Here is a 57,671-nt window from a genome sequence, read left to right as displayed (position 1 = left end):
AGGCCTGGTGTCAGGACTGGCAAAAGGCCGACGTACCGCAAGGTGAGTCATTTACAGATTTCACTCAGCGTATCCGGCAGGCGTTGCAGCAGTTGCATTTGCGTCCGCAGGAAAGCAGGCTGGCAATAGTCGCGCATCAGGGTTCACTCAGCCTGCTGCTGGCGATGATGCTGAAACTGGCACCGGCTGACATGTGGCGTTTTCCATTTAAGCAAGGCTGCCTGTGTGAAATTGATCTCAGCCCCGGCGCTTGTGTCATTCAGCGTTTTAATGACAGCGGTATTTAACTTTTAAACTGGTAAGGACAACCCGATGGCTTCTCTGGCCAATATTATCCGTCAGATTGCTGAACCCGATGCACAGGCCGCACAAACGGCTGCTGCGCGGCTCGACAGTCTGGTAAAACCTTTAGGCAGTCTTGGCCGCCTGGAACAACTGGCGATTCAGCTGTCATCCATCCGGGGTGATCAGCCTTTGCATTTTCCGAGCAAAGAAGTGCTGGTGATCGCGGCCGATCATGGCGTGTGGCAGGAAGGCGTCACACCCTCCCCGCAGGAGGTAACGGCGATTCAGGCGGTGAACATCGTGCAGGGCAAAGCCGGGGTTTCTGTGCTGGCTCGGGTAGCCGGGGCGCAGGTGACGCTGATTGACTGCGGAATCATTGGGCCGGATATTCCCGGTACGCTGAATCACAAAGTTGCGCAGGGAACCGGCAATATTGCCACCGGCCCGGCGATGACGCGCGAACAGGCGGAATCTTTACTGATCTGGTGTGCGGAACGGGTGATCGCGAAAGCTGAAAACGGTTTATCCCTGCTGGCTGTCGGTGAGCTCGGGATGGCAAACACCACGCCAGCGGCGGCGATGGTGGCGGTGCTGACCGGCGCTGCGCCAGCGCAAACCGTCGGGCTGGGTGCGAATCTTCCGCCGGACAGACTGGCGCATAAAATCAGCGTGGTCGAAAAAGCCATTGCGGTAAATCAGCCGGATCCGTCAGATGCACTGGATGTGATGGCAAAAGTCGGGGGATTCGAACTGGTAGCCATGGCGGGTGCGATGATTGGCGCGGCGGCGGCGGGTATTCCGCTGGTGCTGGATGGCTTCCTTTCTTACGCGTCGGCGCTGGCAGCGTGTCAGTTAGCACCTGCGCTGAAACCCTATCTTATCCCTTCGCATATTTCAGCAGAGCAGGGCGCAACGCTGGCGCTTGAAGCGCTGGGCCTGCAACCGTATTTCGATCTGAATTTACGACTGGGCGAGGGCAGCGGCGCGGCGCTGGCGTTACCGCTGATTGATGCTGCCTGTGCTGTCCATAACGAAATGGCGACGCTGGCGGAGTGTCAGATAGCGCTTTAAAAGTAAAAGCAGGGCGTTACCAGTCAATGCCCTGCTGCGCCATAATTCCGGCGTCAAACGCATGTTTCACCGGACGGAGTTCGCTGACGGTATCGGCCATTTCCAGCAGATCACGATGGCAGCCGCGCCCGGTGATAATCACGGTCTGGTGCGCGGGACGGGCTTTCAGCGCATCCACCACGTCCTGCAAATCCAGATAGCCAAAACTGACCATATACGTCAGTTCATCAAGCACCACGAGATCTAATGATGCATCAGCCAGCATCCGTTTACCGTGCTGCCAGACAGCCTGGCAGGCTTCGGTATCCGTTTCTTTATTCTGCGTTTCCCAGGTAAAACCGGTCGCCATCACCTGAAATTCCACGCCATGAGGCTCGAGCAGATTTTTCTCGCCGTTAGGCCATTCACCTTTAATAAACTGGATCACTGCCGCGCGCATGCCATGGCCGACAGCGCGGGTCACCGTGCCAAATGCCGCCGTGGTTTTGCCCTTACCGTTACCGGTAAATACAATCAGTATTCCGCGCTGTTCTTTGGCGGCGTCAATGCGCGCATCAACCTGTTCTTTCAGCTTTTGCTGGCGCTGTTTATGGCGATCTTCAGTCATCAGAGACTCCGTGATTATTTATTCTGCCGGACCGGCTTTGCGCCCTGGCTGGGCATCAAAACTGATACCTGTTTTACGGCGGCTGTCATCGCCCATCAGATACAGATACAGCGGCATAATATCAGCCGGTGTCTTGAGTTTATCTTTGTTTTCATCGGGGAACGCGGAGGCGCGCATGCTGGTGCGTGTGCCGCCAGGATTGATGCAGTTGACGCGCAGGCCGGTATGCTTATGTTCTTCGGCCAGCACCTGCATCATACCTTCGGTGGCGAATTTTGACACGGCGTAAGCACCCCAGCCGCTGCGGCCTTCGCGTCCGACGCTGGACGTGGTGAACACCAGCGAAGAACTGGCAGATTTCAGCATCAGCGGCAGTAACGACTGGGTCAGCATAAACGTGGCGTTCACATTGACCTGCATGACGTTCATCCAGTCCTGCAACTTAATCTCAGCCATTGGCGTGATGTCAGTCAGCAATCCGGCGTTGTGCAAAACGCCGTCCAGATGCGGCACCCATGCAGCGATTTGATCTGCGACGCGCTGGCAGTCCTGCTGACTGGCGGTCTGTAAATCCAGTGCATAAATGAAAGCCGGTCGCAGATTACGTGCGGCAATTTCCTGCTGCACACTGGCCAGTTTACTCTCAGTACGGCCCAGTAAAATCACCTGCGCGCCGAAACGGGCATACGTCAGTGCGGCTTCACGGCCGATGCCGTCGCCGGCGCCAGTGACCAGAATGATACGGTTATTGAGCAAATCGGATTTAGGATGATAATGCACGGTCAGTCCTCTTAAGGGGGGCGGCGATGTGGCGGTAAATGACGTCATCACATCAGGCGCTCTTCATATCAAAAATGGCGGAAACGGGAGATATTGCGCTCAACCAGAGTCCGGCATTTTGGTGAAAATTTTAGCTTTTTCGGGTGCAATCACCGCTTATATGCCTCAAATGGGCATGAGTTTCAATGATTAACCGAAAAGCGGGCAGCTCTTTTGTAACAAAATTGGAACACAGACGCACTCTGTTTTACGTCTGAGTCATGATGTCATCTTCGAACAAGACGTCAGTGCGGCGATTGTTTAGAATGTTTAACATCTTTCTTACCACGGTTTTATTACCACGTTGAAAAGGCGGTATGTGTGGATTTACTTTCTCTTTATGGGCTATTTTTGGCCAAAGTTGTGACCGTTGTGATCGCCATCGGCGCGCTGGTCGTGTTGTTTGTCGGCCTCCGTCAGCGTAAATCTCACGGCAAAGGTGAGTTACACCTGGTCGATTTAGGTGAACAGTATCGCGAAATGCAACGTGAAATGCGCAGTGCGCGCATGAACCCTGCCGAACTTAAAATTCGCAGCAAGGAACTGAAGAAAAAGGATAAAGCGGAAGCAAAACAGAAAAAACTGCAAGCCAAAACCGGCAGTTCGAAAAGCAAACCTTGCCTGTATGTACTCGATTTCAAAGGCAGTATGGATGCCCACGAAGTCACCTCACTGCGGGAAGAAATCTCGGCGGTGCTGGCCGTTGCAACCCCGGAAGACGAAGTGTTGTTGCGCCTCGAAAGCCCGGGCGGTGTGGTGCACGGTTACGGCCTGGCGGCATCACAACTTGTGCGTCTGCGTCAGAGTGGTATTCGTCTGACGGTTGCGGTAGATAAAGTCGCAGCCAGTGGCGGTTACATGATGGCCTGTGTGGCGGACAGGATTGTCGCCGCGCCGTTTGCCATCATCGGTTCGATCGGCGTGGTGGCGCAGATCCCAAACTTTAACCGTTTGCTCAAACGAAATGACATTGATATTGAGTTGCACACGGCGGGCGAGTTTAAACGTACCCTGACGTTGCTGGGTGAAAATACCGAAGAAGGTCGTGAAAAGTTCCGTGAAGATCTGAATGAAACGCATGTGCTGTTTAAAGAGTTTGTTCATCAGAACCGGCCGTCGCTGGACATTGATGCGGTAGCCACCGGTGAGCACTGGTTTGGTACCCAGGCGCGTGAAAATGGCCTGATTGATGCTATTGGTACCAGTGATGATTTACTGATTGCAGAAATGAAAAATCATGAAGTGATTGCGGTGCGTTACAGCCGTCGTAAACGCATGATGGACCGTTTCACCGGCAGCGCGGCAGAGAGTGCTGATCGCCTGTTCCTGCGCTGGTTACAACGCAGTCAGAAACCGCTGCTGTAATCTATTTTTTTCGCAAGGCATAAAATAAAAAGGGACGAATGTCCCTTTTTAATCCTGCGGATTAAGCCCCGCCGTTTACCGGTTGTGTATACCTTTATTAGCGATTGTTTTATCTCAATCTTCGAGATGGTATTTTTCTGAAAAAAGATGAGCCAGGTGTTTAAACATATTAAATACCGCAGTGGTTTTTCTGGTCGGTAAACCGTCTTCATCCATGAAAAACTCCCCGCGGAAAACCAGCACATTGCCTTTCTGCTCAACCTCTGTCGCCAGCATTCCATGCATGTAATCTTCGTGCTCACGGATAACCTTATTCGCTTCGACCAGTAAAGCTTCGCGACTAATTGCCGATGTATTTTCGTGCATGATATTTACTCCCCACTATAATTGCTGACGTTATTGTAATCCTGACGCTGATAAAACCGCAAATCTGCTGGGGGTAATCTGCTTAATCGCTCTGGTTATAATTTGAGCGCCTTTATAAAAAACGGGCGCGTATTGGCGAAAAGGGCCTTTCCGTGTTAATTAGTTTGCGTGACGATTTTTATCAGGTAGAGTGTGGGATTTTGTGGCTTCAGGTGGAATGTTTTGTTTACGCTTGGTCATTATTTGACTTAAAAATGGGCGCATTCTGCTGAGCCCTGTCTGGTTAATCCCTCGCAGAATCAGTGTTTTGAACCTCTGGAAGTCAGTTCGCTCCTTCTTTTAAAGAAATCAGTTGACGTTCTGACTCACTGCCGCAATATAAAAAAAGACGTGATATTGTGCCGCGGCATAACTAGACAAAATCTTCTTCAGATGATGAAGAATCATTCAGGTAAAGGTAATTATGGGCAAAGCTCTCGTAATAGTTGAGTCCCCGGCAAAAGCCAAAACGATTAATAAATATTTAGGAAATGACTACGTTGTTAAGTCCAGCGTTGGTCATATCCGTGATTTACCGACCAGTGGATCCGCTGCTAAAAAGACCGCCGACTCAACCGAAGAAAAAACAAAGAAAAAAGTAAAAAAGGATGAGAAAACCGCGCTGGTTAATCGCATGGGCGTCGATCCGTATCACGGTTGGGAAGCACAATACGAAATACTTCCGGGTAAAGAAAAAGTTGTTGCTGAGTTAAAAGCGTTAGCGGAAAAAGCTGACCACATCTATCTCGCAACCGACCTTGACCGCGAAGGAGAGGCGATTGCCTGGCATTTGCGGGAAGTGATTGGTGGTGATGACAAACGTTTCAGCCGTGTCGTTTTTAACGAAATTACCAAGAACGCGATTCAAAACGCCTTTAAAGAACCGGGCGAACTGAATATTGATCGTGTGAATGCTCAGCAGGCGCGTCGTTTCATGGATCGCGTGGTGGGTTACATGGTTTCTCCGCTGCTGTGGAAGAAAATTGCCCGTGGTTTATCCGCAGGTCGTGTTCAGTCCGTTGCGGTGCGTCTGGTCGTCGAGCGTGAGAAAGAAATCAAAGCGTTCGTGCCGGAAGAATACTGGGAATTGCATGCGGATTTGCTGGCGAAGAAAGAAACCGCGCTGCAAATGGAAGTCACGCATCATCTCGAAAAACCGTTCAAACCGGTCAATAAAGAACAAACTCACGCGGCCGTTTCGCTGCTTGAAAAAGCGCGTTACACCGTGGTGGATCGTGAAGACAAACCGACCAGCAGCAAGCCGGGTGCGCCTTTCATTACTTCCACACTGCAACAGGCGGCCAGTACGCGTCTGAGCTTCGGTGTGAAGAAAACCATGATGATGGCCCAGCGTCTTTACGAAGCCGGTCACATTACCTATATGCGTACGGACTCCACTAACCTGAGTCAGGACGCGGTGGAAATGGTGCGCGGCTATATTGGCGAGAATTTTGGTGATAAATACCTGCCGAAAGCGCCGCTGCAATACAGCAATAAAGAGAATTCTCAGGAAGCGCACGAAGCGATTCGTCCTTCTGACGTGGCCGTGATTTCAGAACAACTGAAAGATATGGAAGCGGATGCTCAACGTCTGTATCAGCTAATCTGGCGTCAGTTTGTGGCCTGTCAGATGACACCGGCTCAGTACGACTCCACTACGCTGACGGTTAAAGCCGGTGATTACTCTCTGCGCGCCAAAGGTCGTACGCTGCGTTTTGATGGCTGGACCAAAGTCATGCCGGCGTTGCGTAAAGGCGACGAAGACAGAACCTTGCCGGCGATCGAAGTGGGTACGGATCTGGAGCTGCAACAACTGCTGCCCACCCAGCATTTCACCAAGCCGCCTGCGCGTTTCAGCGAAGCGTCTCTGGTTAAAGAACTGGAAAAACGAGGCATTGGCCGTCCGTCTACCTATGCGTCGATCATTTCGACCATTCAGGACAGGGGTTACGTTCACGTTGAAAACCGTCGCTTCTACGCAGAAAAAATGGGGGAAATCGTTACCGATCGTCTGGAAGATAACTTCCGTGAATTGATGAACTACGATTTCACCGCACGTATGGAAGACGGGCTGGATCAGGTCGCCAACAACAAGGCGGAATGGAAAGCCGTTCTGGATGAATTCTTCACTGAATTCAGTAAGCAGCTGGAAACTGCTGAGAAAGACCCGGAAGAAGGCGGTATGCGCCCGAATCAGATGGTGTTGACCAGCATTGAATGCCCGACCTGCGGACGTCCGATGGGGATCCGTACCGCCAGCACTGGCGTGTTCCTCGGTTGTTCCGGTTACGCCTTGCCGCCGAAAGAGCGCTGCAAAACCACCATCAACCTGATTGCTGATGCCGAAGTGCTGAACATTCTGGAAGGTGATGAAGCCGAAGCCAACGCGCTGCGTGCGAAACGTCGTTGCGTCAAATGCGGCACGGCGATGGACAGCTATCTCATCGATAATCAGCGCAAATTGCATGTTTGTGGTAACAACCCGGAATGTGATGGCTATGAAATCGAAGAGGGTGAGTTCCGCATCAAGGGTTATGACGGCCCGATTGTTGAGTGCGAAAAATGTGGCTCTGAAATGCACCTGAAAATGGGACGTTTCGGTAAGTACATGGGCTGTACCAACGACGAATGCAAAAACACCCGTAAGATTTTGCGAAACGGTGACGTTGCGCCGCCGAAAGAAGATCCGGTTCCGCTGCCGGAATTGCCGTGTGAGAAATCAGACGCCTATTTCGTGCTGCGTGACGGTGCGGCAGGGGTATTCCTGGCTGCCAACACGTTCCCTAAATCGCGCGAAACCCGTGCGCCGCTGGTGGAGGAACTGAAGCGCTTCAAAGACCGCTTGCCGGAAAAACTCAGCTATCTGGCCGATGCGCCGGTGGCCGATCCGGAAGGCAATAAATCAATGGTGCGTTTCAGCCGTAAAACCAAGCAGCAGTATGTATCTTCAGAAAAAGACGGCAAAGCCACTGGCTGGACCGCTTTCTTTGTCGACGGTAAGTGGGTCGAAGGCAAAAAATAATTATCGCCGTCATACCTTAAGCTGTTAAGCAGTTGTAAAAAACCAGTCTTCCGGACTGGTTTTTTTATTGCATTAAGATCTATCATCGCGGAGTTATGCGTGTTTTTATTATCAGTCTGCGACAGTCCTCGATTATCGTTATGTTCTTCGGGTATACATGACGCTAATAATGGATATAATTGTTATATAAAATTTATTCTTATGCACTTAAGTAATAAGTTAATGCGTCTGGGGCATAAAAACGGTGCGTTCACAGACTTCCGGTAGTCGATAAAAAATCATTTCCAGACTGTTCAGCCAACGGATGAACAGGGATGGCGACAGGGTTTGAAACCAGGGTGGTATGAGATATGAAATTGCAGCAACTGCGCTACATCGTAGAGGTTGTTAATCACAATCTGAACGTCAGTTCGACGGCAGAAGGCCTGTACACGTCGCAGCCTGGGATCAGCAAACAAGTGCGGATGCTGGAAGATGAACTCGGGATCCAGATTTTTTCCCGCAGCGGTAAACATCTGACACAGGTCACGCCGGCAGGGCAGGAAATCATCCGTATTGCCCGTGAAGTATTGTCTAAAGTGGATGCGATCAAAGCTGTTGCTGGTGAGCATACCTATCCGGACAAAGGTTCGCTGTATGTCGCGACGACGCATACGCAGGCGCGTTATGCCTTACCGAATGTGATTAAAGGCTTTATCGAGCGTTATCCGCGCGTTTCATTGCATATGCATCAGGGGTCGCCGACGCAGATTGCTGAAGCAGTTTCAAAGGGCAATGCGGATTTTGCTATCGCCACCGAAGCGCTCCATCTGTATGACGATCTGATCATGCTGCCTTGCTACCACTGGAACCGTGCCGTGGTGGTTCAGCCTGATCATCCGCTGGCAGGTAAAGAGAAAGTCACCATTGAGGAACTGGCAGCTTATCCGATTGTGACCTATACCTTCGGCTTCACTGGCCGTTCAGAACTGGATACCGCGTTTAACCGCGCCGGTCTGACGCCACGCATTGTATTCACCGCCACCGATGCTGACGTCATCAAAACCTATGTCCGCCTGGGGCTGGGCGTCGGTGTCATCGCCAGCATGGCAGTGGATCCGGTTCAGGATCCGGATCTGGTGACCGTGGATGCGAGTGATATTTTCACCTACAGCACCACCAAAATCGGTTTCCGTCGCAGTACATTCCTGCGCAGCTATATGTACGATTTTATCCAGCGCTTTGCGCCGCACCTGACACGTGATGTGGTTGATACCGCTATTTCCCTGCGCTCCAACGAAGACATTGAAGAAATGTTCAAAGACATTAAGCTGCCGACAAAATAAGTCGTCATCCTCTATTTTTATCTCCCTGAGATCCCGCCGCATCCTCACCGAAGCGGCGGGATTTTTTTTGCCTGATGATCAGTTTGAGCTGTTATAAAAATGTTAACGATAATTTGTGTTATCTTTAACTATGCACTTATAAGCCAGCGGGTTATTACTCATGGCCACGCTGAGCGCTAAAGGAGAAGCTATGTCGTCTATTCGCAAGAACAGTCTGGATAAGCTGGCAGTCCGGGAGAAAGAATTTTACTACTACAGCCTGCCACTCGCTGCCAAAACATTGGGTGATGTTCAGCGCCTGCCAAAATCCCTCAAAGTTTTACTCGAAAACTTACTGCGCCACGTTGATGGTGACACTGTCACAGAAAGCGATCTACAGGAACTGGTCGAATGGCAGAAAACCGGTCATGCCGACCGCGAAATTGCTTATCGTCCGGCGCGCGTACTGATGCAGGATTTTACGGGTGTACCTGCCGTGGTGGATCTGGCCGCGATGCGCCAGGCGGTAAAACGCCTCGGCGGGAATGTCGAACAGGTAAACCCGTTGTCGCCTGTTGATCTGGTCATCGACCACTCCGTCACAGTGGATGAATTCGGTGATGATGAGGCGTTTGGTGAGAACGTTCGTCTCGAAATGGAGCGTAACAACGAGCGCTATCAGTTCCTGCGCTGGGGGCAAAAAGCCTTCAATCGTTTCCGCGTAGTGCCGCCTGGCACGGGTATTTGTCATCAGGTCAACCTGGAATATCTTGGACAAACCGTCTGGTACGAAGAGCAGGATGGCAAAACGATGGCCTATCCCGACACGCTGGTCGGAACGGATTCACATACCACGATGATTAACGGTCTGGGGATTCTGGGGTGGGGTTGCGGCGGTATCGAAGCCGAAGCCGCAATGCTCGGACAGCCGGTTTCCATGCTGATCCCGGACGTTGTGGGTTTCAAACTGACCGGTAAATTACGCGAAGGCATTACCGCGACGGACCTGGTGTTAACGGTCACCCAGATGCTGCGCAAACACGGCGTGGTAGGAAAATTTGTCGAGTTCTATGGTGATGGCCTTGCCGATTTGCCGCTGGCTGACCGCGCAACCATCGCTAATATGTCGCCGGAATTCGGCGCGACCTGCGGCTTCTTCCCGGTGGATGATGTGACACTGAGTTACATGAAGCTCAGTGGCCGCAGCGACGAACAAATCGATCTGGTAAAAGCCTATTCGCAGGCCCAGGGTTTATGGCGTAACGCCGGTGACGAGCCGGTCTTCACCAGTACGCTTGCGCTGGACATGGGAGACGTTGAGCCGAGCCTCGCGGGGCCGAAACGTCCTCAGGATCGCGTTGCGTTGCCTGATGTGCCGAAAGCGTTCAAAGCGGCGACTGAACTGGAGTTGGGTAACAGCAAGCCGGGGCGCAGCGATAAAGAAAGTTTCACGCTGGAAGGGCAGCATTATGCGCTGACCACCGGCGCGGTAGTGATTGCGGCAATCACCTCTTGTACCAACACGTCAAACCCAAGCGTGCTGATGGCCGCTGGTCTGCTGGCGAAGAATGCCGCCGAAAAAGGTCTGGCCAGTAAGCCGTGGGTGAAAACCTCACTGGCACCAGGTTCCAAAGTGGTGACCGATTATCTTAATGCCGCCGGTCTCATGCCGCATCTGGAGAAGCTGGGCTTTAATCTGGTGGGCTATGGCTGTACGACCTGTATCGGTAACTCCGGGCCGTTGCCGGAACCGATTGAGTCGGCGATCAAGGCCGGTGATTTAACCGTCGGGGCCGTGCTTTCCGGCAACCGTAACTTCGAAGGGCGTATTCATCCGCTGATTAAAACCAACTGGCTAGCCTCACCACCGCTGGTGGTGGCCTATGCGCTGGCGGGTAATATGAACGTCGATCTGACGACGGATCCTCTGGGTGAAGGTGCTGATGGCAAGCCGGTTTACCTGAGAGATATCTGGCCGTCGGCTAACGATATCGCTAATGCGGTTGCGCAGGTGACCACGGAAATGTTCCATAAAGAGTACGCCGAGGTGTTTAACGGCGATGCCAGCTGGCAGGCGATTCAGGTCGAAGGCACGCCGACCTATACCTGGCAGGAAGACTCCACCTATATCCGCCACCCGCCGTTCTTCAGTGATATGAAGGCGGAACCTGATGCGCTGGAAGACATCAAAGATGCGCGAATTCTGGCGATTCTGGCGGATTCAGTGACCACCGACCACATTTCACCTGCCGGGAATATCAAGGCCGAAAGTCCGGCTGGTTTGTATCTGACCCAGCACGGCGTCGAGCCGAAAGCGTTCAACTCCTACGGCTCGCGGCGCGGTAACCATGAAGTGATGATGCGCGGGACGTTCGCCAATATTCGCATCAAAAATGAAATGGTGCCGGGCGTGGAGGGCGGATATACGCGTCATATTCCGTCGCAGGACCAACTGGCGATTTACGATGCGGCGATGCGCTATCAGCATGAAAGTGTGCCGACCGCAGTGATTGCCGGTAAAGAATACGGTTCAGGTTCAAGCCGTGACTGGGCGGCGAAAGGGCCACGTCTGCTTGGGGTACGTGTGGTTATCGCAGAATCATTCGAACGTATTCACCGCTCGAATCTGATCGGGATGGGGATTTTACCGCTCGAGTTCCCGCAGGGTGTGACGCGCAAAACGCTGAAACTCACGGGCGATGAACAGATCAGCATCAGCGGGTTACAAACCCTGACGCCGAGGCAGGATGTTGCAGTGCATATCACGTTTGCTGATGGTCATACTGAAACAATTGATGCACATTGCCGTATCGATACCGGCAACGAACTGACCTATTTCCAGAACGGCGGCATTCTGCATTATGTGATCCGCAAAATGCTGTAAAACCGCTTCTCCGGCCAATAAAAAAGGGCGCCTTCTTAAGGTGCCCTTAATATTTGGATCGGACTATAAATCCTTACTTGTCGAGCAGATGGCCCATTTTGGCGGCTTTGGTCGACAGGTAGCGTTCGTTTTCCGGATTACGGCCGACGATCAGCGGGACGCGTTCTGTAATGTTAATACCGGCTTCAGTCAGAATTTCGACTTTCTTCGGATTGTTGGTCAGCAGGCGTACGGAATCGACACCCAGCAATTTGAACATGTCGGCGCACAGCGTGAAGTCGCGTTCGTCTGCGGCGAACCCAAGCTGATGGTTGGCTTCGACGGTGTCGTAACCTTTGTCTTGTAAGGCATATGCGCGGATCTTATTCAGCAAACCGATGTTACGGCCTTCCTGACGGTGATACATCAGGATGCCACGACCTTCTTCGGCGATATGATTCAGTGCGGCTTCGAGCTGGAAACCGCAGTCACAGCGCAGGCTGAATAAGGCATCACCGGTCAGACATTCGGAGTGAACGCGCGCAAGAACCGGCGTTTCACCGGTGATGTCGCCAAAAACTAACGCCAGGTGGTCGTGCCCGGTGGCCAATTCTTCAAAACCCACCATCAGGAAATCGCCCCAAGGTGTTGGCAGATTGGCTTCTGCCACCCGTTTCAGCTGCATTTTATGCTCCAAAAAAACCACAAATAGTCTTTATTTACAGTAAGTATTTTACTTGTTGATGCGCATCCTACTTTCTGATGCGGCCTCTGGATAGGGAATCGGTGCCTTTCCATCACGACAGGGCATCATTTTGCCACAGTTTGGGTCACATTTTAGCGGGAATATTTGAACGATTAGTTCATAACTTATGAATTATAACCGCTTCTTCAACAACTCACGCTAAAGGAATGTTAAGCAATCACAACGTTGATACACTCCAACTCTTTTTACGCATGACTGAAGGGACGACTATGTTTGATATCGCCAGGCGCACCGCTCTCGGGGCTGTTCTTTTGTTACTGATGCCCGCAGCGGTGTGGATAAGCGGCTGGACGTGGACACCGGGTGGTAATCCCGCCGTGCTGCGTCCGCTTTATTGGGTCACGGAAACGGTGAGTGAACCATGGGGAATCATGACGACTGTGATCCTCTGTGGCTGGTTTCTGTGGTGCCTGCGATTTCGGCTTAAACCAGCCATCGGGCTGGTGGTGATCATCACCTTGTCAGTGCTGGCCGGTCAGTATGTTAAAGACTTTATCAAAGCCGAAGTCCGCGAACCCAGGCCGTATGTCGCATGGCTGGGGACGGATCATCAGATGAACGTCGATGAATTTTATGCCCGGAAAAGTAAAGCGCGTGCCCGGCAGGTGAAAGAGGTGCTGGGCGACAACGTGCAAATCCCGCACTGGCTGAATAAAAGCTGGCAGAACGACACGGGATACGCATTCCCTTCTGGCCACACGATGTTTGCCGCAACCTGGGCTTTACTCGGTGTCGGGTTATTGTGGCGGCGTAAACACTATAAAACGGTCACCGTGCTGATGGTGTGGGCGGTGGTGGTGATGGGCAGCAGACTGATGCTCGGCATGCACTGGCCACGCGACCTGATGGCATCTGTGGGCATCAGCTGGATCCTGGTAATGCTGGCCTGCTGGCTGACGGAGCGCTATGTCGGGCCGCTAACGCCACCACCAGCAGAAAACCAGGAAATCAGCGAGCGTGAATAATCCCGGTTTTTTGATTTCTTACCGTCTGAAATCTCAGGGGGTTCCTGGTGAACCCTTTAATTCATGGTTTTCATCCCCATATACATTCCATAGCCTTCATTGTCGTGGTGGTCACGACACCACACTAAAGTCGAATGAAGTTGCTACAGACGGCATTTAAACCCTCCGCAATGTTTCCCTGCTTTGTTCGGAAATGCTAACTTATTAGGTCGGGACGCGAGTTTTTGGCATAATTCATCCGGTACACCCGGCATTACAGGAATGAATGTGAAATATCTGCTGATTTTTTTATTTTTGCTGGTCATCGTTGTGATTTCTATCACTCTGGGTGCCCATAACGATCAGACTGTGACCTTCAATTATTTGCTGGCACAGGGTGACTATCGTGTTTCGACACTGCTTGCTGTGCTGTTCGCTACCGGTTTTATTCTTGGCTGGATAATCTGTGGTTTGTTCTACCTGCGTGTACGTCTGTCTCTGGGGCGCGCCCAGCGTAAAATCAAACGCCTGGAGCAGCAAATTGAACCCGCGGCTGTCGTTACGCCGCCAGCAGCATCTTACGATGTCAGCAAGGAATAACCCTCTATGTTAGAACTGCTGTTTCTGTTGTTGCCCGTTGCGGCCGCCTATGGCTGGTACATGGGGCGCAGAAGTTCTCAGCAGGACAAACAGGAAAATGCTAACCGCCTGTCGCGTGAATACGTCGCGGGGGTTAACTTCCTGCTTTCCAATCAGCAGGATAAAGCGGTCGATCTGTTCCTCGAAATGTTGAAAGAGGACAGCAGTACAGTCGAAGCGCACCTGACTCTGGGCAACCTGTTCCGCTCCCGTGGTGAAGTCGATCGTGCGATCCGTATCCACCAGTCGCTGATGGAAAGTGCTTCGCTGACTTTCGAACAGCGCCTGCTCGCCGTACAGCAACTGGGTCGTGATTACATGGCTGCCGGTTTCTATGATCGTGCGGAAGACATGTTCAACCAGCTGGTGAAAGAGCAGGATTTCCAGTTGTTTGCGCTGGAACAGTTGTTGATTATTCATCAGGCCACCAGCGACTGGCAGAACGCCATTGATGTGGCGGAACGTCTGGTCAAGCTCGGCAAAGAAAACCGCCGTAAAGAAATTGCGCATTTCTGGTGTGAACTGGCATTGCAGGCAATGGTGTCTGAAGATTTCGATAAGGCGACCGGCTTGCTGAAAAAGGCGGCGGCAGCGGACAAACTCTGTGCCCGTGTCTCCATTATGCAGGGGCGGATTTTACTGGCGCAGGGCGATTACCGCAAAGCGACAGAGGCCTTACAGCGGGTGCTGGAGCAGGATAAAGAGCTGGTCAGCGAAGCGTTGCCGATGCTGCAGGAGTGTTACCAGAATCTTGACGATACGCTGGCATGGGCCGAGTTTCTCAGGCGTTGTGTGGATGAAAATACCGGCGCCACAGCAGAACTGATGCTGGCCGAAATCATCCAGGATGAAGAAGGGCGTGAGACCGCGCAAAACTATATCAACCGTCAGTTGCAACGCCATCCGACCATGCGCGTGTTTCATCACCTGATGGATTACCATCTGGCGGATGCGGAAGAAGGGCGTGCGAAAGAGAGCCTGGTGTTGCTGCGGGATATGGTGGGTGAACAGATCCGGACAAAGCCACGCTATCGCTGTCATAAATGCGGCTTTACCGCGCATTCACTTTACTGGCATTGCCCGTCATGCCGTGGCTGGGCGACGATAAAGCCAATCCGGGGCCTGGATGGCCAATAAGTTTCCCCGTCATACTTCGGGTTGCAGATGCGTTTGTCGCCTTCCTGCAACGTGAATTATTTAGGGGAAACCGCAGTATATTTTAAATCGACTCTTACTTCTTCTTGCTGCTCGCCTTGCGGGCATTAAGCAACGTCCGCAATTTCTTGATTTCTTTGGTGGTCAGCGCGGGTTCAGTCTCTTCTGCAAGATGCTGATTATCAATTTCGTGTTCTGTGGCTTTAGCGGCTTTTTTACCTTTGGGCGCAGCAGGGTTAAAACTCTCTTCCAGGCGTGCCGCAACTTCTGCACTTAATGAATGTTCTGCTTCCGCAGCGGCGTTTTTGATCAGTTCTTTCAATTCAACCGGAATTTTAACGGTCAGGGTTGTTATCTCACTCATTTTTCTGCCTTTCCTTAGAGTAAAAGTAACAAGCTAAGCCAGCCTTGTTGCATCGTCTAGTGCATCACAAAAATTTAATAAAACTGTCACATTAGGTGTAGCTGTGAATTCAGTGGTTTGCCATGTAAAATATCGGCGGCAAAAATTATATTATTTCTTCCTGACGTAAAAACTGACAAGAGGCTGACGAGATGAAGTCCGAAAATAACACTAACAACAAAGAATTAAATACTTCACCGATTGTTGTCGCTCTCGATTATGCCGATAAATCCTCCGCACTGGCGTTTGCTGACAAAATCGATCCGCGTGATTGCCGTCTGAAAATTGGCAAAGAGATGTTCACTCATTTTGGTCCGCAGATGGTCAAAGATCTGCAGACCCGCGGTTTCGACGTCTTTCTGGATCTGAAATTCCACGACATCCCTAACACTACTGCGCGCGCTGTGGCTGCTGCGGCAGATTTGGGTGTCTGGATGGTGAATGTGCATGCCAGCGGCGGTGCGCGCATGATGACGGCGGCACGGGAAGCGCTGGTACCGTTTGGAAAAGATGCACCTTTACTGATAGCCGTCACGGTGCTGACCAGCCTGGAAGACAATGACCTGGCGGATTTAGGTATTGAACTTTCTCCGGCTGATTATGCTGAACGTCTGGCGCGCCTGACACGCGACTGCGGCCTCGATGGCGTAGTGTGTTCCGCGCAGGAAGCGACCCGTTTTAAATCTGCTCTCGGGCAGGCGTTCAAACTGGTGACGCCGGGTATCCGCCCGGCTGGCAGCCAAGCCGATGATCAGCGTCGCATCATGACGCCACAGGAAGCGCTGGCGGCGGGCGTGGATTACATGGTGATTGGCCGGCCGATCACGCAATCTGCCGATCCGGCGCAGACCCTGCGTGAAATTCTGGCATCACTGCGCTAAGAAGGAAAAACCATGAACAATGACAGCAACAGCCGTTTAGTGTATTCGACCGACAGCGGCAGAATCGATGAGCCCAAAGTCGTGGCTGAGCGTCCGAAAGGTGACGGCATTGTGCGTATTCAGCGCCAGACCAGCGGGCGCAAAGGGAAGGGCGTGTGCCTGATCACCGGTGTCAGTCTTGATGATATTGAACTGGAAAAACTCGCTGCCGAACTGAAAAAGAAATGCGGTTGTGGCGGTGCGGTGAAAGACGGCGTGATTGAGATCCAGGGCGACAAACGCGATCTGCTTAAACAACTGCTGGAAGCGAAAGGCATGAAAGTGAAACTGGCGGGGGGCTGACCTGTCTGTAAACGATCACTGACCGTTTATAATAAGATGCTGCATCCGCAAAGGTGCAGCATCTTGCTTTAGCTTTTAGAGATATCACAACGCGAAAGCACGTTGTTTGTCATCCATCTGATGACAATAAAGTTGACCTGAAAAACAACCCAATCCTATTTTTAGCTTTATTCGTTGCTTAACGCTTACGTTTTTTATGCCAGTTAAATAGAACTTATCTCCCGGTTGTTTTACTTACTGACCTGATGTCCGATGATACCACCCACTGCAGCGCCACCCAATGTCCCTAAGGTACTGCCGTCAGTCAGAACTGCACCACCCAGCGCACCTGCACCCGCACCGATTGCGGTGTTACGGTCACGCTTAGACCAGTTACCACAAGCGCTGACAGACATTGCCAGAGTCAGAACCAGTGCGATACTGGCAACACGTTTATTCACGAGCATCATAATTTTTCTCCTATCCAGACGCAGTTGTGCATCCGTTAATTAAAAATAGTGAAATTGATATACATTCACTAGGTGAATAATCTTAATTCACCAAGGATGCTCTTTCTCACCACACAAAAGACTAAAAAGCTGGACAAACATTCAACGGTTTGTGGAACAAATGGGCACTTTTACGTTTGCAGCAGATCTGTACGCACTCTTTAGCGATTTCCCCCATACCTGCACACACCCGTCACCCAGACAATAAAGCCTCGTAATAAGAGGAAACCAAGATGCTAAAGCAACTGAAAGAGCAGGTATTAGAGGCCAATCTGGCACTGCCTCGCCATAATCTGGTGACCTTTACCTGGGGAAATGTCAGCGCCGTTGACCGTAAACTTGGGCTGGTCGTGATTAAACCGTCGGGAGTGGAATACGACCACATGGGCGTGGACGACATGGTGGTGGTGGAACTGGAGACCGGCAAAATCGTCGAGGGCAGCAAAAAGCCTTCTTCCGATACCGATACCCACCGGGTACTGTACCTGAATTTCCCCGAAGCAGGGGGTATTGTTCATACGCATTCGCGCCACGCAACCATCTGGGCGCAGGCCGGTTTGGATATTCCCGCCTGGGGCACCACGCACGCGGATTATTTCTACGGCAACATTCCCTGCACGCGGCTGATGACCGAAGAGGAAATCGCCGGACGTTATGAATGGGAGACCGGTGAAGTCATCGTTAAAACCTTCGCGGAAAGACATCTGTCGCCGGCAGACATTCCGGCTGTACTGGTGCATTCGCACGGGCCGTTTGCCTGGGGGAAAGATGCCGATAATGCCGTGCATAACGCCGTCGTGCTGGAAGAGGTCGCCTACATGGGCATTTTCTCCCGCCAGTTAACGCCGCAGTTGCCGGATATGCAGCCGCAATTACTGGATAAGCATTACCTGCGTAAACATGGCAAGAATGCCTACTACGGCCAATAATCCCCTGAAACCCGAATTATCGGGGGAGACAGATAAGGATAGGTCAGCCGACCAGGCTGACCTTAATCCCGGCAGCGGAAAGTTGCTGCTGATATTCAGGGGATAATTTGTCGTCAGTGATGACCCGGCTGAAGGCGCTGACCGGCCCCAGCGGGTTAAGATTTATTTGACCGAATTTCGATGAATCCGTTAGCACGATATTTTCCGCACCTTTAGCCACGACCGCATTCACCACATCAGCACGTAACATGTCCCGGCCGGTAAAGCCGGTGGTATCGGTGAAGCCGTCGATGCCCATGAACGCTTTACTGAAATTCATTTGTTGCAGACACATTCTGGTCAGCGGGCCGACCACCGTCTGACTGGTTTTCTGATACATCCCGCCGAGCAGAACCACGTCACAGGGCATACTTTTCAGCAAAGAGGCGACATAACCGCTGACGGTAATCACCGTCAGGTTCTTCTTATCGGCAAGATATTGCGCCAGCAAGGCGATGCTGCTGCCACTTTCGAAAAATACCGTTTCGCCGTCCTGGATCAGGGATGCCGCAAACTTCGCCAGTTTCTGCTTCTGGGCAAAATTCGACATCATGCGGGTATCCACGTCATCGGTCTGGATAGCGACGGCAAAACCGTGCGCACGGCGCAGATAATGTCGCTGTTCCAGTAGCGTAAGATCGTGGCGGATCGTCACTTCTGACACCTGACAAATCTGTGACAACGCACTGACGCTGATGCGCTGCTTATCGTTTACCCATTGCAGAATAACTTGTTGTCTGTCGTTCATAACCGCCCAAAATACGGGCAGCCTGCGCCGCCCGTTGAAAGTTAAATTCAGATGCGAATTTTAAAGTGAATGTTCTGTACGGGCGATAATATCATCCTGAGCCTCAGGCGATAAGGCCGTAAAGAATGCGGAGTAACCGGCGACACGGACAACCAGGTCGCGATAGTTCTGCGGTTCCTCACGCGCTTTCAGCAATGTCTCGCGGGAAACAATATTGTACTGAACATGCCAGCCGCGATGTTCCTCAAAGAATGTCCGCAGCATTAGCATTAACGTCTCGCGTTCGCTTTCATTTTCCAGCGATGCCGGATTCAGTTTCTGATTGAGCAGTACGCCGCCGAGAATCGCTTCTGTCGGTAATTTGCTCAGCGAATTAAAGACCGCTGTCGGCCCGAGATGATCGGTACCGGATGCCGGGCTGGCCCCTTCCGCCAGCGGCGTAAAGGCTTTACGTCCATCCGGCGTGGCGGTAGTTGCGGCACCAAACGGCACGTTGGCCGAAATAGACGATGTACCCGCGTAATACGTGCCACCGACCGGGCCGCGTCCGAAGCGGGTATTGTGATAATTCGACAGTTCATCGATATAGCACTGATACGCACGCACCAGCAGATTGTCGACCTCGTCTTGATCATTGCCGTATTTCTCTGCGCCGTTAATCAGCCGCTGACGCAGTCGTTCACCGTCCAGTCCCTCATAATCTGAAGCCAGCGCGTTGGCCAGTTCCTGCTGGCCAATCACGCCCTGATCGAATACCAGCTTTTTCACTGCCGCCAGGCTGTTACCCAGATTGGCGATCCCGACCTGCAATCCTGAAACCCAGTCGTATTTCGCACCGCCTTGCTTGATGGTTTTCCCGCGTTCTATACAGTCATCGACCAGCGCCGAACACAAAATATCCTGCGCATTCTCTTCCAGAACCGTATCGACCACGCATTCGATTTCGATGGATTTGCGGGTGTAATAACGGATTTGTTCATCCCACTGCGCAAAGACCTGATCGAAATTATCGAAATTCCCCTGCGACAAACCGCGTTCCTGCGGCAGGAAGCGGGTATGACTTTTCGCGTCGTGCCCCTGTTCAAGCGCGGCGAGCATCACGCGGGCAAAGTTGATGAAACTCATGCCGGTACAACGATAGCCCCACTTGCCGCCGACTGCCGTTTCGATGCAGCCAATGGCGGCATAATCATAAGCATCCTGTTTTTCGACGCCCAGTTTGATGAATTCTGGAATAACAATTTCATCGTTATTAAAGGCGGGCATGCCAAAACCACAGCGGATCACCTGTACGCAGGCATCAAGGAAGTCACGGCTCATTCCGGCGTGATAGCGCACGCTCAGATTCGGCTGGGTGGATCGCAATTGTCCGCAGGATTCCAGAATGGCGTATGACAGCGGATTGACCGCATCGGATGCCACGTCATTATGCAAATTCTGACCGCCGATGGTGATGTTCTGGTACAACGGGCTGCCCGCCGACGCTTTGGAATGCGTACCGGAGCGGATCTTGTTCACTTCCAGCAATTTCAGCCAGCAGCTTTGCAGCAGTTCGATGGCCTGATCACGCTCCAGCGTTTGTTCCAGCTCAACGTCACGACGATAAAACGGATACAAATACTGATCCATGCGGCCAAACGACACGGAGTGGCCGTTGGATTCAATCTGCAAAATAAGCTGAATGAAGTAACACAGTTGCAGCGCCTGCCAGAAGTTTTGCGGTGGCTGATGAGCAATGACGTCGCAGTTGGCGGCGATGGTCAGTAACTCGCTACGGCGCTGCTCGCGGGTTTCCGTGGCGGCCATTTCCCGTGCCAGTTGTGAGAAACGCATGACGTGGTCGCTGACCGCTGCCAGCGTGATATCAATGGCTTTCAGCAATTGCTCTTTATGCAAATCTTCCCAGTCAGTCAGCCGAATGCGGCTGCGACGCTCGCCCACTTTACTGCGTAATCCGTCCAGACCCAGTTCCAGCAGCAGCGGGAAATTCACCGCCAGATGGGCATCGCCGGAAGTCATATTGCCTTCGGCTTTTACGATACCGCTGTCGAGCAACGCTTTCTGCTCATCGGTAAACATACCGTAACAGCGGTCCTGCACGGTCTGCCCGCGCCACCACGGGCAGAGTTCATGCAGGATTTTTTTGTTGGCTTCGCTGACGGCAAAACCTGCGCCCGGCCGGTCAGCAAGCGCGTCAATTTCACTTTCGATCCAGCCCACGGTGTATTCCGGGAAAATCGGTGCAGCGCGCACTTCGCTGGCCTGATTACCGACGATCAGCTCGTCATGTTTGATCCAGATAGTGCGTTTGCTCAGATGTTCAGCCAGCGCCAGCGCGCGGCGTACCGCCAGCGGTTTGTCAGCATGTTGCTGATAAACCTGCGTGTAATGCTGTGCGCGCTCGGTACATACCGGTGGCTTGACGATGTGGATCAGGGCTTCTTTATGAGACCGGATACGGGCGGAAAGGGTGTTCAGATTCAGTTGGGTCATTTTTCTTATCCTCTTAACTGTGCACAAAGTCCTTTTTCTGCGGCGTATTGTTCAGCGAACGTCAGCAGGTCAGGGTCATTTAACGGCTGGCGTGGCGCCAGATAAGGTTGCCCCAGCAGGACATACTTATTGATGCCCAGCGTGTGGTACGGCAAAAAGTGAATGGCTTCGCAGCCGGTTTCATCCGCCGCAAAATCAACGATCTGGCGGATGGATGCCCGGTCAGCATTAAAATCAGGAATTAACGGCACACGGACGATGAGCTTTTGTCCGGCCGCAGCCAGACGACGGAAATTATCCTTCACTCTTTTGGCGGAACCGCCGGTCAATCGGCGGAAAGGTTCATCGGCCACATGCTTGAGATCCGCCAGCAATAAATCCAGCGCCCCCAGCGAAGGCTCAATGTATTTCCACGGCACATGCAGACAACTTTCCACGGCGGTGTGCAGCCCTTCGTGACGGCAACGTTGCAGCAGTGTCAGCGCAATTTGTGGCTGCAGGAAAGGTTCGCCGCCGGAAAGCGTCACACCGCCGCCGGTACGGGTATAAAAAGGTTTATCCCGCAGGATTTGCTGCATCAGCGCGTCAATATCCGCGTCATTTCCACACACACTCAGCGCGCCGGAAGGGCAAACCTGTTCGATCAGACAGAGATCTTCTGCCTGAAATTGTTCATGCCGAATCCCGATGCGGTCATGTTCTATGCTGACAGCATGTGGAAAAGTCTTTGCGCAGTGCTGACATCCTGCGCTGCATAAACGTGAATCGAACAGCACGTCAGGCGCCGCCGAACGACTTTCCGGATTCTGGCACCAGGTACAGCTCAGGGAACAGCCTTTCAGAAAAACCACCGTCCGGATCCCCGGGCCATCATGTGTGGAATAACGCTGCACATTGAAAATCATCTCGACGCTCCCTGGTGCTAAAAATCTTCTTTCGCAATTTAATAACTTTCATTCGAAAGTGATTTTGATGATGATCAACAAACCTTCTGCTTGCTGACGTACACTCTCTGAACTTTGCATTCACTCACAAGTTTCAGGGAGAAAGTTATGGAGCTGTATCTCGATACTGCCGATGTCACTGCGGTAAAACGTTTGTCGCGCATCCTGCCGTTGCAGGGGGTCACCACGAATCCGAGCATCGTGGCGAAAGAAGGTAAATCGCTGTGGGAAGTGCTGCCTGCCTTGCGCGATGCGCTGGGGGGTAACGGTAAATTGTTCGCACAGGTGATTGCTGCCGACGCCGAACAAATGGTTGCAGAAGCGTTGTTGTTGACGCAGCGGGTGTCCGGTTTGGTCGTGAAAGTACCGGTAAACCGTGAAGGTCTGGCGGCCATTAAAAAGCTGAAGGGCATGAATATCCCGACGCTGGGCACGGCGGTGTATGGCGCAGGTCAGGGATTACTGGCGGCACTGGCGGGGGCGGAATACGTTGCGCCTTATGTGAACCGTCTGGATGCACAGGGCGGTGACGGCATCGCGATGGTCAAAGAGTTGCAGACCTTGCTCAGCCTGCACGCGCCGCAATCGAAGGTGCTGGCCGCCAGTTTCCGAACCCCACGTCAGGCGATGGATTGCCTGCTGGCGGGATGTCAGTCAATCACCTTACCGGTGGATGTGGCCGAACAGTTACTTAATACACCTGCCGTCGAAGCGGCGATTGAAAAGTTTGATACTGACTGGCGTCAGGCGTTCGGCACTTTATCGCTGAGCTGACATTTTTGCGTGATACCCGGCCCGCACAGGCAACTGTTGCGGGCTTTTTTGTTTTTGTGTGTTAAGTATTTTCGGACAAATAATTCGAAAATGTGATTTCTCTCCGAAATTAAATATTGACGGAGTAAATTATTAAAACTACCGATCTAAAAAATAGAAACATCGTTTCAATTTATGAGTTGAATCACTTTTATCACCCTGAGAAATGGATAACGTAGCGGCATCAGGTAGTCCGTGACTTTTAAATCAGGTGAAAATTATGCACATTAAACGAGCGATAGAAAAAATCCCCGGCGGGATGATGTTGGTGCCTCTCTTCATTGGTGCGCTGTGCCATACCTTCGCGCCTGATTCGGGCAAATATTTTGGTTCCTTCACCAACGGGCTGATGACCGGCACCGTACCTATTCTGGCGGTGTGGTTCTTCTGCATGGGAGCCTCCATCAAACTCAGCGCGACCGGCACGGTGTTGCGTAAATCCGGCACGTTGGTGGTCACCAAAATCGCGGTGGCGTGGATTGTTGCGGCGATAGCATCACGGTTCATGCCGGAAAATGGTGTGGAATTCGGCTTCTTCGCCGGACTTTCCGTGCTGGCGCTGGTGGCTGCAATGGACATGACCAACGGCGGCCTGTATGCCTCGGTAATGCAGCAATACGGCACGAAAGAAGAAGCGGGCGCATTTGTGCTGATGTCTCTGGAATCCGGCCCGCTGATGACTATGGTGATCCTCGGCACGGCAGGCATCGCGTCTTTTGAACCGCACGTCTTCGTTGGCGCCGTGTTGCCATTCCTGGTCGGTTTCAGCCTGGGCAATCTCGACCCGGAACTGCGCGAATTCTTCAGCAAAGCGGTACAAACCCTGATCCCGTTCTTCGCCTTCGCACTCGGTAACACCATCAACCTGAACGTCATCGCACAAACCGGTCTGTTAGGTGTGTTGCTGGGGATGTCGGTTATCGTCATCACCGGTATTCCGCTGATCCTCGCTGACAAATTCATCGGAGGCGGCGATGGTACCGCCGGTCTCGCTGCCTCCAGTTCAGCGGGGGCCGCAGTGGCAACGCCGGTCCTGATTGCTGAAATGGTGCCGCAGTTCAAACCGATTGCCCCGGCTGCAACCGCGCTGGTTGCTACCTCGGTTATCGTCACCTCAATTCTGGTGCCGATCCTGACCGCAATGTGGTCGAGAAGAGTGAAGAACAAAGCAGTGAAAGGCAAAGTGGCGATGGATCCGCCGATGGCGAGTATCAAATAACGCCAGATTTGGATTACTCCTCCCCTTCGCAGGGGAGGAGGCAGTCCGGAATTATCCTCACAGTCCTGGCGCTTTCCACATCGACGTCGTTAGCTGCCGGTCCACCAGCCCCAGTTGATCCGCATACACTTCCTGCCAGTTGGCTTTCTGCACCAGATATTTTGCGTGGTTCGCCACATCCGGCTGATATTCCCGTTCCCAGCGCACCAGGGCTTCACCGGTGTCTGCAAGCGACGAATACACGCCTGCCGCGACACCCGCTGCAATCGCACAACCCAGCGCGGTGGCTTCTTTGACCACCGGCACATTGACCGGAACACCCGTCACATCACTTAAAATCTGACACCATAATTTGCCCTTCGAACCGCCGCCGGAGAACACCAGCGACCTGGCGCGTACACCGGAAAATCGGGCGATCATATCCAGATTACACGCCGATACGATGGCGGCGTTTTCTTCTAACGCGCGGAACAGCACCGGTTTGTTGCATTTTTCCGGGTCGATGGACAGATTGATGAACGACGGGGCGGCGTGATACCAGTTCTTGAAATGCATCGCATCCGAGAATACCGGCGTGACGCCCCAGGCCCCCACAGGCACGCGGGCGGCCATGTCTTCCAGCAAGCTGTAAGCATCCACGCCAAGACGCTGCGCCATGGTTTTCTCTTCGGTACAGAATGCGTCACGGAACCAGCGCATGGTCAGTCCGGTAAAGAAACTGATGGATTCGGCCTGTGCCATACCGGGGATGACGTGCGGATTGACGCGGATATTCATTTCGGGGTCGGTGACCGCTTCCGGCAGGTTGACGATTTGCTGCCAGAATGTGCCGCCAAGGACGGCGGTCTGGCCGGGACGCACCAGACCCAGGCCGAGCGTGCCAAGTTGCGCGTCGCCGCCACCCATGCCGACCGGCGTTCCGGCTTTCAGTCCACAGGCATCGGCCGCGCTGGCCGTGACATAACCGAGGCGTGTACCCGTTTCAGCCACCGGAGAAAGCATATCGGCGCGCAGCCCTGCCATATCCAGCAACTCAGGTCGCCAGTTGCGGGTGGTTAAATCCAGCATGCCGGTGGTACCGGCGTTGGACGGATCCACCGCCAGTTCGCCGCTGAGCATGTAGGCCAGCCAGTCGCTGATCATGGTAATAGTGGCAGCCTGACGGTAAATATCGGGGCGGTGATGGGCCAGCCATAGCAGGCGCGGCATGGCGCTGAGGGCCAGTGTCTGACCGGAGCATTCATAGACTTCGCGTTCAAATTCGAAATCGTGGATCTCTTTTAATTCGGAAACTTCACGGCTGGCGCGGGCATCGACGTTGGCGCAGGCCCAGACAGGTTCGCCGGATTTGTCGTACAGCACGATCCCTTCACGCATGGAACAGGCCGCCACTGCGCGGATCGCAGAAGCGGGGAGATGTGCTTCCTGCAATGCCTGACGAATACACTGACAGGCCAGTTGCCAGTTTTTTTGCAGATCAAATTCCATTGAACCGGGCACATCCGGCACCGCCAGATGGATCCATTCGGCCTGTCCGGCGGCTATCTGCTCGCCTTCGAGATTGAAAATCACCGCGCGGATACTGCCGGTACCAGCATCCAGCGCCATCAGATAGTTGCGGTCGTGGTCAGAGTTCAGGGTAGAGGTCATCGCAATGTTCTCTCGTGCCAGTTTATCGGGCACCGTGTACCTGACCGCCACGCCCCTTACACCCTGCGGGTCAGTCGAGCAGCGCCAGCATGGCTCTTGCTGTGCTCTCTTCAGTTACCAGTGCATTAATTCGTCTGCCTTTCAGCGCCGCGACGATGGCTTCAGCTTTCTCGACCCCACCTGCGACGCCTAACACGGTCGGAATGCTGGCCAGTTCGTCCGGCGCGACGGCAATCAGCTCATCGTGGATTGCCATGTTTTCTGCCAGCTCGCCGTTGCGCTGCATAAAGAAACCGAGAATGTCGCCGACTGCGCCTTTACGGCCAAACAGCAGCTGCTCACCTTCGCTGATATAACCGGAACGCAAAATAGTCGCGTCCTGTTTCTGGTTCAGCGAGCCAATGCCGACGACCGCAATATCTGCCGCGCAGGCGGCCAGCATGACATCGTGTACATTACGTTCCTGACGGAAAATAGCCGCTACGCTGGCTGATGACGCCCGCAGCGGAGCCGGAATAATGCTCACTCCGCAGGCTGCATCAAGCTGACCAATCCCGGTCATATAGGGCCCGACGCCGCCGGAAAGCGTGACCATGCGGATTTGTTGTGAGGAGATGAATCCGCTCAGATGTTGCAACGTACTCATCGCCGTTTCGCCAAAACCCACAGCCAGCAGTTGTTCCGGCCTGAGCAATGTCATCAGCATGTGTGCTGCGCCGACCCCCAGCCGTGTGCTCAGCGAGCCGTCGGCCAGTTGTGGCAGCACGCGGATCTGCTGTAAACCAAAGCGTTCGAGCAGGGTATTTTCCAGCGTCAAACAGCCCTCAAAACGCGAGTTAATTTGTACGCGGATCACTCCTGACTGCCGGCCTTTTTCCAGCAGGCGTGACACTTTCAGCCGCGTCAAACCAAGCCGTTCACCAATTTCATTCTGGGTCAGGCCGTCGTGGTAATAGAACCACGCGGTGCGCGCCAGCAGTTCCTCTTCGCCCATGCTGAATTCCGGATGGTTAGTCAAATCGGAAAGCGTTGTCTTCTCATTCATAGTGAACACTTATCAAAATGTAGATCAATTGTTCGTTAACAAAATGTTGTTAACTGTGATGTGTTTTGCAAATTTCAAATGATTACTGCCTGAATCATAACGCAGAGTATATGAGTTGAACAAACTGTGATCAGCACAAAAGTTTTCCCTGCCACCTCGGTCTAGTTTTATGAACAATGTTAAATGATAAATACATTTGTTCAATTAATGTATCAAGCCAGAGGCCGGTGTATGCAGAGCAGCAAACAGTTATCAGCAGACCTGCAAACCACGAACCTGCTGTTGCAGGTCAGCGGTGTCAGTAAAAGCTTTTCCGGCGTGGCAGTGCTGAAAGACATCGATTTCAGCCTGCAAGGCGGAGAAGTCCACGCGCTGCTTGGCGGCAATGGAGCGGGTAAATCGACACTGATGAAAATCATTGCCGGTGTCGAAATAGCCGACAGTGGCACGTTACTGCTCGGCGGCGAGCCTTTACTGGCGCAGTCACCAGCAAAAGCGCATCAGGCGGGGATTTATCTGGTACCGCAGGAGCCGATGCTGTTTCCCAGCCTGACCGTGCGCGAAAACATCCTGTTCCGCCTGCCTGCACATCAGGCCGGCGAAAAAAAATTGCAGCAAACGCTGGCTGATCTGGGGTGCAATTTACCGCTGGGTGCCCTTGCCGGAACCCTGGAAGTGGCCGATCAGCAACTGGTGGAAATCCTGCGCGGGCTGATGCGCGATGCGCGGCTGTTGATCCTTGATGAACCAACCGCCTCGCTGACACCGGCGGAATCCGCCCGCCTGTTTACACAAGTCCGTCATCTCACCGGGCAGGGCGTCGGGGTGGTATTCATCTCGCACAAACTGCCGGAAATACGTGCGATTGCCGACCGGGTCAGTGTGATGCGTGATGGCAAAATTGCGCTCAGCGGCAGGCTCGCCGAACTGGATAACGATGCGCTGATCCGCGCCATCACCCCGCATTCCCAGGACACCGCGCTGCCCGCAGAACAAAAGTTGTGGCTGGATTTACCCGGCACACGACGCAACCCGGCAGGCAGCGAACCGGTCTTGCAGGTGCAAAACCTGACCGGTGAGGGCTTTATTAATATTTCATTCAGCGCCCGCGCCGGGGAAATCGTCGGGCTGGCAGGCGTGGTGGGGGCAGGGCGCACCGAACTGGCAGAAACCCTGTATGGCCTGCGTGACGCCCGACGTGGTCAGGTGCTTTTGCAGCAACAAGACATCAGCGGCCTGACGACCTTACAGCGGCTGAAAAAAGGGCTGGTGTATTTGCCGGAAGACCGGCAGGCATCCGGCCTGTATCTCGACGCGCCGCTGAGCTGGAACACCACCTCACTCACCTTCAACCGTCAGGGCTGGTGGCTGAACATCAAACGCGAAGCGGCGGTGCTCGAACGCTATCACCGTGCGCTCGGCATTCAATACCGCGACGGGTCACAAACTGCCCGTACGCTTTCCGGCGGTAATCAGCAAAAACTGTTGATCGCCAAATGTCTTGAGGCACAGCCCGCGGTGCTGATTGTCGATGAACCTACGCGCGGCGTGGATGTGTCCGCGCGCGCTGACATTTACCAGTTGCTGCGCGAAGTGGTGCAACAGAACGTGGCGGTGATCCTGATTTCATCTGATCTGGATGAAATTGAAGGACTGGCGGATCGGGTATTCGTTATGCATCAGGGGGAAATGAGCGGCGAATTGCAGGGCAGCGACATCAACGTCAGCAACATTATGCATATCGCATTTGGTAATCATGCCAAAACCCCCGCCACCGGAGGAACCTCATGCTAAAGCGGATACAAAACAATCGTGAACTGACCGCGCTGATGGCGATTATTGCGCTGTTTGCCTTGCTCGGTGCGATGGACCGGCAGTCGTTCAGCTTTCAGACACTGAGCATGATTTTTGGCAGCGCGCAGATCCTGATGTTGCTGGCGATGGGGGCCACTGTGGTGATGCTGACCCGCAACATCGACGTGTCGGTCGGTTCCGTTACCGGCCTGTGCGCCGTGACGCTGGGGGTTTTGCTCAACGGCGGCGTGAACCTGCCGCTGGCCTGTCTGCTGACTCTCGGCACCGGTTTACTGGCCGGAATATTTAACGGTGTGCTGGTCGCCTGGCTGCGTATTCCGGCGATTGTCGCCACGCTCGGTACGCTGGGTTTATACCGCGGGCTGATGCTGCTGATGACTGGCGGCAAATGGATTGAAGGCTTACCGGCCGGGCTGAAATCTCTGTCAGAACCGTTTTTCCTCAATGTCTCCCCGCTCGGCTGGCTGGTGATTGTCTTGCTGGCTGCGATGTTCTGGATGCTGGGTCGCACGGCGTTTGGCCGCAGTTTCTACGCTGTCGGCGACAACTTACAGGGCGCCAGACAACTTGGCGTGGCCGTCAACCGGGTACGCATTCTGGCATTTGGCATTAACGGCATGATGGCCGCCATTGCCGGAATTGTCTTCGCTTCACAAATCGGCTTCGTGCCCAATCAGACCGGCAGCGGGCTGGAGATGAAAGCCATCGCCGCCTGCGTGCTGGGCGGCATCAGCCTGCTCGGCGGCACCGGCTCCATTCTCGGTGCGGTGCTCGGCGCGTATTTCCTGACCCAAATTGACAGCGTGCTGGTGCTGTTACGCCTTCCGGCGTGGTGGAACGATTTTATCGCCGGGCTGGTGCTGCTGGCGGTGCTGGTATTTGACGGCAGATTGCGGCAGGCGCTGGAGAAAAACTTGCGGCGGCAGAAGTATTCACGCTTTCTGGCGGCCACGCCGCCGCCTCAGAAGAAACCCGCTGAACGCAAATCTCAGCAACCGAAAAATACAAGCCGCCGGCTAAGTACCGGCAAAAAGAGCGGGGTAGTGTGATGAACAAACTCCAACAATATGGCTGGGAAATCGCGCTGCTGGCGTTGCTGGTCATCGAAATCTTACTGTTCGGTTTCGCCAATCCGCGCATGCTGGACGCCAGTACGCTGCTGTTCAGCACCAGTGATTTCATCACCATCGGGATTGTGGCGTTGCCACTGACACTGGTGATTGTCAGCGGCGGTATCGACATTTCCTTTGGTTCCACCATCGGACTGTGCGCCATCGCGCTCGGTGTACTGTGTCAGGCCGGTGTGCCGCTGGCACTGGCCATTATGCTTACGCTGACACTGGGCGCGGCCTGTGGTTTGCTCAATGCGGCGCTGATTCTTTATACCGGCGTGAATCCGCTGGTCATCACGCTGGGGACGCTCTACCTGTTCGGCGGCAGCGCCTTACTGCTTTCCGGGCTGGCGGGCGCGACGGGTTTTGAGGGTATCGGTAATTTCCCCGATGCGTTCACCAACTTTGCCAATCAGATTGTGCTGGGCCTGCCCATGCCGCTGGTGATCTTCCTGCTGGCGACACTGTTTTTCTGGCTGCTGATGCACCGCAGTCGCACCGGTCGCAACGTCTTCCTCATCGGTCAGAATGCCCGAGTGGCGCGTTATGGCGCATTGCCGGTCAGCCGCACGGTGTTTGCGCTCTACGGCATGACCGGGCTGGCGTCGGCCGTGGCCGCCATTTTGATGACTTCGTATTTCGGCTCGGCGCGTTCTGATCTCGGTAATGCGCTGCTGATGCCCGCTATCACCGCGGTCGTGCTGGGCGGTGCCAATATCTACGGCGGTTCAGGTTCCATTCTCGGCACAGCGCTGGCGACACTGCTGATCGGGTATCTCCAGCAGGGTTTGCAGATGGTTGGCGTCTCCAGTCAGGTTTCCAGTGCGCTGTCCGGCGCGCTGCTGATCCTGGTGGTGATTGGCCGCTCTGCCAGCCTCAACCGTGGTCTTATCCGCAGTGTTTTCCAGCGCTATTGCCGGCGCGGGTCTGCGCCTTCTCCTTCCTTGACGTCTTCTCAATAAGCCGGGGTTAATGATGAAAGCCAACACAATGAAAATCTTGTTAATTGCCAGTGCCGTGAGCCTCGCGTGTCTGAGCGCACAGGCGGCTGAACGTATCGCCTTTATCCCAAAACTGGTGGGCGTCGGTTATTTCACCAGCGGCGGCAACGGCGCAATGGCCGCCGGTAAAGCGCTGGGCGCGGACGTGACCTACGACGGTCCGACCGAGCCGAGCGTTTCCGGTCAGGTGCAGATGATCAACAACTTCGTCAATCAGGGATACAACGCGATTGTGGTGGCGGCGGTATCACCCGACGGCCTGTGTCCGGCGCTTAAACGCGCGATGCAACGCGGCGTGAAAGTGCTGACCTGGGATTCCGATACCAAACCGGAATGCCGCTCGATTTACATCAATCAGGGCACACCACAACAACTGGGTTCGATGCTGGTTGAGATGACCTCCAGCCAGGTGAAAAAAGAGAAAGCGAAAGTGGCGTTCTTCTATTCCAGCCCGACAGTGACGGATCAGAATCAGTGGGTGAAAGAGGCGAAAGCCAAAATCGCCAAAGAGCATCCGGGCTGGGAAATCGTGACCACGCAATACGGTTATAACGATGCCACTAAATCCCTGCAAACCGCCGAAGGGATCCTGAAATCTTATGGCGATCTGGATGCGATTATTGCGCCTGATGCCAACGCATTACCGGCAGCGGCTCAGGCGGCGGAAAACCTCAAACGTACCAACGTGACCATCGTCGGTTTCAGTACGCCAAACGTCATGCGCCCGTATGTCGAACGCGGCACGGTGAAACAGTTCGGTCTGTGGGACGTGGTCAGCCAGGGCAAAATTTCGGTTTATGTCGCCGATCAGTTATTGAAAAAAGGCGCGCTTAACGTGGGTGACAAACTGGATGTGCCGGACGTCGGAACGGTGGAAGTGGTGCCGAACAGCGTGCAGGGCTACCAGTATGAGGCCAAAGGTAACGGCATCGTTTTACTGCCGGAACGCGTGGTCTTCACCAAAGACAACATCGGCAAATACGACTTCTGATCAGTAAGGAGAAAAGAAAATGGCAGATCTGGACGATATCAGAGACGGCAAAAATTTCGGCATCGGCACGCCGCAGGATAATCACGCGTTCTTCCTCAAGGGCAGCGGTCAGCTTGACTGGGGAATGCAGTCGCGGCTGGCGCGGATTTTCAATCCGCAGTCTGGCCGGACGGTGATGCTGGCGTTTGACCACGGTTATTTTCAGGGGCCGACGACCGGCCTTGAACGCATCGACATCAACATTGCGCCTTTGTTTTCGCATACCGACGTGCTGATGTGTACCCGTGGCGTACTGCGCAGCGTGGTGCCTGCGGCGGTGAACAAACCGGTGGTGATGCGGGCTTCCGGTGGTAACTCGATCCTGACTGAACTCTCTAACGAAACGGTGGCGGTGGCGATTGAAGATGCGCTGCGCCTGAATGTCGCCGCGATGGCAGCGCAGGTGTATATCGGCAGTGAATACGAACATCAGTCGATCAAAAACATTATTCAACTGGTCGATCAGGGGATGCGTTACGGCATGCCGACCATGGCGGTGACCGGCGTCGGCAAAGACATGGCGCGGGATCAGCGTTACTTCTCGCTGGCAACCCGCATTGCCGCTGAAATGGGCGCGAACATTATCAAAACCTACTATGTCGATGAAGGTTTCGAACGCGTCGCAGCGGGATGTCCGGTGCCGATAGTGATTGCTGGCGGCAAAAAATTGCCGGAACGCGAGGCGCTGGAAATGTGCTTCAAAGCCATCGATCAGGGCGCATCCGGTGTGGACATGGGGCGCAACATCTTCCAGTCCGAATCGCCGGTTGCCATGCTGAAAGCGGTGAAAGCGGTGGTGCATGAAAACGCCAGCGTGGCGCATGCTTATGAACTGTTCCTGAGTGAAAAGGGGTGAATCATGGAAGTGACACTGGTCGAAATTAATGTTCAGCCGGAAAAGGTGGATGAGTTCCTGGCGGTATTTCACGCTAACCATTTGGGCGCGGTGAAGGAACCGGGAAATCTCAGATTTGATGTGTTGCAGGACGAGGCGGTACCGACGCGCTTCTTTATCTACGAAGCCTATCAGGATAACGACGCTGTGCTGGCACACAAGAAAACACCGCACTATTTGAAATGCGTCGAGGCGCTGGAGGGGATTATGTCGGAGCCGAGGAAGAAGACGGTGTTTAAAGGGGTATATCCGTAAGGTAAAAACGGGTTTGCTCCACCTTTAGTGAGGACCATAGCGGAGCATTATTAGTTTTGGCTCCTCCCCCTGCGAAGGGGGAGGCTGGGAGGGGGTTTTAGGGGCTAACACTTAGTCAAAGCTGACTTTAACTGTCTGATTTTTCTTTAATACCCCACCCCAACCCTCCCCTTCGCAGGGGAGGGAGCAGTCTTGTATTACATCAACCCCTCAAGCCTCACATATAACTCCCTGAACACTTCACGCCGCTCCGCATACGCAGTATGCCGTTCTGCGTCCGGCTGATGTACTTGCTCAAGTGGCAGTTCCGGCAGGAACCGCTCCAGCGGTTGCCCCGGATTCATGGCGATTTGTGCTAAACGTGCAGCACCGAGCGCCGGGCCGACATCGCCGCCGGTGCGGTATTCCAGCGTTTTACCGCTGATGTCGGCCAGCATTTGCCGCCAGTAAGGGCTGCGGGCGCCGCCGCCAATCAGCGTGATGCTGTGCGGTTTCAGACCGGTTGCGTGCAGCACGTCCATTCCGTCTGCCAGAGCAAACCCCACACCTTCAAGTACGGCGCGGGCGATATCAGCCGGGCCATGCTGATGGGTCAGGCCGAACAATACACCTTTGGCATTCGGGTTATTATGCGGGGTGCGTTCGCCGGAGAGATACGGCAGGAACCAGACCGGTGAATCTGCAGGCGGGGTCTTTTCTGCCAGACTGATCAGTTCGCCAACCGATGCGGTGCCGGTCAGTTTTGCAGCCCAGTCCAGACAAGAGGCGGCGCTGAGCATGACGGACATCAGATGCCAGGTGTCAGGCAGGGCATGGCAGAAGCTGTGTACCGCCTGCTGCGGATTACTCAGAAAACCGTCGCTTACCGCGAAATACACGCCGGACGTACCCAGGGATAGCATCGCTTGTCCGGTTTTATACAACCCGACACCGACGGCCCCGGCGGCATTATCACCGCCACCGGCAATCACCGGCACGGAATCCATGTTCCAGCGTGAGGCGAGTTCCGGCAACAGGTGTCCGGTAATCTGATTACCTTCGAAAAGCGCGGGCATCTGCTGGCGTGTCAGGCCGGTGGCATGCAGTAATTCGTCATTCCAGTCGCGCTTAGCGACATCCAGCCACAGGGTGCCAGCGGCATCAGACATATCGCTGGCGAACACGCCGGTCATCAGCCAGCGAAGATAATCTTTAGGCAGCAGGACTTTGTCGATTTTGGCAAACAGATCCGGCTCGTTTTCACGTAACCAGAGTAATTTGGGCGCGGTAAAACCGGGCATCATCAGATTACCGGTGATCTGGCGGGAATTCGGGACGTCCGTTTCCAGTTGCTGACACTGGCTGAAACTCCGACCATCGTTCCACAAAATGGCCGGACGTAATACCTGCTGCTGTGCGTCCAGCACGGTGGCGCCATGCATCTGACCCGTCAGGCCAATCGCCTTTACGCCCTGCAGAGAGTGTTGTTGTGACAGTACGGAAACCGCACGGTCTGTTGCATCCCACCAGTCGGCAGGATTTTGCTCAGACCACAACGGATGCGGGCGGGAAAGGGTTAACGCCTCACTGTGGCTGGCGACCACCCGACCTTCTTCGCTGAGTAAAATGGCTTTCACGCCAGAGGTGCCAAGATCTATTCCGAGATACATAGTTTTCCCTTATCTGTTAACCCGAATCTGTAACGATTAACGCCCTGCAATTCCGCGCGCAGCGGGCAGGGCGTCAACTTATTTTAGCCGGTTAACCAAACAGATAGCGGTTAACCAGATTCTCCAGACGCTCCTGCTGACCGCTCTGGTGCTGAGGGGCCAGCGCGTTGTGTTGCGCATAGTTGCTCAGGGATTCCAGTGACATTTTGCCTTGCAGGATCTGCTGGCCCAATTCTGTGTTCCAGCCAGCGTAACGTTGGGCAACATGCTTATCCAGTTCACGGCTTTCAATCATACGGGCTGCCACTTTTAGCGCCAGCGCCATGGTGTCCATTCCACCGATATGGCCGTAGAACAGGTCATATTTATCGGTGCTCTGGCGACGAACTTTTGAGTCAAAGTTCAGGCCTCCGGTGGTGAAACCGCCCGCTTTGATGATTTCATACATCACCAACGCATTTTCTTCCACGCTGTTCGGGAACTGATCGGTGTCCCAGCCACACTGCGGGTCGCCACGGTTTGCATCGACGGAACCGAAGATACCCAGAGCAATTGCGTTAGCAATTTCATGGTGGAATGAGTGACCCGCCAGCGTGGCGTGGTTGGCCTCGATATTCACTTTGATCTCTTTTTCCAGGCCAAACTGTTTCAGGAAGCCATAGACGGAAGCAACATCATAATCATATTGATGCTTGGTCGGTTCCTGCGGTTTAGGTTCGATCAGCAGGGTGCCCTGGAAGCCAATTTTGTGTTTGTGCTCAACGACCATCTGCATGAAGCGACCCAGTTGTTCGCGTTCCTGACGAAGATCAGTATTGAGCAGGGTTTCGTAGCCTTCACGGCCGCCCCACAGCACGTAATTTTCGCCCCCCAGTTGTTTGGTGGCATTCATGGCGTGCACAACCTGCGTTGCGGCCCAGGTATAAATTTCTGGATTAGGATTGGTCGCCGCGCCTGCGCCGTAACGTGGATTGGTGAAGCAGTTAGCTGTACCCCACAACAATTTTACACCGCTGGCTTCCTGCTTTTGCGCCAGTACATCAGTCATGATGGCAAAATTATTGACGTATTCTTTAATTGATGTGCCTTCCGGCGATACGTCAACGTCATGGAAGCAATAGTAAGGCACGTTCAGCTTCTGGAAGAATTCGAAAGCGACATCCGCTTTACTTTTAGCCAGCTCCAGCGCGTCACCGGGATGTTGCCACGGGCGGTCAAAGGCGCCCACACCGAACATGTCATTACCATTCCAGCAGAAGGTGTGCCAGTAACAAGCCGCGAAACGCAGATGCTCAGCCATCGTTTTGCCGAGGATCACTTCTTCAGGGTTGTAATGACGGAATGCCAGCGGATTAGTGCTGTTAGCACCTTCGTAGCGAACTGCGTCGAGCTTGTCGAAATATGCGTGCATTGATAACTCCTTGAAAACGGGCCCAGCGGGACTGGGAGGCTGAGGCTCTATCTTCGGAGTTGACGTGACATCCCACAATTACGTTATTTCACACTCAATTTAATAGAATTATTAAGTGTGCGGCAGATCGCATAAATAACCTTTTTTCTTGTCGTTTTTATCCGTCTTCCACGATATCTCGATAATAAAAGTATCTGGCTTGTGCATATTACAATCAAACTATGATCCCCATCATAATTCCTAAAATAAACAAAAAATCGTAATGCAGTGATTAAAATCTGCAATTGCCGATTAATTACCCAGCGACAACAATCCTTGTGTCATTGCTGTACGCACTTCTCTGTATCTGCCTCTACTTATTCTTATAAAAGGTCTGACATGATGAAAATGAATAAAGTAATTCTTTCTGCCTGTGCCGCATTAGTGCTTTTTAGCCAGTCAGGGTTAGCGAAAGAAATTAAAATTGGTATGGCTATTGATGACTTACGTTTAGAGCGCTGGCAAAAAGACCGTGATATTTTTGTGGCTAAAGCCAAAACGCTCGGCGCAGATGTTTTTGTGCAATCCGCAAACGGCAATGAAGAAACACAAATGGCGCAGATTGAAAATATGATCAACCGTGGCGTCGATGTGCTGGTCATCATCCCGTATAACGGCGAAGTGCTCAGCAACGTGATCGCCGAAGCGAAGCAGGAAGGCATCAAGGTGCTGGCCTATGACCGCATGATTAACAACGCGGACATTGATTTTTATATCTCTTTCGACAATGAAAAGGTCGGGGAGCTGCAGGCACAAAGCCTGGTTGAGCGTGTGCCGCAGGGGAATTATTTCCTGATGGGCGGCTCGCCGGTGGATAACAACGCCAAGCTGTTCCGCGCAGGACAAATGAAAGTGCTGAACCCGCTGATCAAAGACGGGAAGATTAAAGTTGTGGGAGATCAGTGGGCCGATGGCTGGTTGCCGGAAAACGCCCTGAAAATTATGGAAAATGCCCTGACGGCCAACAACAACAAAATTGATGCCGTGGTGGCGTCTAACGATGCGACGGCCGGTGGTGCAGTACAGGCTCTGTCAGCACAAGGGCTGGCAGGGAAAGTAGCGATCTCGGGTCAGGATGCCGATCTCGCGGCGATCAAACGTATCGAAGCCGGTACTCAAACCATGACCGTTTATAAACCGATTACCAAACTGGCCWATGACGCTGCCGAAATCGCGGTGCAGTTAGGCAAAGGGGAAACCCCGAAATCCAATGCCACATTAAATAATGGCAAAAAAGACGTGCCGTCTTATTTATTAACACCGATTCCGGTGGATAAAAATAATATTGAAAGCACCGTGGTGGCCGACGGATTCCACAAAAAATCAGACCTTTAATTTTTCAATATTTTCTATAGAAACAACACTTCCCCCCGGAAGTGTTGTTTCTGCTGGAGGTGAAAGTGCCAGAACAATATGAAAAATTACCGTTGCTGGATATGCGCAATATCACCAAGCGGTTTGGTGCAGTAAAAGCCGTTGATAATATTAGTCTGACGTTATCTGCGGGTGAAGTGCTATCGCTGTGTGGCGAAAATGGATCGGGTAAATCCACGTTAATGAAAGTGTTGTGCGGTATTTATCCGCAAGGAACGTTTGAAGGTGAAATTTATTTTTCAGGAGAACGTCTTACTGCGAAAGGTATCCGGGATACCGAGCAAAAAGGGATCGCCATTATTCATCAGGAACTTGCGCTGGTTAAGCAACTGAGTGTGCTGGAAAACATGTTTCTGGGTAATGAATGGGGCAGTTATGGGCTGCTGGATACCGACAAAATGTATCTGCGTTGTCAGCGCATGCTGGCGCAGGTCAAACTCAATATTGATCCGCATACGCTGGTCGGGGAACTGGGGCTCGGGCAGCGGCAACTGGTTGAAATTGCCAAAGCGCTGAACAAGCAGGTCCGTTTGCTGGTGCTGGACGAACCGACGGCATCATTGACCGAAAGTGAAACCGCGATTTTGCTCGATATCATTCGTGACCTGCGCCATCACGACATCGCCTGTATTTATATTTCCCACAAACTCAATGAAGTCAAAGCCATATCGGACAAACTGTGCGTGATCCGCGATGGTCGTCATATCGCCACCTGCAATGCCGCCGGAACCTCGGAGAAAGAAATTATCGCCATGATGGTGGGGCGTGAACTGACGGAACTCTTTCCGCCGCGTGAACGCCAGATCGGTAAGGAAATATTAAGGGTGGAAAATCTTACTGCCTGGCATCCGGTTAACCGGCATATCAAACGGGTGGATAACGGCGGTTTTACGTTACGTGAGGGCGAGGTGCTGGGTGTCGCCGGACTGGTGGGTGCCGGAAGAACCGAAATGATGGAGTGTTTATTTGGTGTTTATCCGGGACGCTGGTCTGGCGATATCTGGCTGCAAGGCGAGAAAGTGCAGATCACCGATTGCCGCGATGCCATGCGGCGCGGGCTGGCGATGGTGCCTGAAGACCGTAAACGTGACGGCATCGTGCCGGTTATGGCCGTTGGCAGCAACATTACACTGGCGGCGTTAAGCCAGTTCAGCGCTGGCGGTGTTCTGCGCGAAGCCGAAGAACAGCACAGCATCAGTGAGTCAGTGAAACAACTCAAAATCAAAACCTCTTCTCCCGAACTGGCAATCGGGCGGCTCAGCGGTGGCAATCAGCAAAAAGCCATTCTGGCACGGTGCCTGCTGCTAAAACCTAAAATCCTCATTCTTGATGAACCGACGCGCGGGATCGACGTCGGGGCAAAACATGAAATCTACAAACTGATCGGCCAGCTGGCGGCGCAGGGCATGGCAATTATCGTCATCTCATCAGAGTTACCCGAAGTGCTGGGACTCAGCGACCGCGTGGTAGTCATGCATCTCGGACAGGTCAAAGCCTGTCTGGATAACAATAATTTAAGTCAGGAACAGGTCATGGAAGCCGCATTGAGGAGTGAATCTTATGTCTAAATTTCCCCAACCAGGAACCCCGTCTGCGCCTGCAACTCAGGGTGGGGCCGACGCGTTATTTTCGATGCAGAAACTGAAGAGTATTAACCTGCAGGTGTTCGTCATGCTGGCGGCCATTGCGGTGATTATTGTCTTCTTTAGCGTCACCACTGACGGCGCGTATATCAGCGCACGTAACGTGTCTAACCTGCTGCGTCAGACCGCCATCACCGGCATTCTGGCTGTAGGCATGGTCTTTGTGATCATCTCAGCGGAGATCGACTTGTCCGTCGGTTCCATGATGGGGTTACTGGGTGGAGCGGCGGCGATTTTCGATGTCTGGCTCGGCTGGCCTTTGCCGCTCACCATTGTGGTGACCCTGGCATTAGGGCTGCTGTTGGGCGCATGGAATGGCTGGTGGGTAGCATATCGTAAAGTCCCGTCATTCATTGTCACACTGGCCGGAATGCTGGCGTTTCGCGGCATCCTGATTGGTATCACCAGCGGCACCACGGTATCACCGACGACACCTGCAATGTCGTTAATAGGTCAGAGTTATCTGCCGGATTCTTTCGGTTTTGGTATTGGTGCGATTGCGCTGGCCCTGTTTATTGGCTGGCAGTGGCGCAGGCGCAAACAGCGGGCGGTGCTGGGTTTGCCGCTGACCGCAGCAAAAAGTGATGTGACCCGCCAGGCACTCACTGCGGTTATCGCGCTGGGCGCTATTTACCTGCTCAATGATTATCGCGGTGTGCCAACGCCGGTGTTGATTCTGGTGGCGCTGATGTTGGGTGGCATGTTTATGGCCTCCCGCACCGCATTTGGCCGTCGTATTTACGCTATTGGCGGCAACATTGAAGCGGCGCGGTTATCCGGTGTTAATGTCGAGCGCAGCAAGCTGGCGGTGTTTGCGATAAACGGTCTGATGGTAGCGATTGCCGGTCTGATCCTCAGTTCGCGGTTGGGGGCAGGTTCGCCTTCGGCGGGGAATATCGCGGAACTGGATGCCATTGCAGCCTGCGTTATTGGCGGAACGAGCCTGGCGGGTGGCGTCGGCAGCGTGGCCGGTGCGGTTATGGGGGCTTTCATTATGGCTTCGCTGGATAACGGCATGAGCATGCTGGATGTACCAACGTTCTGGCAGTACATCGTTAAAGGCGGAATTTTACTGCTGGCGGTCTGGATGGATTCGGCGACCAAACGACGTGCATAAAGTCAGCAGAGATGGCAGTGATGACGGGCGGTCACTTAGGAAAGTCTGAGCAACCTCACAAATTCACTAAGCTAAATCTACGTAAGCCATGGCGTTGTGCTATTGACCAACCCAATCAGCCTCATTCATGAGTACAAATGAATGAGGCTTTAGTCTATGAGAAAACCGATGAGAGACAGGCATGTTTGAAAAACGTTATCGGATCACGTTGTTATTTAACGCCAACAAAGTCTATGACCGTCAGGTCGTCGAAGGCGTGGGTGAATACCTTCAGGCCTCACAAAGCGACTGGGATATCTTCATTGAGGAGGATTTCCGCTGTCGCATAGACAACATTAAAGACTGGCTTGGTGATGGTGTGATCGCCGATTTTGATGACCGTGAAATTGAAACGTTGCTTGAAGGCCTCAATGTGCCGATTGTCGGGGTGGGCGGGTCTTATCATCAGGAAGAAGATTATCCGCCGGTGCATTATATCGCTACCGACAACTACGCACTGGTTGAAGCGGCCTTTATGCACCTGAAAGAGAAGGGGATTAACCGCTTCGCGTTTTACGGTTTGCCTGATGCCGGGGGAAAGCGCTGGGCGCAGGAACGCGAGCACGCGTTCAGAAAACTGGTGTCTGCTGAACAGTATCAGGGTGTGGTCTATCAGGGGATGGAGACCGCACCGGAAAACTGGCAACACGCTCAGAACCGGCTGGCGGACTGGATCCAGACACTGCCGCAGCAAACTGGCATTATTGCGGTTACCGACGCCCGCGCACGTCATCTGTTACAGGTGTGCGAGCATCTGAATATTCCTGTACCAGAAAAGCTTAGCGTCATTGGTATCGATAATGAGGAACTGACGCGCTACCTGTCGCGTGTTGCCTTGTCATCCGTGGTACAGGGCACGCGCCAGATGGGCTATCGCGCCGCGAAACTTCTGCATCAGTTGCTGGATCAGCGTGATTTACCGTTACAGCGTATTCTGGTGCCGCCGGTAAAAGTGGTAGAACGCCGCTCAACGGATTTCCGATCACTGCGTGATCCGGCCGTCATTCAGGCGATGCATTACATCCGTTACCATGCCTGCAAAGGGATTAAGGTTGAACAGGTTCTCGATGCCATCGGCATGTCGCGTTCTAATCTTGAGAAACGGTTTAAGGATGAAACCGGACAGACGATTCACGGCGTGATCCACGAAGAAAAACTCGACCGCGCCCGCAACCTGCTGGCCGCTACCTCGATTTCCATCAATGAGATCTCGCAGATGTGCGGATATCCGTCGCTGCAATATTTCTATTCGGTATTCAAAAAAGGCTATGAAATGACCCCTAAAGAGTACCGCAGCATTCATGGCGATAGCGTGTATCAGGATGTCTGAAAGCCGCATAAAAAAATGCCCCGTTCAGTGACGAACGGGGCATGAATACATTGATACCAGAGAATAAATTACAGTGTTATCACCACCGGACCTGCACCGGCAGCCGGGGTCAGCAATATCCCCAGCGCCCCTTCTTTCTGCGCAGCACCGCTCACTTCCCTGACCGATTTCTGATTGCGCAGGCACAGTGTCCAGCCTGATGCCTGGCCTTCCCGGGTTACTGTAATTACGCCATCCCGCCGTTCGGCTTTCAGGATGAAGACGGTTCTCCCGCTCAGATCGGTGATCACGCTTTCTGCCACCGCGCCGTCTTCCAGCTCGAACAGATGGAATTCAGGCTGCTGGCTGTAATCATAATCCGGCTTCTGATTATTACTGCCAAGCGCCAGCAAGGTATTCGGACGAACATATAACGGCAGGCTGTCGAAGCCATGCTGCTGACGATGCCAGCGCGAACCTTCGGCCACGTCGTTGCTCAGAAGGTGCGTCCAGCGGCCTTCTGGCAGATAGAAATTGACATCGCCTTCTTCGCTGAAAACGGGGGCGACCAGCAGATCATCACCAAGCATATATTGGCGGTCAAGATAATCGCATGCCGGATCGTCAGGGAACTCCAGCACCATGGCGCGCATCACCGGTGTTCCGTGGCTGGCAGCCTGGGCTGAAGCGGGGTAGAGATACGGCATCAGGCGGCATTTTAGCTGCGTGAACTGGCGCACCACATCGCAGGCTTCATCGTCATACACCCACGGCACCCGATAGGATTTGCTGCCATGCAGGCGGCTGTGGCTTGAGAGCAGGCCGAATGCGCACCAGCGTTTGTAGATGTGCGCCGGTGCAGTATTTTCGAAACCGCCAATGTCGTGGCTCCAGAAACCAAAGCCGGATAATCCGATGGATAACCCGCCACGCAGGCTTTCAGCCATGGACTCGTAAGTGGCGTAGCAGTCACCGCCCCAGTGAACCGGGAATTGCTGCGCCCCCACCGAGGCGGAACGGGCGAACAGCACGGCTTCGTCTGCGCCGAGTTTATCCTGCAACGTTTCGTATACCAGTTTGTTGTACACAAACGCGTAATGATTATGCATTTTTTGCGGGTCACTGCCGTCGTGCCAGACGACGTCGGTTGGGATACGTTCGCCGAAGTCGGTTTTGAAGCAATCGACGCCCATATCCACCAGACGTTTCAGATGGCCCGCGTACCATTCAGCGGCCTGCGGATGAGTGAAATCCACGATGCCCATACCAGCCTGCCATTTATCCCACTGCCAGACACGGCCGTCAGGGCGTTTGAGCAGATAACCTTTTTCTTTACCTTCACGGAAAAGCGGTGATTTCTGGCCGATGTACGGGTTGATCCACACACAAATTTTCAGGCCGCGCGCTTTCAGGCGCTGCAACATACCCTGAGGATCAGGGAAAGTTTGCGGATCCCATTCAAAATCACACCACTGGAAAGCTTTCATCCAAAAGCAGTCGAAGTGGAAAACATGCAGTGGCAATTCACGTTCCGCCATGCCGTCAATAAAGCTGTTGACGGTCGCTTCATCATAGTTGGTGGTAAACGAGGTGGTCAGCCACAGGCCAAACGACCAGGCGGGTGGCAGTGCAGGGCGGCCGGTCAGACGGGTATAACGATCGAGCACTTTTTTCGKCGTCGGGCCATCGATAACGAAATACTCGAGATATTCGCCTTCCACGCTGAATTGCACTTTGGAGACTTTTTCTGAGCCGACTTCAAAAGACACACATTCAGGATGATTTACCAGCACGCCGTAGCCGCGGTTTGTCAGGTAGAACGGAATGTTTTTGTAAGACTGCTCAGTGCTGGTGCCGCCATCGCGGTTCCAGGTCTCGACAGTCTGGCCATTTTTGACCAGCGCGGTGAAACGCTCACCCAGACCATAAACCGTTTCGCCAACGCCCAGATCCAGGCGTTCCATCATGTAGGTTTTATGCGAGTTCGCGTCCTGAACATAGCCGTTAGATTTCGCGACACTGCCGGTGATCCGTCGGCCATGGCGCAGGAAGTCCAGCGTCCAGTTATTACCTTTGGTGACGCGAACACTCAGATCACCGCTGTGCAGCGCGGCGAATTCATCGTTGTCTTCAAAGCGCAGTTCGGGGGTGTCGGTTTGCATTAACGGATAATGCGGGCCTTTATCCATTTCGCCATCAAAATGAGTAATACGTACACCCATCACGCCGGTCTGCGGCGAGAAGAAACGCAGCGTAAACAGTGGCGAGTCCAGTTGGCTGGCGCGTTCCGAGGCATCTTTCGGCGCAGCATAAATCACCATCTCATTACCGGAGCGTTGTACTTCAAACACCTGAAGCGGGTGTGTGAGTGACAATCCTTCCTGGATCAACCAGTTACCATCACTGATCTTCATAATGTCTCTTCCTTTTAAACTTCATCCAATTTATTTCATAAATTCTTGCTGATTGCGGCGGATGCCTTGTGCGACTTCATCAAGAATGCGGCGTAGCAGCGGGGTACGAAGAATGTAATAGCGTTTACAGATGATGGCGCTCAACAGGTAGCAAACTGCCGGAACCAGGGTGAACAGCGCGATAATGCTGGTCATGGTGGCTGCATTTTGGGTGGCGGCACCGGACTGATAACCAGCACCGGCCAGCATCCAGCCGATCATCGCGCCGGCCAGGGCCAGACCGAGTTTCAGAACAAACAGGGTACCGGCGAAGCTGATACCGGTCAGGCGTTTGCCATCGTTCCATTCGCCGTAATCTACGGTGTCGGACATCATTACCCACTGAATTGGTGTGACTAACTGATGCAGAACGCCGATAACGAAGATGAAGATAAACATCAGCACGCTGCCGTTCACCGGCAGGAAGAACATGCCGAGGCTCAGAACCGCCAGAATGGCGTTGGTCCACCAGAAAACACTGACCTTACATTTCCAGTCGGTCAGCGGTTTTGCCAGCGCACTGCCTAACAGGTTACCGACGGAATAGACGCCAAGGAACCAGGCGAACAGCACCGGATTGCCGAGAATGTACGTCACGTAATACATCATGGCGCCGCCGCGAACCGCGACCGCAATGATGTTGAGGATGGTCAGCAGGCCGACAATACGCCACTGGTCGTTGTGCCAGATATCACGCAAATCTTCGCGCATGGTGCCGGTCGGTTTGCCCGGATCGATACGTTCTTTGGTGGTGGCAAAACAAATCGCCAGCATCACGGCCGCAACAATCGCAAGCACCGCAATCCCGCCCTGATAACCGAGCGCCTGATTTTCTCCGCCGATCAGTTTAACCAGCGGCATCATCAGCACGGTACTTAACATGCCGCCAGCAGTGGCCAGCACGAAGCGATAGGATTGCAGTGAAATACGTTGCGTCGGGTTAGAGGTAATCACACCGCCGAGGGCGCAGTAAGGAATGTTGACCACGGTATACATCAGCGTCAGCAGGGTATAAGTGATAGCGGCGTAAATCATTTTGCCGGTCATGCTCAGCTCTGGCGTGGTGTAAGTGAATATGCAGACGATGCCGAAAGGAATGGCGCCAAACAGCACATAAGGGCGGAATTTCCCCCAGCGCGTTCGGGTGCGGTCTGCCAGTAATCCCATGCAGGGGTCTGAGATCGCGTCCAGTGCGCGGGCCAGCAGGAACATCGTACCGACATAACCCGCAGGAATGCCGAAAATATCGGTATAGAAAAACATCATGTAGAGCATGACGTTATCGAAAATGATATGACTGGCGGCGTCGCCTAATCCGTATCCAATCTTTTCCTTGACCGAAAGGATTTCTGTACTCATTGCTTCAATGTCCATATGAAAAGGGTGAGTACGTTTTTAACGGTTGGCGGGGGCCTGAGGCTATTGAGATTTTTGTTTCTGAAATTATGTTTCTTTATTTCTGTGATCGCACAGTGCAAACGGAGGAAAGTTGAGCGGGAAAAGTGTGGAGGAAGAGCCTGATAAGGGGCGGATACATGCGGAAAAAACCTCCCGTTTCCGGGAGGCTCCGATGTTTATTTTTTATATTTTGCTTCCAGCGTCGCAAACCACGGTGCGGTGAAATCTTCAGATTTACCCCAGCCAGGAATGATTTTGCTTAGACCGGTCACGTTGATGCCGTCCGGTTGGCTGAGAAGCAGAGATTGCGGAATGGTCTGTGCCGGGAATTCATAGGTTGCAGGGGTTTTCTCACCGGCAATTTTAAGCGCCACAATTCGCAGGTTAACCGCGCCAATCAGCTGTGTATCCACTGCAGCGGTCATCTGCCACGGGCTGCCTTTTTCGCGCATCAGTTGTAAATCCTGATTCGATACATCAATGCTGTAGAGTTTGATCTCGGTACGGCCATTTTCTTTCAGTGCTTTATACGCGCCCTGACTGAAGGCGTCCCATGCGCCCCAGATGGCATCAATCTGACCTTTCGGGTACTTCGCGAGGATTGCACCGACTTTGTTCGCTGTATCGCCCTGCACGTCAGAAGACACTGCGCCGATAGATTCCAGCTGATGAATGCCCGGATTCTCTTTCAAAATAGCTTCGTAGGTTTTCTGGCGGCGTTCCATTGGCGGGAAACCGGCTACCCACAGTTTGACGATATTAGCCTTACCGTTGAAGTCTTTCACCAGCTGGCCGACAGACGCTTTCGCCAGTGAGGCATCGTCCTGACGGGTGACGGTCACGCCTGGAATGTTTTCCGGCACTTCGGTATCAAATGCGGAAACCGCAATACCTGCTGCCGCAATGCGTTTTGCCAGCGCTTCGGAATACGGGCCGCGTCCCTGGGACAGGATAATGCCGTCGTATTTCTGGCTGATGGCCTGATTCACGAAATCCTGAAATTTGGCGTCATCGCCATTACTCAGAAAGGTATCCACTTTAAAGCCAAGTGCGCGGCCTTGTTTAATGGCACCGGCCAGGAACTGCGTGGTGTTATCGTCGGAGCCAAGATTACGGATAACTGCGATGCGCACGGGACCGTTGTGCTGGGCGATAGCCGCCGGAACGGGCGCAGGTGTTTCACCGGCAGCGAAGGCCGGTACAGTGGAAAACAGGCTTAATGCCAGCAGGGATGCGGATATTTTTTTCATTATTGAACAGCTCCGTCGGACGCGATGTTTTTTCTGGTGTTTTTTTTGGTAAATCCGGGAAGGCAATGCGGCTTTCCAGATTGAGGATGTGCAGAAGTCTGTCTGTCTGGACGTCTATTCTGTCGGAGCAGTTTACCGGTATGTTACGAAAGAAGGAATGCTTTGTTGTTATTATATTTAACAGTGTTGTTATTCCTGTGGGTTATAGCGGATGCGCAGCCTCTGAGCAAAATCAGGCACATGGCCTAAACTGAATTTTTGTCTGCGATTTTTACATTGATTGTTCATTCCTCAATACAGCCTCCGGGAGAAGCCTTATGCCATTTTCTTTCCGCGACACCTTATTGCCTGCTTTTGCGCTGGTGATGTTAACCACCAACGTCTCTGCTGCGCCGAAATCCCCCGTCCCGCCGCCACTTGTCAGCGCGCAGGTCACTGAACTGGCAAAAGGGCTGGATCACCCGTGGTCACTGGCTTTTTTGCCTGATAATCAAGGGGCGCTGATTACCGAACGCAGCGGGCAACTGCGACTTTGGAAGCAGGACGTTGGATTATCCGCACCGCTGAAAGGTGTACCGGCCGTGTGGGTCGCCGGGCAGGCCGGTTTGTGGGATGTCCGTTTGTCGCCAGATTTTGCCAGTAACCGCCGGGTGTATCTCACCTTTGCGCAGCCGGGTGAAAAAGGTGAACCGCATGCTGCGCTGGGCTATGGCACGTTGACGGCGGACAATAAAACCCTGACGAATTTTAAGGTCATTTTCGTACAGCAACCGGCGTTGCAAAGCGGCATTAATCTCGGCGGGCGCATCGCCTTCGATCAGAAGGGAAATATTTTCCTGACGACCGGTGACAATAATCAGCGCATCAACGCCCAGCATCTGAATCAGTTGCAGGGCAAGATTTTGCGTCTGACACCGGAAGGCGGCGTGCCGCAGGATAATCCGTTTGTTCAGGACAAAAGTGCGAAGCCGGAAATCTGGACTTTCGGCAACCGTAATCCGCAGGGACTGGCAGTTAATCCGTGGAGCGGGGTGTTGTGGGAAACCGAACACGGCCCGCGTGGCGGCGATGAAGTGAATCTGCTGAAAGCGGGTAAAAACTACGGCTGGCCGCTGGCAACCTTCGGGATTAACTATTCCGGGCAGCCGATCCCCGAAGCCAAAGGCACCACATTAGCGGGGGCGGAAGATCCGATTTATTACTGGGAAGTTTCACCGGCATTAAGCGGCATGGCGTTCTATAACGTGCAAAAATTCCCGCAATGGAAAAACTCGCTGTTTATCGGTGCGCTGGCAGGAGAATCGCTGATCCGCCTGACGCTCGACGGCGAAAAAGTCACGCATGAAGAGCGTTTACTCAGTGACCGTAAGGAACGGATCCGCGAAGTGCAGGTGGGTGCAGACGGATTTGTGTATGTGCTGACCGACGATCGCGATGGCAAGTTGCTGAAGGTGGCACCGCAGGGTTAAGTCCTGAAGGGTTAACTCAATAAAAAGGCGGGCTATTTCAGCCCGCCTCAGTTTCAGTCAGCGCAATCAGCGTTGCGTTCTTTGCGCCTTGAACAGGGCCCAGACGCTGAGCAACCCGACCATCATCAGGTAGTAGCCCGGTGCCAGACTGCTGCCGGTGGCGGAAATCAGCAATGTACAGATGAATGGCGCGAAGCCACCAAACACGGTCACGGCGACGTTGTAGCTGATCGCCATCCCGCTGGCGCGGGTGGTGATCGGGAACAGGTCAGCCATCATCGACGGCACGGTGGAGAAATACACCGATTTCAGTAGTGCCAGCCAGCTTATCAGCAACAACAAGGACATCGCCGAAGTGTGTTGCAGCATCAGCCAGAATGCCGGATACACGGTCAGCAACAGCAGAATAAGCGATCCCCACATCAGCGGCAGACGGCCAATTTTCTCCGCCCACAGGCCCATAACGGGCGTTACTACCGTCAGGATAATCCCGGCTGCCAGTGTGGCGCTGAACCCCGCCGAAGCAGGCAGATGCAGTGTTTTGGTGGCGTATGTCGGTACGTAGTTCAGCATATAGTTGATGGCAGTAGACACCACCATCAGGCCAATCGCGGTAAAGAACAGACCTTTTTGCGCACGCACGATTTCTTTCAGTGGCGACGCGGTTTTCTCGGCCTTGCTGAAACTTTCCGATTCCCGGATATGACGGCGGATGTATAAACCGACCGGCCCGATCAGCAGCCCGAAGATAAACGGAATACGCCATCCCCAGTCCTGCAGTTGTGTTTCACTCAGCACTGCCGATAAGCCCAGCCCGAATGCCGATGCCAGCAGCGTACTCGCGCCCTGTGTCGCGAACTGCCAGCTGGCGATAAACGCTTTGCGTTCCGGGAAGTGTTCGACCAGAAAGGCCGTCGAACTGCCGAATTCACCGCCTGCCGAGAAGCCCTGAATCAGACGAGCTGCCAGGATTAACAACGGAGCCGCCATGCCGATGGTTCCGTAAGACGGCGTGATAACGATAATCAGGCCGCCGATCATCATCAGGCTGATGGACAGCAACAGTGAGGCTTTGCGTCCGTGTTTGTCTGCATACGCACCCAGCACAACCGCGCCGAGCGGGCGGATCAGGAATGACACGCCGAAACTGCCAAACGTCAGTAACAGGGAAACGGTCGGATCGGATGTCGGAAAATAGGCGTGAGCAATGTAGCTGGCGAAAAAACCGTAAATCGCGATATCAAACCATTCCAGCGCGTTACCGATACAGGTCGCAAAGAGGGTTTTCATCAGGCTTGGCTTTTCTGTCGCGTTGCCGGTTGTATGGGATGACGCCGTTAACTGGCTCATTTGGCACCTCCGGCGTGATCAATATGCTGAGCGAGCAGGGCGGTACCATGCTCGCCGAAATCCCATAACAGACGGGTCATGATCGCCAGCCCCTCGCGGGCGACGGAAATCAACATGTGCTCGTTGACGCCATGCTGACCGCAGGCCGGATACGAATGCGGAACCCACAACGTCGGCAGGCCGAGAATATCGGCAAAAACGTCATTGGGCAGTGAACCGCCGAGGTTCGGTAGCAGCGCCGGTTTTTTGCCGGTAGTTTGCTGCATGATGTTCAGCGCCCAGCCGACCAGCGGGTCGGTCGGGTCGAAACGGGTGGCCGGTGAACCGCGCATAAATTCCACTTCAACCTGTGGGAAACCCTGTGCATCAAGATGGTCACGCACGTGTTTCGCCAGGTTTTGCCAGTCAGTGCCGACCACAAACCGTAGCTGACACACTGCCGTGGCGTTGCCGGGAATCGCGTTCATCGGGCGCTGCGGATTACCGGTCAGGAATGACAGCACTTCCAGCGTATTCCAGGCATACAAACGCTCGGCTGGCGTCAGACCGGCTTCTCCCCAGTCCGGGTCGATCTGCGGATCACTTTCGCCGCCGCCGACGTCAACATCACGGAGAATGTCTCGCACTGCCTCACTGACTGCCGGCGGTTTAAGCGCTTCCACCTGCAACTGACCCTGCTGACTGACCAGCGAGGCCAGCGCATTCGCCAGCTGAATGCCGGGATTGGTCAGCAGACCGCCCCAGTTGCCGGAGTGATAGGCGTTGTCGCGGGCATTGATGGTCAGACGGAAATTGACCGCACCCCGCGAGCCGAGGAACAGCGTCGGGCGCACAGCACTCAGGCGCGGGCCGTCGGAGGCCAGGAAAATGTCGGCGCTGAGTTGGTCGTGATAATCGCGGCACAGTTCGGCCAGCCCCGGCGAGCTGATTTCTTCACCCATTTCGAACAACAGTTTGCAGTTAAAGCCGAGACGGCCACCACGTGCTTTGAAGATTTGTTCCAGCGCCGCAATATTAACGCTGTGCTGGCCTTTGTTGTCGGCGCTGCCGCGTCCGTACCAGCGGTCACCTTCTTCTTTCAGCGTCCATGGCGACAAATCACTGCGCCAGTTTTCATCGTCGCCGAACACCACGTCGCCGTGGCCATAGCTCAGTATGGTGGGCAATTCGCTGTCTTCAATGCGCGTAGCAATCAGGAAAGGACGGTTGGCGGCATGAGGATTTTCCACGCTGAGCAGGCTGAAACCCATCGCTGAAAGTGCCGGTTTAATCTCTTCATCGAGATAACGTGCCAGTTCAGCGTCTCGCTGATTGCTCTGGCTTTCGGTGGCAGTAGCCACCCTGCGTGCCAGTGTTCTTTTGTATTCACCCTGATCGAACCAGGCTAATGCCTGTTCAACGATATTTTCCGCTGTCATGAATAACCTGCTTTTTAATGTTTTGAGGATTTATTGTTGGTTTTTTTAGCAGTTTCACTCTACGCGCGGCGCAAGCGTTGCCACAATAATAATAATTGCAACTTAGCGTTGCTTTTATTGTAATGCTTGTCTGCACAGTTATGAGGCAATACGGCCATGCAAAGTACGGAAATTCGCTACTTCCTGGTAGTGGCAAACACCGGTTCGCTGAGTGCGGCGAGTAAGCAATTATTTGTCGCAGTGTCTGCCATCAGTCGCCAGATCCAGCGCCTCGAAGAACGTATCGGTGCGCCGCTTTTTGAGCGTCATGCCCGCGGCATGGTGCTGAATGATGCCGGACAAATTCTGGAAAACCATGTGCGCAAAAGCATGATGGACATGGAACACGCCATGGCAGAAATCCAGGGGCTGAACGCGGTACGCCGCACGGTGATCCGCATGGCCTGCACCGACGGGCTGGCGTTTGATTTGCTGCCGCAGCTGTTTTCACAGTTCCGGCTGAACAATCCGGGTGTGATGTTTTATCTCAACGTCGGCACGGCGGTTGAAGTGTCGGAGATGATCCACAACGGCGAAGTGGAACTGGCGTTGCAGTTCAGTCTGGCGGCGGAGCGCGGTGTGGATATTCTGGCGTCTTTTCCCGCGCCGGTGCGCATGGTGATGCGTCCGGATCATCCGCTGGCGGAATCTGAGGTGCTGCTGACGGATTTGCACCCGTACCCGCTGGCGATGAACGAGCAGGGCAGCACCATCCGCCAGTTGTTTGATTTGTCCTGCCGGATGAGCGGCATTTTTCTTGAGCCTGCGGTGAGTTGTAACCGTTTCTCGACGTTGTACGATTTTATGGTGCAGACACCGGGCGCGATTGCGGCATGCAGCCATTTTTCCATTATGTACAAAGCGCGCCGCGACAATTTGCGGGTGAAACCGGTAAATATTGAACAACTGAGTCAGCGTACGTTGCAGTTGCAGTCACCGGCAGGCAAGCGGCGTCCGGCGGCACTGAGTCAGTTCATCGATTTTATTCGTGATGAACTGACGCGTGAAAACGAGAATTTTATTCGTGATTTCCGGCTGTAGCCGTCAGCATGCGTCTTGTTGCCGATGCGCATAGCGTGACCAGTGCAGGTTATGCCAGCCTTTTGCAGCAGCGAATTTTTGCAGAGGTTCGCTGGCATTAATGACCGTAGCGACATCGGCAAACTCCAGCAAAGGCTGATCATAAAGCGTATGGCTGTAGGCGAATATTTGCTGATAGAACGTCGGCTCGCGATTCTCCAGCCACAGCTTTAAGCGCTCAAGACGCCCCTCATGAAAGGTCAGTTTACCTTCGACCCTGCCGCTGAAACGCTGGTTAACGATGCCGGCTTGCAGTCCGAGTCCGGCATTCGCGCCCAGGCGTCGGGCGACCGGCATGACCAGATGGTCGCCTGATGCGGAGATAATCAGGATTTCATCCCCGCGCATACGGTGCCAGTCGAGCCGTTCACGCGCCTGCGGATAAACCCGTGGCATGATATCCCGATGGATAAACCGCTGGACCCAGTTCGCCACGGTGGCACAGTTCAGGCCGCTCATGGGCTGTAACGTCTGAGAAAGATAGCGGCGGTAACGGGCGGTGGTTTGCGGGCAAATAACACCGCTGGCCGGAGTATTGTGCTGATGAACAGCATTCAGCCGGTAATGACTGAGTTCATCGCGGGGGGCGTAGCCCTGCGAAACCAGCCAGTGCAACCACAGATTGTGGCTGTCATCGCAAATCAGCGTGTGGTCGAGTTCAAATATTGCGAGATCCATGGGGCGGATTCCCTCATCTGAAAGCCTTCATTCAGCGTAGCGCAATTTCAAATACTGAGTGTTTTGTGAACGATATTGTCACGCGATCTTCATCAGGCGTGAAAGCGAGTCCACAGGCTTATCAGCAACCATGCCGCCAGTGACCAGCAGACCACGGCACCAAACAGGGCGTAGGGGAGTTTCATCGAGCCGATGAAGAAATAGAGAGAAATCAGATACACCATGTAAGGGATAACGGCCCACAGTCCGAAAATAATGGTGGTGCGCAGGGCTTCAATGCTGCGTTCGGTGCCGACGATATAATGGGCAATCAGTGCAAAAGTGGGGAACAGCGGAACCAGTCCGGCAATGTAATAATTGCGGGTTTTAGACAACACGCCGATCAGAATCACAACCAGTGCGCCAATCAGCGCTTTTACCACCAGACCTGTCATTGATGCCCCTGCGCCTGTTCACTCGCATTGATTTCTGTGGTGAATAAGCCCTTTATTGTTATAGGTATTTTGTATGTGATTTACAGACAAACTGCCCCAGCCGGATGGAATGGTCAAGTGCTTACTGCTGTTTTTATCGTCAGTTGAATCTGCGCAAGCAGCGGAAAACTCTACTATTCTTAAGATCTTTACACTATTTAGGTTTATTCCCGACCCGGAAAGCAGTAGGTTTTACCTCTGACAGAGTTGCACAATCTGATTGAAAGATAAGATAAATTTCAGTTACCCGGACAAAAGCGCTGATACCTATGACAATTTCTTCCCAATTCAAACGGACTTTCATTTACGCGCTGGGCGGTGGAGTATTGCTGCTGGCGCTGCCTGCCGCTCAGGCGGATAACGCCCCGGTCGCGCCGCAGATTAACGCGAAATCCTGGGTACTTATGGATTACAACAGCGGGAAGATCCTGACGGAATCTAATCCCGATGCGCGTCTTGACCCTGCCAGCCTGAGTAAAATCATGGTCAGCTATGTGGTCGGGCAGGCGATCAAATCCGGCAAAATCAAATCAGATGATCTGGTTTCCGTCGGTAATGACGCCTGGGCAACCGGCAATCCGGTGCTGCGCGGCTCCTCCCTGATGTTCCTCAAACCGGGCGACCGCGTGCCGGTTTCTGAGCTTAACAAAGGTATTGTGATCCAGTCAGGTAACGACGCCAGTATTGCGCTGGCGGATTTTGTGGCGGGCAGCCAGGATTCATTCGTCAATCTGATGAATCGCTATGCCGAACAGCTGAAACTGCAAAACACCCATTTCAAAACCGTTCACGGGCTGGATGCGGACGGGCAATATACCTCAGCTACTGACATGGCCCTGTTGTCGCAGGCGCTGATCCGCGATACGCCGGATGAATATGCGCTGCACAAAGAAAAAGAATTCACCTTCAATCACATCAAGCAGATTAACCGCAACCGCCTGTTGTGGAGCTCTAACCTGAACGTTGACGGCATCAAAACCGGTTACACGTCGGGCGCGGGCTACAATCTGGTTTCTTCCGCCAGCGATTCCACCGGCATGCGTTTAATCGCTGTGGTGATGGGTGCGCCAAGCGACAGGATCCGTTTTAATGAAAGCGAAAGCCTGTTGACCTGGGGTTTCCGTTTCTATGAAACGCTCACGCCAATCAAGGCGGGTGATGCCTTTACCAGCCAGCGCGTCTGGTTTGGTGAGGAGAAAATGGTGCCACTCGGCGTGGCTGAAAATGCCTCGCTGACCATGCCTAAAGGCCAGCTGAAGAATCTCAAGGCCAGTTTCAATCTGACCAGTCCGCAGCTTGAAGCACCGCTGGCGAAAAATCAGGTAGTGGGTACAGTAGATTTCAGTCTGGACGGCAAGGTCATCGAACAGCGTCCTCTGGTGGCGTTGCAGGAAGTGAAAGAAACCGGTTTTATTGGCCGTATCTGGGACTTCGTGATGATGAAGATCAGTGGATTGTGGGGCAGTATTTTCGGCAAATGATAATCTGCTGACATAAAAAACGAGGCTCAGGTGGCCTCGTTTTTTTATGCTTTGAATAACGGAGCAGGGGATCAGTGCTGAACCCAACCTTTCTTGATCGGGAAAGCAAAACCGAAACGGTAAACCTTGCACATCAGGGCATTAATCGGTTCGCCGAACAAGTTCCACACCAGTTGCRCGAACAGGCACCCCAGCATACCTACCAGGAAGCCGCCCAGCATATCCAGCGGCCAGTGCACACCAAGGTAAACGCGTGACCAGGCGATCGACAAGGCGGTTACCATCAGTAAAGCACCTGACCAGACACGGTGCCAGAACAGGAAGGCCAGTGCGAAGGTGAAACTGACTGTACCGTGATCACTCGGGAAGGAATCGTCCGGTGAATGATGCAGGAAGTTATAACCAAAACCTTCCACAAAAGGACGGGCATGAGGGAACAACATGGAAAACGTTTTAGCCGTCGTCATCGCAAAAAGAAGCGCAATGGCTGTCTTACTGATCATTTCGCGTTGCTTATCGATACGCTCCTGATGGCCCCACAGCCACAGGCCGATAATCATCAGCGGGACAATCATAATCAGGTCATTAGCCAGAAAAGTGGCCAGCTGAATCAGCGCTTTCGGCGAATCCGGTGTGGCGTTAATCCATAGAAAAATCAAATGATTTAGTTGCTCCATAATACTACCCTCATTTATACAGGCCAAAATAGCCATCAAAAGAATCCGGTAACTTGCTGACAGGACGAAAAAATTTCAGATACGTTAATTTGTGCTGCCCTGCAGGTAAAGGGGTCTGGTCTGAATATCCGCATTCATTGAATAACGGTATAGTTTCACGATGAAATAGAGTGTAAAGAGAAGAACTTAAGGAAGCCTTAAGCGGATGGTCATACCCCCTGATCGGGGGACAGACAAAGTCTGAATACGGTAACGAGTGATTTCACAGGAGAGTGTCAGAATGGAGATTCGTGAGGCTGATATCGGCGATTTAAGCCTGTTGCAGCGCCTGGGGCGGGAGACCTATCGCCATTATTTTGGTAGTTTATGGCAAAGCGGGGACGAACTGAATGCTTTCCTGGAGGAGGGTTTTGGTGATGAGGCGCTAGCCCTGAGCCTGGAAAGTCCGGATTGCTGCTGGCTGGTTGCGCAGGATAACGGTGAGGCGGTCGGTTTCGCCAGACTGAATTTTAATACGCCGCTGGACGTTGCAGAAGGTCAGGGGGCGAAGTTATGCAAACTGTACTTCACCCCGCTGAACCGTTCGCGTGGTTTGGGATCTGAAGTTTTTGCCTTCGCCGAACGTGTGGCAAGAGCGCGTAACCAGCCCGTTCTCTGGCTTGATGTGTTGCAAAGTAATTTGCCCGCCATCGGATTTTATCAGCGTCAGGGGATGCATCTGGCGGCTGAGACGACATATGTCACCGCCACCCAAACCACCCGGTTGTGGATCATGAAAAAGGATATCAATGATTAAATTACGCCTCGGCGGTCTGTTTATCACACTGGAAGCAGGGGAGGATATTCCTTATGCGCCGGAATTTTGTGAACATTATACCTACCTTCTCCACCCGGTTGACGGTGGCTATGAGATTTTGCGCTACGATGCTTATTCCGGCTGGCATAGACGTCCTGACCAGCTATTTGAAGATGGTCATCAGGCATTTGTATTTGCCTATCAGGCATACGAAAAGGAATGGAATCAGACCGACGGGCGTTTAGGCGGTAAAGGCCAGCGCCTCGAACGGATTATGTAATAACCTGTTCTTGCGAATAGTCATCTACAGCCCCTATTTCAGGGGCTTTTTGTTGTCCTTAATGCAACCTTATTTTTAGAAAAATACAAAACATGACAGAGAACAGGCTGAATTCTGTGAATTATGTTTTCATGCCATAGTATCGCGGTGAAATTATTATAGGATTTAAATATCACTGTGAGAATGATATGAAATCACTCCAGGTCAAACAATGCCGTAACTGTATGTTTTTAATTGTCTTATTATTGTGTTGTGGGCAGTTTTAAACTTAAACAAACACCAAACGAAAGGTATTTCAAAATTTTTCTGGTTGCAACGAAACTTACCCTCGTTTATTTTTACGCCCATCTGTCCGGCCCGAAGGAGAAATATAACTTCATGGTGGCGGATAATAAAATTGCCGGACGGAAATTTAAACAGTTTATAAATAATCAAGGATATTGATGATGAAATTACGCGCGCTTTCTCTGGTAATTCCCGCACTGATGATGGCCGGCACTGTTGGCGCTGCCGAAATTTATAATAAAGACGGTAATAAACTCGATCTGTTCGGTAAAGTCGACGGCCTGCATTATTTCTCCAGCGATGACAGCGCTGACGGTGACCAGTCATATATGCGTTTAGGTTTCCGTGGTGAGACTCAAATCAATAATGAACTGACCGGTTACGGTGAGTGGGAATATCAGGCTTCCCTGAATACTGCAGAAAGTGAAGATGCAAACAATTTCACCCGCGTAGGTTTTGCCGGTCTGAAATTCGGTCAGTGGGGCTCACTGGATTACGGTCGTAATTACGGCGTGATGTATGACGTGGCAGCATGGACGGATGTTTTGCCTGAGTTCGGTGGCGATACCTACGGCGCGGACAACTTCATGTTCCAGCGTGCGAACGGTGTACTGAC

The 57,671-nt window shown here is 53.2% G+C and carries 52 protein-coding genes (1 of these 52 running past the window's edge); 31 read left to right on the top strand and 21 right to left on the bottom strand.

Features of this window, described 5'->3' with window-relative positions:
* Both cobC and cobT read left to right on the top strand, forming a co-directional pair.
* Positions 1 to 287 carry the 3' end of an alpha-ribazole phosphatase gene (cobC, locus tag AC1DUO_RS11990; protein WP_013575918.1) on the top strand. It extends 310 nt beyond the left edge of the window, so the window shows 287 of its 597 coding nt (coding positions 311-597); the start codon falls outside the window, past its left edge; the stop codon is at positions 285 to 287.
* A 25-nt stretch (positions 288 to 312) separates the two neighbouring features.
* On the top strand, positions 313 to 1,356 hold the full coding sequence (gene cobT, locus AC1DUO_RS11985; protein WP_013575917.1) for a nicotinate-nucleotide--dimethylbenzimidazole phosphoribosyltransferase: 1,044 nt from the start codon (positions 313 to 315) through the stop codon (positions 1,354 to 1,356).
* A gap of 16 nt (positions 1,357 to 1,372) precedes the next feature.
* On the opposite strand, the gene cobO is transcribed toward cobT, so the two are convergent.
* Positions 1,373 to 1,963 (bottom strand): cob(I)yrinic acid a,c-diamide adenosyltransferase, encoded by a 591-nt coding sequence (cobO, locus tag AC1DUO_RS11980; protein ID WP_013575916.1) that lies wholly within the window; start codon positions 1,961 to 1,963, stop codon positions 1,373 to 1,375.
* Between the two features lie 18 nt (positions 1,964 to 1,981).
* Positions 1,982 to 2,743 carry a YciK family oxidoreductase gene (locus AC1DUO_RS11975; protein WP_015690068.1) on the bottom strand — a complete coding sequence of 254 codons (762 nt, stop codon included), beginning with the start codon at positions 2,741 to 2,743 and terminating at the stop codon, positions 1,982 to 1,984.
* A gap of 28 nt (positions 2,744 to 2,771) precedes the next feature.
* On the opposite strand from AC1DUO_RS11975, the gene AC1DUO_RS11970 reads away from it, so the two are divergent.
* Positions 2,772 to 2,936: a hypothetical protein gene (locus AC1DUO_RS11970; protein ID WP_157962111.1), complete on the top strand. Its 165-nt coding sequence runs from the start codon at positions 2,772 to 2,774 to the stop codon at positions 2,934 to 2,936.
* Between the two features lie 167 nt (positions 2,937 to 3,103).
* Positions 3,104 to 4,147, top strand: coding sequence for a protease SohB (sohB, locus tag AC1DUO_RS11965; protein ID WP_013575914.1), 1,044 nt, complete (start codon positions 3,104 to 3,106; stop codon positions 4,145 to 4,147).
* Positions 4,148 to 4,261: 114 nt separating this feature from the next.
* Here the strand turns inward: sohB and AC1DUO_RS11960 are convergent, their stop codons facing one another.
* Complete coding sequence (locus AC1DUO_RS11960) at positions 4,262 to 4,513, bottom strand: YciN family protein (RefSeq protein ID WP_013575913.1); 252 nt, start codon at positions 4,511 to 4,513, stop codon at positions 4,262 to 4,264.
* Between the two features lie 463 nt (positions 4,514 to 4,976).
* Between AC1DUO_RS11960 and topA the strand changes: the two genes are divergently transcribed.
* From topA to acnA, 3 genes are all read left to right on the top strand, one after another.
* Positions 4,977 to 7,574, top strand: a complete 2,598-nt coding sequence (topA, locus tag AC1DUO_RS11955; protein WP_013575912.1) for a type I DNA topoisomerase — start codon at positions 4,977 to 4,979, stop codon at positions 7,572 to 7,574.
* A 350-nt stretch (positions 7,575 to 7,924) separates the two neighbouring features.
* Positions 7,925 to 8,899, top strand: a complete 975-nt coding sequence (gene cysB, locus AC1DUO_RS11950; protein WP_013575911.1) for an HTH-type transcriptional regulator CysB — start codon at positions 7,925 to 7,927, stop codon at positions 8,897 to 8,899.
* Positions 8,900 to 9,089: 190 nt separating this feature from the next.
* A complete protein-coding gene (gene acnA, locus AC1DUO_RS11945; protein WP_477987455.1) occupies positions 9,090 to 11,762 on the top strand; it encodes an aconitate hydratase AcnA in 2,673 nt (890 codons plus the stop codon).
* Positions 11,763 to 11,835: 73 nt separating this feature from the next.
* Here acnA and ribA read toward each other — a convergent pair whose 3' ends face one another.
* Positions 11,836 to 12,426: a GTP cyclohydrolase II gene (gene ribA, locus AC1DUO_RS11940; RefSeq protein WP_015690066.1), complete on the bottom strand. Its 591-nt coding sequence runs from the start codon at positions 12,424 to 12,426 to the stop codon at positions 11,836 to 11,838.
* 290 nt (positions 12,427 to 12,716) lie between these two features.
* On the opposite strand from ribA, the gene pgpB reads away from it, so the two are divergent.
* From pgpB to lapB, 3 genes are all read left to right on the top strand, one after another.
* Complete coding sequence (gene pgpB, locus AC1DUO_RS11935; RefSeq protein WP_013575908.1) at positions 12,717 to 13,472, top strand: phosphatidylglycerophosphatase B; 756 nt, start codon at positions 12,717 to 12,719, stop codon at positions 13,470 to 13,472.
* Between the two features lie 267 nt (positions 13,473 to 13,739).
* Complete coding sequence (locus AC1DUO_RS11930; RefSeq protein ID WP_013575907.1) at positions 13,740 to 14,051, top strand: LapA family protein; 312 nt, start codon at positions 13,740 to 13,742, stop codon at positions 14,049 to 14,051.
* Between the two features lie 6 nt (positions 14,052 to 14,057).
* Positions 14,058 to 15,227 (top strand): lipopolysaccharide assembly protein LapB, encoded by a 1,170-nt coding sequence (gene lapB, locus AC1DUO_RS11925; RefSeq protein WP_013575906.1) that lies wholly within the window; start codon positions 14,058 to 14,060, stop codon positions 15,225 to 15,227.
* A gap of 94 nt (positions 15,228 to 15,321) precedes the next feature.
* Here lapB and AC1DUO_RS11920 read toward each other — a convergent pair whose 3' ends face one another.
* Positions 15,322 to 15,609 carry an Arc family DNA-binding protein gene (locus AC1DUO_RS11920; RefSeq protein ID WP_015690064.1) on the bottom strand — a complete coding sequence of 96 codons (288 nt, stop codon included), beginning with the start codon at positions 15,607 to 15,609 and terminating at the stop codon, positions 15,322 to 15,324.
* 191 nt (positions 15,610 to 15,800) lie between these two features.
* Here AC1DUO_RS11920 and pyrF point away from each other — a divergent pair, with 191 nt between their 5' ends.
* Positions 15,801 to 16,529 carry an orotidine-5'-phosphate decarboxylase gene (pyrF, locus tag AC1DUO_RS11915; RefSeq protein WP_119261741.1) on the top strand — a complete coding sequence of 243 codons (729 nt, stop codon included), beginning with the start codon at positions 15,801 to 15,803 and terminating at the stop codon, positions 16,527 to 16,529.
* A 12-nt stretch (positions 16,530 to 16,541) separates the two neighbouring features.
* Positions 16,542 to 16,871 carry a stress response translation initiation inhibitor YciH gene (gene yciH / locus AC1DUO_RS11910; protein WP_037034463.1) on the top strand — a complete coding sequence of 110 codons (330 nt, stop codon included), beginning with the start codon at positions 16,542 to 16,544 and terminating at the stop codon, positions 16,869 to 16,871.
* A gap of 230 nt (positions 16,872 to 17,101) precedes the next feature.
* On the opposite strand, the gene osmB is transcribed toward yciH, so the two are convergent.
* Entirely contained in the window at positions 17,102 to 17,320 is a 219-nt protein-coding gene (osmB, locus tag AC1DUO_RS11905) for an osmotically-inducible lipoprotein OsmB (RefSeq protein WP_013575902.1), read from the bottom strand.
* Between the two features lie 272 nt (positions 17,321 to 17,592).
* Between osmB and araD the strand changes: the two genes are divergently transcribed.
* On the top strand, positions 17,593 to 18,288 hold the full coding sequence (gene araD / locus AC1DUO_RS11900; protein WP_015690062.1) for an L-ribulose-5-phosphate 4-epimerase: 696 nt from the start codon (positions 17,593 to 17,595) through the stop codon (positions 18,286 to 18,288).
* Positions 18,289 to 18,331: 43 nt separating this feature from the next.
* Here the strand turns inward: araD and AC1DUO_RS11895 are convergent, their stop codons facing one another.
* From AC1DUO_RS11895 to AC1DUO_RS11885, 3 genes are read right to left on the bottom strand one after another with little or no spacing between them, the layout of a single operon-like run.
* Entirely contained in the window at positions 18,332 to 19,075 is a 744-nt protein-coding gene (locus AC1DUO_RS11895; RefSeq protein WP_015690061.1) for a DeoR/GlpR family DNA-binding transcription regulator, read from the bottom strand.
* Between the two features lie 60 nt (positions 19,076 to 19,135).
* The gene (locus AC1DUO_RS11890) at positions 19,136 to 21,568 is read right to left on the bottom strand and encodes a formate C-acetyltransferase/glycerol dehydratase family glycyl radical enzyme (protein ID WP_119261740.1); all 2,433 of its coding nucleotides are present in this window, start codon (positions 21,566 to 21,568) and stop codon (positions 19,136 to 19,138) included.
* A gap of 5 nt (positions 21,569 to 21,573) precedes the next feature.
* Positions 21,574 to 22,473 (bottom strand): glycyl-radical enzyme activating protein, encoded by a 900-nt coding sequence (locus AC1DUO_RS11885; RefSeq protein ID WP_015690059.1) that lies wholly within the window; start codon positions 22,471 to 22,473, stop codon positions 21,574 to 21,576.
* 147 nt (positions 22,474 to 22,620) lie between these two features.
* Between AC1DUO_RS11885 and fsa the strand changes: the two genes are divergently transcribed.
* Together fsa and kdgT are read left to right on the top strand one after the other, a co-directional pair.
* Positions 22,621 to 23,286 carry a fructose-6-phosphate aldolase gene (gene fsa, locus AC1DUO_RS11880; RefSeq protein WP_015690058.1) on the top strand — a complete coding sequence of 222 codons (666 nt, stop codon included), beginning with the start codon at positions 22,621 to 22,623 and terminating at the stop codon, positions 23,284 to 23,286.
* A 259-nt stretch (positions 23,287 to 23,545) separates the two neighbouring features.
* Positions 23,546 to 24,544, top strand: coding sequence for a 2-keto-3-deoxygluconate transporter (kdgT, locus tag AC1DUO_RS11875; protein ID WP_013575896.1), 999 nt, complete (start codon positions 23,546 to 23,548; stop codon positions 24,542 to 24,544).
* Positions 24,545 to 24,601: 57 nt separating this feature from the next.
* Here the strand turns inward: kdgT and lsrK are convergent, their stop codons facing one another.
* Together lsrK and lsrR are read right to left on the bottom strand one after the other, a co-directional pair.
* The gene (gene lsrK / locus AC1DUO_RS11870) at positions 24,602 to 26,194 is read right to left on the bottom strand and encodes an autoinducer-2 kinase (protein ID WP_013575895.1); all 1,593 of its coding nucleotides are present in this window, start codon (positions 26,192 to 26,194) and stop codon (positions 24,602 to 24,604) included.
* Positions 26,195 to 26,264: 70 nt separating this feature from the next.
* Positions 26,265 to 27,239 (bottom strand): transcriptional regulator LsrR, encoded by a 975-nt coding sequence (lsrR, locus tag AC1DUO_RS11865; protein WP_013575894.1) that lies wholly within the window; start codon positions 27,237 to 27,239, stop codon positions 26,265 to 26,267.
* A gap of 231 nt (positions 27,240 to 27,470) precedes the next feature.
* On the opposite strand from lsrR, the gene lsrA reads away from it, so the two are divergent.
* From lsrA to lsrG, 6 genes are read left to right on the top strand one after another with little or no spacing between them, the layout of a single operon-like run.
* On the top strand, positions 27,471 to 29,033 hold the full coding sequence (gene lsrA, locus AC1DUO_RS11860; RefSeq protein ID WP_119261739.1) for an autoinducer 2 ABC transporter ATP-binding protein LsrA: 1,563 nt from the start codon (positions 27,471 to 27,473) through the stop codon (positions 29,031 to 29,033).
* Positions 29,027 to 30,103, top strand: a complete 1,077-nt coding sequence (gene lsrC / locus AC1DUO_RS11855) for an autoinducer 2 ABC transporter permease LsrC (RefSeq protein ID WP_119261738.1) — start codon at positions 29,027 to 29,029, stop codon at positions 30,101 to 30,103. Before lsrA ends, lsrC begins: the two co-directional genes overlap by 7 nt.
* On the top strand, positions 30,103 to 31,128 hold the full coding sequence (lsrD, locus tag AC1DUO_RS11850) for an autoinducer 2 ABC transporter permease LsrD (RefSeq protein WP_119261737.1): 1,026 nt from the start codon (positions 30,103 to 30,105) through the stop codon (positions 31,126 to 31,128). Before lsrC ends, lsrD begins: the two co-directional genes overlap by 1 nt.
* Positions 31,129 to 31,156: 28 nt before the next feature.
* Positions 31,157 to 32,158, top strand: a complete 1,002-nt coding sequence (gene lsrB / locus AC1DUO_RS11845) for an autoinducer 2 ABC transporter substrate-binding protein LsrB (protein ID WP_369794782.1) — start codon at positions 31,157 to 31,159, stop codon at positions 32,156 to 32,158.
* A 19-nt stretch (positions 32,159 to 32,177) separates the two neighbouring features.
* The gene (gene lsrF, locus AC1DUO_RS11840; RefSeq protein ID WP_013575889.1) at positions 32,178 to 33,053 is read left to right on the top strand and encodes a 3-hydroxy-5-phosphonooxypentane-2,4-dione thiolase; all 876 of its coding nucleotides are present in this window, start codon (positions 32,178 to 32,180) and stop codon (positions 33,051 to 33,053) included.
* Positions 33,054 to 33,056: 3 nt separating this feature from the next.
* Positions 33,057 to 33,347 carry a (4S)-4-hydroxy-5-phosphonooxypentane-2,3-dione isomerase gene (gene lsrG / locus AC1DUO_RS11835; RefSeq protein WP_037034453.1) on the top strand — a complete coding sequence of 97 codons (291 nt, stop codon included), beginning with the start codon at positions 33,057 to 33,059 and terminating at the stop codon, positions 33,345 to 33,347.
* Positions 33,348 to 33,544: 197 nt separating this feature from the next.
* On the opposite strand, the gene xylB is transcribed toward lsrG, so the two are convergent.
* A complete protein-coding gene (gene xylB, locus AC1DUO_RS11830) occupies positions 33,545 to 34,996 on the bottom strand; it encodes a xylulokinase (RefSeq protein ID WP_119261736.1) in 1,452 nt (483 codons plus the stop codon).
* A gap of 91 nt (positions 34,997 to 35,087) precedes the next feature.
* Complete coding sequence (gene xylA / locus AC1DUO_RS11825; RefSeq protein ID WP_037034451.1) at positions 35,088 to 36,407, bottom strand: xylose isomerase; 1,320 nt, start codon at positions 36,405 to 36,407, stop codon at positions 35,088 to 35,090.
* 381 nt (positions 36,408 to 36,788) lie between these two features.
* Here xylA and xylF point away from each other — a divergent pair, with 381 nt between their 5' ends.
* From xylF to xylR, 4 genes are all read left to right on the top strand, one after another.
* Positions 36,789 to 37,781 (top strand): D-xylose ABC transporter substrate-binding protein, encoded by a 993-nt coding sequence (xylF, locus tag AC1DUO_RS11820; RefSeq protein WP_477987464.1) that lies wholly within the window; start codon positions 36,789 to 36,791, stop codon positions 37,779 to 37,781.
* A gap of 101 nt (positions 37,782 to 37,882) precedes the next feature.
* Positions 37,883 to 39,388, top strand: a complete 1,506-nt coding sequence (locus AC1DUO_RS11815) for a xylose ABC transporter ATP-binding protein (protein WP_119262242.1) — start codon at positions 37,883 to 37,885, stop codon at positions 39,386 to 39,388.
* Complete coding sequence (gene xylH, locus AC1DUO_RS11810; protein ID WP_013575883.1) at positions 39,381 to 40,580, top strand: xylose ABC transporter permease XylH; 1,200 nt, start codon at positions 39,381 to 39,383, stop codon at positions 40,578 to 40,580. Before AC1DUO_RS11815 ends, xylH begins: the two co-directional genes overlap by 8 nt.
* A 181-nt stretch (positions 40,581 to 40,761) precedes the next feature.
* On the top strand, positions 40,762 to 41,949 hold the full coding sequence (xylR, locus tag AC1DUO_RS11805; protein ID WP_013575882.1) for a D-xylose utilization transcriptional activator XylR: 1,188 nt from the start codon (positions 40,762 to 40,764) through the stop codon (positions 41,947 to 41,949).
* Positions 41,950 to 42,017: 68 nt separating this feature from the next.
* Here xylR and yicI read toward each other — a convergent pair whose 3' ends face one another.
* The 3 genes from yicI to AC1DUO_RS11790 form a co-directional block, all read right to left on the bottom strand.
* Positions 42,018 to 44,342 carry an alpha-xylosidase gene (gene yicI / locus AC1DUO_RS11800; RefSeq protein ID WP_477987444.1) on the bottom strand — a complete coding sequence of 775 codons (2,325 nt, stop codon included), beginning with the start codon at positions 44,340 to 44,342 and terminating at the stop codon, positions 42,018 to 42,020.
* A 30-nt stretch (positions 44,343 to 44,372) separates the two neighbouring features.
* Complete coding sequence (locus AC1DUO_RS11795) at positions 44,373 to 45,740, bottom strand: glycoside-pentoside-hexuronide family transporter (protein WP_126124214.1); 1,368 nt, start codon at positions 45,738 to 45,740, stop codon at positions 44,373 to 44,375.
* A gap of 215 nt (positions 45,741 to 45,955) precedes the next feature.
* Positions 45,956 to 47,029, bottom strand: a complete 1,074-nt coding sequence (locus AC1DUO_RS11790; protein WP_013575879.1) for a sugar ABC transporter substrate-binding protein — start codon at positions 47,027 to 47,029, stop codon at positions 45,956 to 45,958.
* 317 nt (positions 47,030 to 47,346) lie between these two features.
* On the opposite strand from AC1DUO_RS11790, the gene AC1DUO_RS11785 reads away from it, so the two are divergent.
* Positions 47,347 to 48,498 carry a PQQ-dependent sugar dehydrogenase gene (locus AC1DUO_RS11785; RefSeq protein ID WP_119261734.1) on the top strand — a complete coding sequence of 384 codons (1,152 nt, stop codon included), beginning with the start codon at positions 47,347 to 47,349 and terminating at the stop codon, positions 48,496 to 48,498.
* A 66-nt stretch (positions 48,499 to 48,564) separates the two neighbouring features.
* Here the strand turns inward: AC1DUO_RS11785 and AC1DUO_RS11780 are convergent, their stop codons facing one another.
* Together AC1DUO_RS11780 and AC1DUO_RS11775 are read right to left on the bottom strand one after the other, a co-directional pair.
* Positions 48,565 to 49,848 (bottom strand): MFS transporter, encoded by a 1,284-nt coding sequence (locus AC1DUO_RS11780; RefSeq protein WP_037034447.1) that lies wholly within the window; start codon positions 49,846 to 49,848, stop codon positions 48,565 to 48,567.
* On the bottom strand, positions 49,845 to 51,266 hold the full coding sequence (locus tag AC1DUO_RS11775) for a M20 family metallopeptidase (protein ID WP_119261733.1): 1,422 nt from the start codon (positions 51,264 to 51,266) through the stop codon (positions 49,845 to 49,847). The genes AC1DUO_RS11780 and AC1DUO_RS11775 overlap by 4 nt, the downstream gene beginning before the upstream one ends.
* A gap of 156 nt (positions 51,267 to 51,422) precedes the next feature.
* Here AC1DUO_RS11775 and AC1DUO_RS11770 point away from each other — a divergent pair, with 156 nt between their 5' ends.
* Positions 51,423 to 52,346, top strand: coding sequence for a LysR family transcriptional regulator (locus AC1DUO_RS11770; RefSeq protein ID WP_013575875.1), 924 nt, complete (start codon positions 51,423 to 51,425; stop codon positions 52,344 to 52,346).
* A gap of 3 nt (positions 52,347 to 52,349) precedes the next feature.
* Here the strand turns inward: AC1DUO_RS11770 and AC1DUO_RS11765 are convergent, their stop codons facing one another.
* On the bottom strand, positions 52,350 to 53,063 hold the full coding sequence (locus AC1DUO_RS11765; RefSeq protein ID WP_119261732.1) for an HAD family hydrolase: 714 nt from the start codon (positions 53,061 to 53,063) through the stop codon (positions 52,350 to 52,352).
* A gap of 92 nt (positions 53,064 to 53,155) precedes the next feature.
* Positions 53,156 to 53,497: a GlpM family protein gene (locus AC1DUO_RS11760; protein WP_013575873.1), complete on the bottom strand. Its 342-nt coding sequence runs from the start codon at positions 53,495 to 53,497 to the stop codon at positions 53,156 to 53,158.
* A gap of 308 nt (positions 53,498 to 53,805) precedes the next feature.
* On the opposite strand from AC1DUO_RS11760, the gene AC1DUO_RS11755 reads away from it, so the two are divergent.
* Positions 53,806 to 55,017 (top strand): serine hydrolase, encoded by a 1,212-nt coding sequence (locus tag AC1DUO_RS11755; protein ID WP_013575872.1) that lies wholly within the window; start codon positions 53,806 to 53,808, stop codon positions 55,015 to 55,017.
* A 71-nt stretch (positions 55,018 to 55,088) separates the two neighbouring features.
* Here AC1DUO_RS11755 and ybjG read toward each other — a convergent pair whose 3' ends face one another.
* Positions 55,089 to 55,694: an undecaprenyl-diphosphate phosphatase gene (gene ybjG / locus AC1DUO_RS11750; protein WP_477987438.1), complete on the bottom strand. Its 606-nt coding sequence runs from the start codon at positions 55,692 to 55,694 to the stop codon at positions 55,089 to 55,091.
* A 280-nt stretch (positions 55,695 to 55,974) separates the two neighbouring features.
* Here ybjG and AC1DUO_RS11745 point away from each other — a divergent pair, with 280 nt between their 5' ends.
* The 3 genes from AC1DUO_RS11745 to AC1DUO_RS11735 all read left to right on the top strand — a co-directional run.
* Positions 55,975 to 56,490, top strand: a complete 516-nt coding sequence (locus AC1DUO_RS11745) for a GNAT family N-acetyltransferase (RefSeq protein ID WP_119261729.1) — start codon at positions 55,975 to 55,977, stop codon at positions 56,488 to 56,490.
* Positions 56,483 to 56,770, top strand: a complete 288-nt coding sequence (locus AC1DUO_RS11740; RefSeq protein ID WP_013575869.1) for a hypothetical protein — start codon at positions 56,483 to 56,485, stop codon at positions 56,768 to 56,770. The genes AC1DUO_RS11745 and AC1DUO_RS11740 overlap by 8 nt, the downstream gene beginning before the upstream one ends.
* Before the next feature lie 446 nt (positions 56,771 to 57,216).
* Positions 57,217 to 57,671, top strand: a 455-nt coding sequence (locus tag AC1DUO_RS11735; RefSeq protein ID WP_477987435.1) for a porin, incomplete at its 3' end; no start/stop codon positions are given.

This window comes from Rahnella sp. P4_A8 (genome assembly GCF_056402435.1).
Note: the sequence above shows the minus strand (reverse complement) of the source record. Positions and strands in the feature narration are given on the sequence as shown.

Bases quoted from the DNA above. Each gene is read 5' to 3' on its own strand.
- xylA (WP_037034451.1), bottom strand. From the start codon at position 36,407: ATGCACGCATATTTCGACAAGCTCGACGCAGTTCGCTACGAAGGTGCT.
- pyrF (WP_119261741.1), top strand. From the start codon at position 15,801: ATGAAGTCCGAAAATAACACTAACAACAAAGAATTAAATACTTCACCG.
- AC1DUO_RS11785 (WP_119261734.1), top strand. From the start codon at position 47,347: ATGCCATTTTCTTTCCGCGACACCTTATTGCCTGCTTTTGCGCTGGTG.
- lsrD (WP_119261737.1), top strand. From the start codon at position 30,103: ATGAACAAACTCCAACAATATGGCTGGGAAATCGCGCTGCTGGCGTTG.
- ribA (WP_015690066.1), bottom strand. From the start codon at position 12,426: ATGCAGCTGAAACGGGTGGCAGAAGCCAATCTGCCAACACCTTGGGGC.
- lsrK (WP_013575895.1), bottom strand. From the start codon at position 26,194: ATGACCTCTACCCTGAACTCTGACCACGACCGCAACTATCTGATGGCG.
- AC1DUO_RS11760 (WP_013575873.1), bottom strand. From the start codon at position 53,497: ATGACAGGTCTGGTGGTAAAAGCGCTGATTGGCGCACTGGTTGTGATT.
- AC1DUO_RS11740 (WP_013575869.1), top strand. From the start codon at position 56,483: ATGATTAAATTACGCCTCGGCGGTCTGTTTATCACACTGGAAGCAGGG.
- cobT (WP_013575917.1), top strand. From the start codon at position 313: ATGGCTTCTCTGGCCAATATTATCCGTCAGATTGCTGAACCCGATGCA.
- xylR (WP_013575882.1), top strand. From the start codon at position 40,762: ATGTTTGAAAAACGTTATCGGATCACGTTGTTATTTAACGCCAACAAA.
- AC1DUO_RS11765 (WP_119261732.1), bottom strand. From the start codon at position 53,063: ATGGATCTCGCAATATTTGAACTCGACCACACGCTGATTTGCGATGAC.
- cysB (WP_013575911.1), top strand. From the start codon at position 7,925: ATGAAATTGCAGCAACTGCGCTACATCGTAGAGGTTGTTAATCACAAT.
- AC1DUO_RS11795 (WP_126124214.1), bottom strand. From the start codon at position 45,740: ATGAGTACAGAAATCCTTTCGGTCAAGGAAAAGATTGGATACGGATTA.
- lsrC (WP_119261738.1), top strand. From the start codon at position 29,027: ATGCTAAAGCGGATACAAAACAATCGTGAACTGACCGCGCTGATGGCG.
- lapB (WP_013575906.1), top strand. From the start codon at position 14,058: ATGTTAGAACTGCTGTTTCTGTTGTTGCCCGTTGCGGCCGCCTATGGC.
- AC1DUO_RS11755 (WP_013575872.1), top strand. From the start codon at position 53,806: ATGACAATTTCTTCCCAATTCAAACGGACTTTCATTTACGCGCTGGGC.
- fsa (WP_015690058.1), top strand. From the start codon at position 22,621: ATGGAGCTGTATCTCGATACTGCCGATGTCACTGCGGTAAAACGTTTG.
- acnA (WP_477987455.1), top strand. From the start codon at position 9,090: ATGTCGTCTATTCGCAAGAACAGTCTGGATAAGCTGGCAGTCCGGGAG.
- lsrF (WP_013575889.1), top strand. From the start codon at position 32,178: ATGGCAGATCTGGACGATATCAGAGACGGCAAAAATTTCGGCATCGGC.
- AC1DUO_RS11790 (WP_013575879.1), bottom strand. From the start codon at position 47,029: ATGAAAAAAATATCCGCATCCCTGCTGGCATTAAGCCTGTTTTCCACT.
- yciH (WP_037034463.1), top strand. From the start codon at position 16,542: ATGAACAATGACAGCAACAGCCGTTTAGTGTATTCGACCGACAGCGGC.
- AC1DUO_RS11895 (WP_015690061.1), bottom strand. From the start codon at position 19,075: ATGAACGACAGACAACAAGTTATTCTGCAATGGGTAAACGATAAGCAG.
- osmB (WP_013575902.1), bottom strand. From the start codon at position 17,320: ATGATGCTCGTGAATAAACGTGTTGCCAGTATCGCACTGGTTCTGACT.
- topA (WP_013575912.1), top strand. From the start codon at position 4,977: ATGGGCAAAGCTCTCGTAATAGTTGAGTCCCCGGCAAAAGCCAAAACG.
- lsrR (WP_013575894.1), bottom strand. From the start codon at position 27,239: ATGAATGAGAAGACAACGCTTTCCGATTTGACTAACCATCCGGAATTC.
- AC1DUO_RS11775 (WP_119261733.1), bottom strand. From the start codon at position 51,266: ATGACAGCGGAAAATATCGTTGAACAGGCATTAGCCTGGTTCGATCAG.
- kdgT (WP_013575896.1), top strand. From the start codon at position 23,546: ATGCACATTAAACGAGCGATAGAAAAAATCCCCGGCGGGATGATGTTG.
- AC1DUO_RS11815 (WP_119262242.1), top strand. From the start codon at position 37,883: ATGCGCAATATCACCAAGCGGTTTGGTGCAGTAAAAGCCGTTGATAAT.
- xylB (WP_119261736.1), bottom strand. From the start codon at position 34,996: ATGTATCTCGGAATAGATCTTGGCACCTCTGGCGTGAAAGCCATTTTA.
- AC1DUO_RS11770 (WP_013575875.1), top strand. From the start codon at position 51,423: ATGCAAAGTACGGAAATTCGCTACTTCCTGGTAGTGGCAAACACCGGT.
- AC1DUO_RS11745 (WP_119261729.1), top strand. From the start codon at position 55,975: ATGGAGATTCGTGAGGCTGATATCGGCGATTTAAGCCTGTTGCAGCGC.
- xylH (WP_013575883.1), top strand. From the start codon at position 39,381: ATGTCTAAATTTCCCCAACCAGGAACCCCGTCTGCGCCTGCAACTCAG.
- AC1DUO_RS11780 (WP_037034447.1), bottom strand. From the start codon at position 49,848: ATGAGCCAGTTAACGGCGTCATCCCATACAACCGGCAACGCGACAGAA.
- pgpB (WP_013575908.1), top strand. From the start codon at position 12,717: ATGTTTGATATCGCCAGGCGCACCGCTCTCGGGGCTGTTCTTTTGTTA.
- cobO (WP_013575916.1), bottom strand. From the start codon at position 1,963: ATGACTGAAGATCGCCATAAACAGCGCCAGCAAAAGCTGAAAGAACAG.
- AC1DUO_RS11890 (WP_119261740.1), bottom strand. From the start codon at position 21,568: ATGACCCAACTGAATCTGAACACCCTTTCCGCCCGTATCCGGTCTCAT.
- lsrA (WP_119261739.1), top strand. From the start codon at position 27,471: ATGCAGAGCAGCAAACAGTTATCAGCAGACCTGCAAACCACGAACCTG.
- lsrG (WP_037034453.1), top strand. From the start codon at position 33,057: ATGGAAGTGACACTGGTCGAAATTAATGTTCAGCCGGAAAAGGTGGAT.
- AC1DUO_RS11920 (WP_015690064.1), bottom strand. From the start codon at position 15,609: ATGAGTGAGATAACAACCCTGACCGTTAAAATTCCGGTTGAATTGAAA.
- AC1DUO_RS11960 (WP_013575913.1), bottom strand. From the start codon at position 4,513: ATGCACGAAAATACATCGGCAATTAGTCGCGAAGCTTTACTGGTCGAA.
- lsrB (WP_369794782.1), top strand. From the start codon at position 31,157: ATGAAAATCTTGTTAATTGCCAGTGCCGTGAGCCTCGCGTGTCTGAGC.
- araD (WP_015690062.1), top strand. From the start codon at position 17,593: ATGCTAAAGCAACTGAAAGAGCAGGTATTAGAGGCCAATCTGGCACTG.
- AC1DUO_RS11885 (WP_015690059.1), bottom strand. From the start codon at position 22,473: ATGATTTTCAATGTGCAGCGTTATTCCACACATGATGGCCCGGGGATC.